Origin of the sequence: Sphingomonas sp. MM-1 (assembly GCF_000347675.2) — a bacterium.
GTDB classification, from domain to species: Bacteria; Pseudomonadota; Alphaproteobacteria; order Sphingomonadales; family Sphingomonadaceae; genus Sphingomonas_E; species Sphingomonas_E fennica.
On sequence record NC_020561.1, the window covers coordinates 1,851,502 to 1,907,454 of the forward strand.

Sequence of the window (55,953 nt, forward strand, 5' to 3'; positions counted from 1 at the left end):
GGCCGACGAAGATCTCCGGCAGGCCAAGCTCGCGGCCCAGCGCGCGGACCTCATCCTTGAACAGCTCGCGCAGCGGCTCGACCAGCTTCATGTTCATGCGTTCGGGCAGGCCGCCGACATTGTGGTGGCTCTTGATCGTCACCGAAGGCCCGCCGGTGAAGGAGACGCTTTCGATCACATCGGGATAGAGCGTGCCCTGCGCCAGGAATTCGGCGCCGCCGATCTTGCGGGCTTCCTCCTCGAACACGTCGATGAAGGTCTTGCCGATGAACTTGCGCTTCTTTTCCGGGTCCGTCTCGCCCTTGAGGCCGGAGAGGAACAGCGTCTCCGCGTTCACGTGGACGAGCGGGATGTGATAATGCTCGCGGAACAGGCTGACGACCTGATCGGCCTCGCCCATCCGCATCAGGCCATGATCGACGAACACGCAGGTGAGCTGATCGCCGATCGCCTCGTGGATCAGCACCGCCGCCACCGCCGAATCGACGCCGCCGGAAAGGCCGCAGATCACCTTGCCCGAACCCACCTGTTCGCGAATCTCGGCGATCTTGGCCGCGCGGAACTCGGCCATCGTCCAGTCGCCGGCCAGCCCGCAGACATGGCGGGCGAAATTGGCGATCAGCTTGGCGCCGTCGGGCGTGTGGACGACCTCCGGGTGGAACTGCACGCCGTAGAAGCGGCGGCTCTCATCCGCCGTAACGGCGAAGGGCGCGCCTTCCGATGCGGCGACCGGCACGAAGCCCGCCGGCAGCGCATCGACCTTGTCGCCATGGCTCATCCACACCTGATGGCGCTCGCCTTCCTTCCACAGGCCGTTGAACAGGCCGCATTCCTTCGTCACCTCGATGAAGGCGCGGCCGAATTCGCGATTGTCGGACGATGGCGACACCGATCCACCGAGCTGCGCGCACATCGTCTGCTGGCCGTAGCAGATGCCGAGGATGGGGATGCCGGCCTCAAAGAAATGCTGGGGCGCGCGCGGGCTGCCCATCTCGGCAACCGAGGCCGGGCCGCCGGACAGGATGATGCCCCTTGGCTTCAGCCGTTCGAAAGCCTCGGCCGCCGCGTTGAACGGCGCGATTTCGGAATAGACGCCGGCCTCGCGGACCCGGCGGGCGATGAGCTGCGTCACCTGGCTGCCGAAATCGACGATCAGGATGCAGTCACTGGGATGGGCGGTGGAATGGGCTGTCATGGCCGCGCGATAAAGATATGGCCCGCCGCTGTCCAGCCGTTGCGCCCGCGCCGGGCGCCGGCCGCACGCAGGCGGGTGGCGTCAGCGGATCGCCAGCTCGTTGCCCAGCTGGACGAAATCGACCTGGCCGGCGCGCGCGCCGCACAGGAAGCTGCGGCGATCGGCGGCGGCAGGCCCGGTCTCCACCACGCCCTGCACCTGCCAGCCCTCACCGTCGCGACTCACCCGGCTGATATCGGTGACGCGGGCATCGGTGGAGATGCGGCCCGCCTGCCGTTCGGCCGCCGCCGCACAGGCATCGGCCGCCTCATCCTGCGCGGCGGTATCGGCGCGGTCATCGGCCTGGCCGCGGCCGCGATCGCCGTTCCAATCCGCATCGCCATCGTCGCGATTCGAATCGCGCGTGCCGAAGCCGTTGGTGGCGACCGCCGCGATGCCGCCGGCCACGACGGCGCCCAGCAGGAAATCGCCGAAATCGAATCCGTTGCCGCGATGATGGCGATAGCCGCCGCCATGGCCGTAGCCGGGGCGCGGATAGCCCCAGCCATGTCCCGGCCGCGCCATTGCCGGCATCGACGTCGCCAGCATCGCCGCCGCCACGCCCAATCCGATCACCGCCTTGATTCTCGCCATCGTCATTTCATCCCGTTGATCGGGCGCTTCTAGCCCAGCCGCGCTGTCAACGCGATGAACGGCGGGCGGGGGGACGGCCCGACTATTTCGCCCGGAACGACGTTTTATTAACCACTTCATCCTAGCGATCGGGAAATAACATTTCGGAATCGCGCCTTATGCCCAGACGGATCCGCTCGCTCCTCGCCTCGCTTCGCGATGAAGTGCAGCTTTATGCGACCGAAAGCGCCCGGCTTGCCGGCCGGACGAACCTGCTCGCGCTCAACGCCACGATCGAGGCGGCGCGTTCGGGCGAGGCGGGACGCGGCTTCTCCGTGGTGGCGCAGGAGGTGAAGGCGCTCGCCAACCAGGCGCGGGCCAGTTCGCTCGCCTTCCGGGCCGAGGTGCTCGACCGGCTGGCCAAGGCGGCCGGCATCGCCGACGAGATGGTGGCCGAGATCGAGGGCGCACGCCTCGTCGATCTGGCCGAAGCGATCATCTACAATGTCGGCCGCACCATCCAGGCCCGCAGCAGCGACCTGCGCATGCTCGCCACCGATCCGGCGGTGATCGCGGCGGTGGCGGACCCGTCGCCCGAAAAGGCGGCCGCCGCCAATGCCCGGCTGCGGGGGCTGATGCGCTATTCCAGCGATTATCTGAACGCCTTCGTCGCCAATGCCGAAGGCCGCATCTTCCTTTCCGCCGACGAGGAGGCCCGCGTGCAGGCCGCCGACGTGCGCGAGGCGCCGCAGTTCCGCAAGGCGATGGCCAGCCGCCGGTCGGACGACTGGTTCACCGACGAGGTGTGGCAGAATCCCTGGTCGGACCATCAGGCCGTGCTGATCTTCGCAGCCGGCATCCGCGCCGATCCGGAGCGCGAAGGCCCGGCGATGGGCGTGCTCTATCTGGAATATGATTGGGAACGGAAAATCGGCGAGCATATCGGCGGCATGGACACGGCGGACAATGGCCGCCGCCGGGTGAGCCTGGTCGACGACCAGGGCCGCGTGGTCGCCTCCTCCTGGGGCGCGCGCTTCGGCGAGGCGATGGCGGTGGACGCCAGCCGGCCGATCGGCCTGTCCTCGCAAGACGACGCGATCATCGCCCATGCGCGCTCCGCGCCGGGCGACGGGCTGAGCCTGCACTGCGTGATCGAGCAACGACTTATGACCGAGGCGGAGGTTCAGGCCGCCATCGCGGGCGACGGGCAGAGAATCGCCGCCTGAGGTGCCGGCGGAGTTGGGGAACTCCGCCGGCATTTGTCTTGTCCGAACCCCGGCTGCCAGTCCTTCCGAACCTGCCAGCGGACGGTGCGGGAATCGGTGCTCTCCACGCGATTGCCGGCTCCATCGCGGGCGGGCTTGTAGCGGCCGCGCTTCATCGTCGGGGCGCAGGCATGCCGATCCAGCTCGGGATGCTGGCTCGGCGTCGGCACCACGCAGCCGGTGATCCGCCCCTTGGCGGAAATCGTGAGCACCATCCGGGAGACGGCGATCTCCTCCCGAGCCAGGAGACCGCGGGGCAGATCATCCGTCGTCACCCACATGCCGGGATTGCCCGTGGCCTTCGGCGACGTCGCGATGTCCGGCGATTGCCGCCCGAGCCGAAGCCGGCAAGAGCAGGCAACCCGCAATGATGCCGAATATCGCCCTCATGCGTCCCCCTCCGCCGGATATCCGGCGGCGATCGCCGCAATGGCAACGCCGCCGCGACGATCCCGCCGGGCCGGCCCCGCACCTAGAACCGCGCCCTGACGCCGCCGTAGAAGGCGCGGCGTTCGACCGGATAATAGATGGCCGCGGCGTCGGTCGCCTGCACCACGGCGGAGATGTCGCCGATGGCGTGCCTGTTCGCGAGGTTGCGGGCGTCGAGGAACAGGGTGATCCCGTCGCGGAGCCCGGCTTCGGCGCCAAGGCCGATCAGCGCATAGCCGCCCGTGCGGGTGCCGTTCCCATAATCCGCCCACGCCCCCTGCGGCAGCCATTCGACATTGGGGGTGACGGAAAGGCGATCCGTGCCCAGGCGGAGATCGGCGCGATAGAGGTGCTTCGCCACCACCGGCAAGCGATTGCCGCCGTAGATGGCGTCATGGCGGAAACGGAAATCGTTGAGCTGATAGGCCTGCCGCAGCCGCGCCCAGGGGGCGAGATCCAGTTCCAGCGACGCCTCGATCCCCTGATGGCGGGTCTTGTCGGCATTGAAGGTGGCGGCGGGAATATCCTGCGAGGTGGTGAATTGCAGCATCTCCCCCTTCACGTCGGCGCGGTAGAGGCTGATATCCCATGCCGCGATGCCGATCCGGCCGCGCGTGCCGACCTCGATCGTCCAGGCGCGCTGGGGATCGAGATCGACGAAGCCGGGCGCGCCGCCAAAGGGGGCCTGGGCCAGCTCGGCAAAGCCCGGCAATTCCACCGAGCGGCTGTAATTGGCATAGACCTGCACGTCGGGCCGCGCTTCCCACAACAGGCCGAATTTGGGCGCGAAGGCATCGAAATCGGCGTCCCCGCTGCGGGCCGGCGCCATATGGTTGGCGATCTTGCGCTCCCCATGGGTCTGCACGCCCCCGGCGATCAGCCAGAGGCCGGGCATCGGCGCGATCCGAAGCTCGCCATAGCTGTCGATCGTCGTCGCCGTCTGCCGCGCATCGGCGGTCTGCGCGCCGCGCTTGCCGGCGACATTGCGATATTGCCGCGCCGCCACCGTGCCGAAGCGCGCGGTGGTGCCGATCACCGCCTCGACCGGTAGGCCCGCCAGGGTGCCCGCCCAGTCGATCCGGGCGAAAAGCCCGCGATCCTGCGATTTCTGGTCGATCAGCTCATAGATCGGATGGACCAGTTCCTTGACGTTCCAATAGCCGCCGAAGGCGAGGCTGGCAGAGCCGAGATCGACGGTGGTGCGGTTCTGGAGGCGAAGCGAATCCAGGTTGCGCGCCTGATCGCCCGCAAGGCTGGATGCGGCCGCCTGCTTCGGATGGTCCAGCGCATCCGCCATGGCGAGCGCGCCGGGCAGCTTCTGGTCGATATTGTTGACGCTGGCGTAGAAGCGCGTTTCGATCCGGTCGTCCAGCCGGATGCCGACATTGCCATTGAAGCGGACGGCCCTGCGATCGGCATGATCGCGGTCGCCATCGGAACGATCGCCGGTGAGCGCGAACCAGGCATCCGCCCGTTCCGTCGCGAAGCCGGCGGCGACCTTGCCGCGCACGGTGCCGAAGCTGCCGCCGTCCACCCGCATCTCCACCCCCGGCGCGGACCGGCCGGTGGGCGTGACCGCATTGATGCCGCCGCCCAGCGTGGACGATCCCAGCCGCAGCGCGTTGGCGCCCCGGAAGATTTCGATATGCTGGAAGACCTGCGGATCGAGTTCCTGGAAATCGCCATTATTGTCGGCGAGGTTGATGGGCACGCCATCCTGGAACAGCATCAGCCCGCGCATATGATAGCCGCGGCTGAGGCCGGAGCCGCGCACCGATATCCGCACCTCCTGCCCGAAGCGCGGCTGGGTGTAGACGCCGGGCGCGAAGGCCAGCGCATCGCGCAGCGATACGGCCAGCCGATCCTCGAAATCGGCGGCCGGCACCACGCCGCTGCCGCCCGGCACGCGGGCGACATCGGCCCTGGCATCGGCGATGGCGGAAGCGGCGGTGACGATGATGGTGCCGCGATCGCCCTCATCCTCGGCAAGAGCGGGCGTGGCGATAATGGCGGCGATGGCGAGCAGAGACGCGCGGCCGGCCGCGCGGGAAGAAAAAGACATGGAATATCCCTGATTTCCGGGCGCGCGCGAAAGGCGGCGCCCAGCCGATAGGACCATGGAGCCGCGCAACGGCGCGCGCCCACGGCGGTGACGGACATCAGCGGATGGTGGGCGGCCCGGTGGGCGGCGGTGGCGGGGCGGCGAGGCCCCGGCCGATGGCGACGGCGGGAACGGCAAGGACGGCCGCGACGGGCGCCGCGAACAGGACCGGCGGCGCGACCGGCAGATCGGGCGTGAGCAATGCCGCGCCCAGCCCCGCGAAAACGCAGGGTTCGGCGCCCTTGCCGGTTTCGCCGGGCGCCTTCTTGTGGATGGTGCCGTCATCGGCCACCCAGGCTTCGACGGCGCCGGTGCCGGTGCAGAGCGTGATGGCGCGGCCGTCGACCGAAGGCATCCAGCCCGCCGGCACCAGCACGCGCATGGCGAGCGCCAGCAGCAGGAGCGCCACGGCGATCTCGCCGCGGAAGGTGCCCCTTGCTGATCCCCTGCCCCGCATGGCCGGCGGCCTAGTCCATCCCGCCGCCGCCGTCCACCCATCGGGACAGGCATGGTCCGGACGGCCGCGAACAGCGCCCGCTATCTTGTGGCCGCGATCGGGCCGGGCTTAGCTTCCCCAAAATCACGACAGGACGGGAGCGGAAGCCATGCAGCGGGCCGATATCGAAGGAAAGAGCATCCTCATCACCGGAGCCACCGGCCAGTTCGCCAGGCCGCTGGTGGCCGCTTATGCCGGCAAGGCGAAGGTCTATGCCGCCGCCCGCTTCGGCAAGGCGGAGGATCGGGCCGAGATCGAGGCGATGGGCGCGACGCCGGTGCGGATCGACCTTTCCGATCCCGCCAGCCTGGATGCGCTTCCCGAGGTGGATTATGTCGTCAACGCCGCCGTCGCCAAGACCGGCGATTTCGATCGCGACCTGAAGGAAAATGCCGAGGGCGTCGGCTTCCTGATCGCCAAATGCCGGAATGCCAAGGCCTTCCTCCACATCTCCACCACCGGCGTCTATGCCTATGAGGGGCCGACGCCGCGCAAGGAGAGCGATCCGCTGGGCGACAATCACCGGTCGATGTTCCCGACCTATTCGATCGCCAAGATCGCGGCGGAATCGGTCTGCCGCTTCGCCGCCAAGACCTATGCCGTGCCCACCACCATCGCGCGGATGAGCGTGCCTTATGGCGATAATGGCGGCTGGCCCTGGTATCATCTGCTGATGATGCAGAACGGCGTGCCGATCGCGATCCACCCGGAAGGCCCAAACCTCTACAACCCGCTCCACGTCGACGATTATGTCGAGAAGATCCCCTATCTGCTGGGCGCCGCCACGACCGAGGTGACGACCACCAATTTCGGCGGATCGCAGGCGGCGAGCGTGGAGGAATGGTGCGCCTATATCGGCGAGCTGACCGGCTTCACCCCCGTCTTCCAGCAGGACAATGCCGCCTTCGGCGCGCTTTCGATCGATACCGCCCGGATGCACGCGCTGATCGGCGAGACCAGGGTGGACTGGCGGGACGGCATCCGCCGCATGATCCGGGCGCTGGCCCCCGATGCGCTGAAGGCGCCTGCCTGAAGCCCCGGCGATCTGCTAATATCGGCGGCGCTTGCTTTCAGGGGAGAAGGCCATGGCGAGGCTGATTGGCGGCACGGCAGCCGGCATCCTGGGCTGGTTCGTTCTTGCGACGCTGCTGAACCTCGCCTTGCGCCACGGCTGGCCGGATTATGCCGCCGTGGAGAAGGCAATGGCCTTCACCTTGGCGATGATGGCCGCGCGGCTGCTGGTGAGCGCGGCCAGCTCGATCGGCAGCGGCTTCATCGCCGCCCGGATCGGCGGCGTGCGGGCGGCGGCGATCGCCGGCGCGATCCTCCTCCTCATGTTCCTCCCCATCCATTACATGCTGTGGCAGCGCTTTCCGGCCTGGTATCATCTGGCCTTCCTCGCCTCGCTGCCGCTGCTGGGCTCGCTGGGCGGACGGCTGGCGCGGGGCGGTTCGCGCTGACATCGCGATACCGCCCCGGCGGCCGCCTTCAGGCGCGTTCGACCGCCCGTTCCGAAAGCAGGCGAAGCTGGTCCTTCACCGCCAGCACCTCCTCATAAAGCAGGGCGATCTGCGCCTCGGCGCGCTGGTTGGTCTCATAATCCAGCCGCGCTTCCAGCCGGTCCTTCGCGGCCTGGCGGTTCTGGCTCATCATGATGATCGGCGCCTGCAGCGCGGCCAGCATCGACAGCATCAGGTTGAGGAAGATGAAGGGAAAGGGATCGAAGGCGTGCGCGACGAGCACGACGGTGTTGATCGCCGCCCAGCCCGCCAGGAACAGGCAGAAACCGATGATGAAGCCCCAGGAGCCGCCGACCGCGGCAACCCTGTCGGCCAGCCGTTCGCCGAAGGTGAGCCCTTCGTTGAACAGTTCGTTGGGATCGCGCTGCGGCTGGGCGCGACGCAGATGGAATGCGAAGAAACGGATCGCGTTGTTCATGGCTCACCTCGCTTGCGACCGGCCGCAAGGCCCATCGCGCGCGTGAGCCGGAGTCAGCTCAGCGACGGCCCTTGCGGCACGGTCGATCGACTATGATCGTTGCTGGACATGACCCTGATCGGGGACCTCGACGAAACGGCTCCGCCCCATGCGGGCCGTGGGCGCGACATGATCCCGCCGTGCCGGAGGGTCAATCCCGGCGGGGATTAAACTTTCGTCATGTCGGCAGAGGGGCGATGCCCCGCTTTCACTCCGCCGGCATCGGCCCGGCGAGCGGGGCGGGATCGATCCGTTCGTCCTGCCACTTCATGCTCCAGTGGAGGTGCGGGCCGGTGGCGCGGCCGGTGGCGCCGATCGCGCCGACAAGCTGGCCGCGCGACACGCGCTGGCCGACCTTCACGTCGATGCGGGAAAGGTGGAGGAAGGCGCTGTTCAGCCCCATGCCGTGATCGATCATCAGCAGATTGCCCTCCAGCGTGAAGGGCGCGGCCGCCGCCAGGATCACCACGCCGTCCGCCGGCGCCACCACCGGCGTGCCGGTGGGGCGGGCCACGTCCACGCCCGAATGGAAGGCCCCCGGCTCGCCCGCATAGATGCGCTGCGATCCGAAGACGCCGCTGATCCGCCCCGTCACCGGCCATTGGAAACGCTGGCGCCAGCCATCGGTGGCGGACTGGACGGCGCGGGCGGCGTCGATCTGCGCCAGTTCCCCCTTGCGACGGGCCAGGAATTCCGGCGTCGGCGTGGTGCCGCGCGGCAGGGTGGGAAGCGACTGCACGTCCCATCGGCGCGGCGCGATCGCAAGCGGGCGGCGCAGCACCGATCCATCGGCGCCCCGCGCCTCCAGCGTCGCGGCCGGGCCGTGGTCGCGACCGAAGCCGATGATGAAGCGCCGGTCCGGCGCCATCGCCAGCGGCCGGCCATCGAGCAGCAGCACCGCCGTGCCTTCGGGCGCGGTGCCGGTGACGAGCCCGCCCTGGCGGAACTCGCCCTGGTACTGGAACTGGCCGGACAGCGGCGCGACCGGGGGCGGTGGCGGCGCCGGTTCGGCCGCCGCCGGGGCGGGCGGCGGGGCGGCGGGCACGCAGCCGACGAGAAGGAAAGCGGGCGGCAGCGCCGCAGCGAGGGAAAGCAGCCGTCGCGCGGCGCCGGCCGGGATCACGCGGAAAGCGCCGCCTGGGTCGAAATCTCCGCGCTGGCATAGGCTTCCTGCCGCGCCACGCTCCAGTAACGCAGATTGTCGAGCGGGATCTTCTCGCCCGAGACCGCGCAGACGACATGATCGCCCGACGTGAGCACGCGGAAATTATTGGCCATATAATGCAGCCGGGCGGGGCGGTTGGCGTGCGACATCAACATGGGATCTTGGTTCCTCTGGCCCGCATCAGAGCAGGCTCGGCTGTTCGGGTTCTTCCGGAGAATAGGATGGCCGGCCGCCCCGCTCAACCCGTGCGTCCACGGTGCCGTCGGCGAAATGGAGCGTCAGCGCGCCGGCCGCCTTGGCCTGCGCCGCCGTCGTCACCACCCCGCCGCCGCGCCGGCCGACCCAGGCATAGCCCTTGGCGAGCGGCCGTTCGGGGTTGAGCCCTTCCGCCAGCCGCCACAGCCGCTGGACCTGCGCCTCGGCATCGGCCAGCCGCGCCTCGATCAGCGCCGGGCGGAAACGCACCGCCGCCAGCCGCTCGCCGGCCCGCGCCAGCCGCGCCTTCAGGAGCGGGGGGCGGAGCGCGCCCGCAGCATGGGCGAGATCGCCGCGCGCCACCGCCAGCCGGCGCGAAAGCCCGCGCGGCAGGCGTTCGCCGAGATCGTCCATCCGCTGCTGCTGCGGGCCGAGCAGCCGATCGGGCGCGGGCAGCCGCCTGGCCGTCGCCTCCAGCCGCTCGCCCGCGCGCTCGCGATAGCGGTTGGCGCAGCGCGCGGCGCGCACGCCAAGCTCGCGCAGGCCGGATAGCAGGTCGCCGCGCACCGGCACCGCCATCTCGGCGGCGGCGGTGGGGGTCGGCGCGCGGACGTCGGCGGCGAAATCGCACAGCGTGGTATCCGTTTCATGCCCCACGGCCGAGATCACCGGGATCGAGCAGCCGGCGACCGCGCGCACCACCGCTTCCTCGTTGAAGGCCCAGAGATCCTCGATCGATCCGCCGCCGCGCGCGACGATGACGAGATCGGGGCGCGGCACCGGCCCATCCGGCGCCATGGCGTCAAATCCGCGCACGGCGGCGGCCACCTGATCGGCCGCGCCCTCGCCCTGCACCAGCACCGGCCAGACGACGACGCGGGTGGGACAGCGATCCTCCAGCCGGTGGAGGATATCGCGGATCACGGCGCCGGTGGGCGAGGTGACGACGCCGATCACGCCCGGCAGGAAAGGCAAAGGCTGCTTGCGATCGCGATCGAACAGCCCTTCGGCCGCGAGCGCCCGGCGCCGCTGGTCAAGGAGTTGCATCAGCGCGCCCTGCCCGGCCAGCTCCATCCGTTCGATGACGATCTGATATTTGGAACGGCCCGGATAGGTGGTGAGCCGGCCGGTGGCCACCACCTCGATCCCGTCCTCCGGCCGGAAGGCGAGGCCGCCGGCGGTGCCCTTCCAGATCACGCCGTCGATCACGGCCTTGTCGTCCTTCAGCGCCAGATAGCAATGGCCGGAGGCGACCCGCTTGAAGCCGGAAATCTCGCCGCGCACGCGGACATGGCCGAACCGTTCCTCCACGCTGCGCTTGAGCGCGCCCGAAAGCTCGGACACGCTCATCGCCGGCGAATTGTCGCCGGGCGCCTCCTCGGCTAACAGCCGCTGAGGTTCGAAGGGAAGATCGCTCATGAAAGTCCTGTTGCTGGGTTCTGGCGGGCGCGAGCATGCGCTGGCATGGAAGCTCGCACAATCGCCGAAGCTGACCAAGCTTTACGCCGCGCCGGGCAATCCGGGAATAGCCGAACATGCCGAGCTGGTGCCGATCGATCCGGCCCACCCCCATGCCGTGCTGGCCTTCGCCCGCGACATGGATATCGGCCTGGTCGTGATCGGGCCGGAGGCGCCGCTGGTGGCTGGCGTGGGCGATCTGCTGCGCGAGAACGGCGTGCTGGTGTTCGGCCCCGATGCCGCCGCCGCGCAGCTTGAAGGGTCCAAGGGCTTCACCAAGGATCTCTGCGCGAGGGAGAATATCCCCACCGCCGCTTATGCCCGCTTCACCGATGCCGATGCCGCGCGCGCGGGCCTCGCCCGCTTCGGCCTGCCGGTCGTCATCAAGGCGGACGGGCTGGCCGCCGGCAAGGGCGTGGTGATCGCCGAGGATGCCGCCGCCGCCGAGGCGGCGATCGCCGACATGTTCGACGGCGGCTTCGGCGAGGCCGGGGCCGAGGTGGTGATCGAGGAATTCTTGACCGGCGAGGAAGCGAGCTTCTTCGCGCTGACCGACGGCAAGGCGGTGGTGCCCTTCGGCTCCGCCCAGGATCACAAGCGGGTGGGCGAAGGCGATACCGGCCCCAACACCGGCGGCATGGGCGCCTACAGCCCGGCCCGGGTGCTGACCCCGGCGCTGGAGGCGCGCGCCATGGCCGAGATCGTCGAGCCGACCGTGCGGGCGATGGCGGCCGCCGGCACGCCTTATTCGGGCGTGCTCTATGCCGGGCTGATGCTGACGGCCGAAGGCCCCAAGCTGATCGAATATAATGCCCGCTTCGGCGATCCCGAATGCCAGGTGCTGATGATGCGGCTGGAAGGCGACCTGCTGGAGCTGATGCTCCGCGTGGCCGAGGGGCGGCTGGGCGAAACCGCCCCGCCCAGGCTTTCCGACGCGGTGGCGCTGACCGTGGTGATGGCGGCCAACGGCTATCCCGGCACGCCGGAGAAGGGCGGCACGATCGAGGGCATCGACGCGGCCGAGGCCGGCGGCGCCAAGGTGTTCCACGCCGGCACCGCGATCCGCGACGGCGGGATCGTCGCCAATGGCGGGCGCGTGCTGAACGTCACCGCCACGGGCAGCACCGTGGCGGAGGCGCAGGCCGCCGCCTATCGCGCGGTGGATGCGATCCGCTTCCCCACCGGCTTCTGCCGCCGCGACATCGGCTGGCGCGAGGTGGCGCGTGAACGGCAGGGGCAATAGCCGCGCACGGAACGGCGATGGCCGCGCGGCGTTCGTTACGGTAGCGTAGGCAGCGGAAGGCGGAAGGCGGAAGGGACGGAGAAGCATATGGACAATTATTTCCTGGTCGCGATCGGCGCGGTCATCCTCGCCGCCCTTGCCATATTCTTCGTCCTGCGCGGGCGCCGGCAGGCCACGGGAACGATCGAGCCGCCGACGTCCGAACCGTCCAAGATCGCCCCCGCCGCCCCGCCGCCGGCAGCCCCCGCGCCCAGAGCCGAGCCGCATCATGATCGCGTGACCGATGCGGCCGCCATCGCCACCGCCGATATCGCCGGCCAGTTCCTGGGTATCGACACCACCCCCAATCCGCCGGACGACCTCACCCGCCTGAAGGGCCTCGGCCCCAAGGCGCAGTCCGTGCTGAACGGCCTCGGCATCACCCAATATTCGCAGCTCGCCGCCCTCACCCCGGCGCAGATCGACAAGGTGGATGCCGCCATGGGCAATTTCGCCGGCCGGCTGCGGCGCGACCAGTGGATCGAGCAGGCCCGGCTGCTCTCCATCGGCGACATCCCCGGATTCGAGGCCAGGTTCGGCAAGCTAGGCTGATCTTCCGCCGCCTTGGCACATGACCTGAACGGCGAAATCGGCTAGCGGGGGGCATGGACCTTTACCTGCCCATTGCCGGCCTGTCGGTGAACATCATCGTCATCATCGGCCTGGGCGGGCTGGTGGGCATCCTTTCGGGCATGTTCGGGGTGGGCGGCGGCTTCCTCACCACGCCGTTGCTGATCTTCTACGGCATTCCGCCCGCCGTCGCGGTCGCCTCCTCCGCCACCCAGATCACCGGCGCCAGCGTATCCGCCGTCCTCGCCCATCACCGCCGGCAGGGCGTGGATTTCCAGATGGGCTGGGTGCTGGTGGCAGGCGGCGCGCTGGGATCGATCACCGGCGGCTATGCCTTCCGCGCGCTGCAGGACAGCGGCCAGATCGATACCGTCGTCGGCATCCTCTATGTCCTGCTGCTGGGCAGCATCGGCATATTGATGGCGCGCGAGGCCGCGCAGAGCATCGCCGTGCTGTGGGGCAAGGCCGCCGCCCCGCCGCGCCAGCGCCGCCACAATCCGCTGGTCGCGGCCCTGCCGATGCGCTGGCGCTTCTATCGATCGGGGCTCTACATCTCGCCGATCGCGCCGCTGCTGCTGGGCTTCGGCACCGGCCTGCTCACCGTGCTGCTCGGCGTCGGCGGCGGCTTCGTGCTGGTGCCGGCGTTGATCTACCTGCTCGGCATGTCGACGCGCGTGGTCGTCGGCACATCCTCCTTCCAGATCCTGTTCGTCACCGCCGCCACCACGCTGGTGCATGCCACCACCACCAAGGCGGTGGATATCGTGCTGGCGGTGCTGCTGCTGATCGGCAGCGTCGTGGGCGCGCAACTCGGCACCCGCTTCGCCATGAAGGTGCGACCCGAATGGCTGCGCCTGGCACTTGCCGGCATCGTGCTGGCGGTGGCGGTGCGGATGGCGCTGGGCCTCGGCTGGCGGCCGGACGAGATCTACACGATCCAGCCGCTATGAAGCGCCGCGCCGCCCTCATCCTCCTGCCCCTGATCGCGCTGCTGCTGGGCGCCGCCGCCAAGCCGTCGCTGGTGCCGGACGTGTCGCAGCGGCGGATCGACATCATCTACAGCTTCACCGGCGCGGAACTGCTGCTGTTCGGCGCGATCGTCTATCCCGGCGGCCGCGCGCCCGAAAAGCCGGCCGACGTGGTGGTGGTGGTGAAAGGCCCCGCCGAACCGATCGTGCTGCGCGAGAAGCAGAAGATCGCCGGCGTCTGGATGAATGCCGAAAATGCGCGTTTCCGATCGGTGCCGGCCTTCTACGCGGTCGCATCCTCCCGGCCGCTGAAGGGGCTGGTGGACGATCGCACCGCCGCCATCTACGAACTCGGCCTCCGCAACATCCAGCTTTCCCCGGCCAGCGGCGAGACGCCCGAGGCGCAGCGCCGGTTCGAGGCGGGGCTGGTCGATCTCAAGCGGCGCGGCGGCCTCTATGTCGAAAGCCCGGACGGCGTGGAGGTGAGCGAGGGCGTGCTCTACCGCGCCCGCATCGCCATCCCGGCGCGCGTGCCGGTGGGCAGCTATACCGCCGAGACCTTCCTGATCCAGGACGGCCGGGTGGTCGCCGCCGCCACCCGCGAGATCGAGATCGACAAGTCCGGCTTCGAACGCTTCGTCGCCATCGTCGCCGATCGCTGGTCCTTCACCTACGGCCTCGTCGCGGTGGCGGTATCGGTGGCGCTGGGCTGGGCGGCCGCCGCGGCCTTCCGCAAGAAGTGATCCGCAATATCCGACTTTCTTAATCCTTTGCCTCTTATCGTCCGCGCCGTTGGCTAGCGAAGGCAGGGGCTGCATGAACGATATGGCGATGGGATTCCGCCCCGTGGAGCGGGCGGCCGGCAACGGCGCGGTGGAGATCGGCCGGCTGATGGAGATCGCCGGTTCCTCCTCGCAGATCAGCCTCGACGGGCAGATGCTGGCATCGTTGCAGAGCGATCCCGATCCCAGCATCGCCATGGCCGGCCAGGTCGGCAGCCAGGTGAAGATCCGCGTGGGCCAGCGCTGGCTGATCGCCAATGTCCGCGCGCTGCGCCTGGCCGACGCGGACAGCGACCTGATCCTGGGCCATGTCGATTTCCTGGGCGAGGGCGAGGAGGATCGCTTCACCGGCCGGCTGCTCAACTTCCGGCGCGGCGTCACCCGCTATCCCACGCCCGGCAGCCGCGTCTATCCGGTGTCGAGCGCGGACATGAAGCAGATGTATGCGGCGGACGAACGCGCCCATATCGAGATCGGCACGATCTACCCGACCGAGGATATTCGCGGCGCGCTTTACGTCGATGCGCTGCTGGGCAAGCATTTCGCGCTGCTGGGCTCCACCGGCACCGGCAAGTCAACCTCGGCGGCGCTGATCCTGCACCGCATCTGCCGCAGCGCGCCCGAAGGCCATATCGTGATGATCGACCCGCATGGCGAATATTCCGCCGCCTTCAAGGGCACGGGCGAGATCTTCGACGTCGACAACCTCGCCATGCCTTATTGGCTGATGAACTTCGAGGAACATGCCGAGGTGTTCGTCACCTCCACCGGCGCCGAACGCCAGATGGACCGCGACATCCTCGCCAAGTGCCTGCTCGCCGCCCGCGCCAAGAACCGCGCGGCCGAGGGCATTTCCAAGCTGACCGTCGACAGCCCCGTGCCCTATCTGCTTTCGGACCTGTCCAACATCATCCAGACGGAAATGGGCCGGATGGACAAGGCCGGCGGCACCGCCCCCTATCTCCGTCTCAAGACCAAGATCGACGAGATCAAGGCCGATCCGCGCTACGCCTTCATGTTCTCGGGCATGCTGGTGGCCGATACGATGGCGCAGTTCCTGTCGCGCATCTTCCGCCTGCCGGGCTATGGCAAGCCGATCTCGATCATCGACGTGTCGGGCGTGCCCAACGAGATCACCTCCACCGTCGTCGCGGTGCTGGCGCGGATGGTGTTCGATTATGCCATCTGGTCGCGCGGCGAGGCGCAGCGGCCGATCCTGCTCGTCTGCGAGGAAGCGCACCGCTACATCCCGTCGGACCGGGTGACGACCGGCGCCTCCGTGCGCACCATCCTGGAACGGATCGCCAAGGAAGGGCGCAAATATGGCGTGTCGCTGGGCCTCATCACCCAGCGGCCGTCGGACCTCGCCGAAGGCGTGCTTTCCCAGTGCGGCACCATCATCGCCATGCGCCTGAACAATGATCGCGACCAGGCCTATGTGAAATCGGCCATGCCCGAAGGCGCGCGCGGCTTCCTCGATTCCATCCCGGCGCTGCGCAACCGCGAGGCGATCATCTGCGGCGAGGGCGTCGCCATCCCGATCCGCGTCTCGCTGGACGATCTGGAGCCGGAAAAGCGGCCCGCCTCCACCGATCCGGTCTTCTCCGAACTGTGGACCCAGGTGGGCGGGGAGGACCAGATACTCGGCCGCGTCATCCGCCGCTGGCGCAGCCAGGGGCGCTAATCGCGGGCAAGGGCATGCCGGGCCGGCCACGGGGCCGGCATGCGCGCCATGATGTGCCGGGCGAACCACGGCCGGATCGGCTGTAACCGCTTGCCAGCGCCCCTTCGCACGTGTCTAGTCGACGCGGCATCAACCATAGACCAAGCGCCCGATGATCCTGATCTGCCCAGCCTGCAACACCCGCTATCTGGTTCCGGACACGGCTATCGGCCCGGAAGGACGCCAGGTGCGCTGCGCGTCCTGCCGGCATAGCTGGTTCCAGGAAGCGCCCGCGCTCGCCGCCCCGGAAGAGGCGGCCCCCGAACCCGTGCTGGCCCAGGCGGCGGCGGAAGCCGCGCCGGCCGGCGATGCGGGGGCGGATGAGCCTGCCGCCGCCGCCGCCCACCCCTTTCCGGCAGCCGCTGCGCCCGGCGAGCCGGCGCCCGAACCGGCGGCACCCCCGTCCTTCGCGGCCGGCGCCCGCGCGCCGCAAGCCGAGCCGGCCGATGCGCCCGCCGCCGATCCGGTCACCGTCTATGGCGAGGACGAGGCGGCGGCGGAGCCCGACGGCTTCGATCCCTTCGCCCATCAGCCGCCCTTCACGCCCCGGCGCAATCCGGCCAAGCTGTGGACGCTGGTGGCGGTGATCGCCGCCGTGCTGATGCTGGCCGCCACCGGCGCGCTGGTCGCCTTCGGCCCGCCGGACATCGCCCAGCGCATCGGCCTGGCCCGCGCCTCCGAAGGCGTGCCGCTGATCATCGAATCCACCCGCACGCCGGAAAGGCGGCCGATGGCGAGCGGCAACGAGCTGTTTTCCGTCACCGGCCGGATCACCAATCCCACCGATCAGGTGCAGCCCGTGCCCGATATCCGCGCCAACCTGCTGGATGCGCAGGATCGCGTGGTCTTCGCCTGGACGATCGCCCGGCCGATCGCCCGGCTCCAGCCCGGCCAGTCGGTGGACTTCAACGGCGCGGTGCTGGACGTGCCGCAGAACGCCAAGAATCTGGACCTCAGCCTGGACGCGCCGACCCGCTGAGGCGGCGCCGGCCGCGCAGCAAAAAGGGCGCCGGGATCGATCCCCGGCGCCCTTTTCGTTTCAGGCTTTCGTTTCCGGATCGGGGGCTGACTTCAGGCCAGCACCGCGCCTTCCCCGGCCGCCTTGCCGAAGCGCGCCCGGCGCAGCATGCCGCCGATCAGGCCGAAGCCAGCGATCATCATCGCCCAGCTGGCGGGTTCGGGCACCGGCGCGGATACCGGCGGATTGGTCACCAGATCATAGCCGGTGAAGCGGCCCACATAGAATTCGGAATTGCCGGTGATGTTGTTGGCGACCAGCGATCCGAAGAACCCTCCCCAACCCAGCGTCGCATCGGCGCCGGGGGCCAGAACGTTGCCCGCCCAGCTACCGCCGAAGGTGAGCGCCGTCGCATCGCTGAAGTTGAACAGCAGCGACGAGGCCAGCCCCGCCGACTGGTTCACGATCGTCTGGCCGTTGATCGTGTAGGCGCCGTTCCCGCTGAGCGCCGCCGCCGCACCGCTGACGTTGAACACGGCGACCGATCCTTCGGGAATGAACACCGAAAAGCCGCCGGAGCTGCTGAGCTGGCTGGTCGTCAGGTTGAAGACGTTCACCGCCGCGTCGGTTCCGGTGAAGGTGAGGCTGTGGCCGTTCGAAGTGATCGCGCCGTTGGCGGCAAGGCCCGACAGCGAGGCGGAAAGATTCTGGAGGCGCGTCGCCTCGCTGGCGAAATTCACGGGCACCGGCGCGTTCTGGGTCGCGACGCCATTCGCCACCGTCAACCCCGAGGCCGTGATGGTGCCGCCCGCCACCGCATCGCCATGGAAGACCGTGCCGCTGGCATAGACGATATTGCTGCCGGCCACCAACGAGGCGCCGCTATAGCCCGCGCCGAGATCCTTGCCGACGCTGAAACCCTGGACATTGACGTTTCCGCCCGCGGCCAGGGAGCCGTTCACCTCGGTCCAGGCGGACGTGAAATTGCCAAGCGCGAACACGTCGAAATCCAGAGCGGTCGCCGCCTGCGCATTCCCCGCGCCCGCCAGAGCGAGCGCGCCGCAAGCCAGCAGCGCCGCGCGCCGAATCATCGTGATAGCCATGTGCCTAACCCCGCAACGAAAATGGCCCAACAGGGGCCGAACCCGGAATCGGCCGTAGCACGACCGACGTTTCGGGTCATGTGGGGTTTACGCGCGCGTAATCCAATTTCGGGACAATATGGATTCTATGTAACGTCCGGCGGCGGGCGATGCCGCCGCCGGACGCCCGATCCGTCAGCCGATCAGCCCGCCTTGGCGCCGGCGTTGACGCCCATGCTCTGCAGATAGCGCTTCACGTTGCGCGCGGCCTGGCGGATGCGCTGTTCATTCTCCACCATGGCGATGCGGACATGGCCCTCGCCTTCCTCGCCATAGCCGACGCCCGCCGCCACGGCGACGCCGGCATGGGTGAGAAGCTGCTTGGAGAATTCCAGGCTGCCGAGATGCGCCAGCGCCGGCGGCAGCGGTGCCCAGGCGAACATCGAGGCGCGCGGCGTGGGGATTTCCCACCCCGCCCGGCCGAAGCTTTCGACCAGCACGTCGCGGCGGCGGCGATACAGCTCGCGATTCTTCTCGACGATATCCTGCGGGCCGTTGATCGCGGCGACGGCCGCCGCCTGGATCGGCGTGAAGGCGCCGTAATCCAGATAGGACTTCACCCGCGTCAGCGCCGCGATCAGCGTCTTGTTGCCGACCGCGAAACCCATCCGCCAGCCCGCCATCGAATAGGTCTTCGACATGCTGGTGAACTCGATCGCGACATCCTTGGCGCCGGGCACCTGCAGGATCGAGGGCGTCGGGCAGCCGTCATAATAAAGCTCGGAATAAGCAAGGTCGGAAAGCACCCAGACCTTGTTCTCCTTCGCCCAGGCGACGAGCCGTTCGTAGAAAGCCAGGTCCACCACCTCCGCCGTGGGGTTGGAAGGATAGCCCACCACCAGCACCGAAGGCCGGGGCACGGTGAACTTCACCGCGCGATCCAGCGCCTCCCAATAGCGTTCGTCCGGCGTGGTCGGCACGGAACGGATGGTCGCGCCCGCGATGATGAAGCCGAAGGTGTGGATCGGGTAGGACGGGTTGGGCGCCAGCACCACGTCGCCCGGCGCGGTGATCGCCTGGGCGAGGTTGGCGAGGCCCTCCTTCGATCCCAGCGTCACCACCACTTCGGTATCGGGGTCCAGCTCCACGCCGAAGCGGCGGGCATAATAGCCCGCCTGGGCGCGGCGCAGGCCGGGAATGCCCTTCGACGCCGAATAGCCATGGGCATCGGGCTTGCGGGCCACCTCGCACAATTTGTCGATCACGTGCGGCGGCGGGGGCAGATCCGGATTGCCCATGCCGAGGTCGATAATGTCCTCGCCCCGCGCTCGCGCCGCTGCCCGCATCGCATTCACTTCGGCGATAACGTAAGGCGGCAGACGCTTGATGCGGTAAAATTCCTCGGACATGTCTTCCTCTATTGGCGGCCGGGCGGGGATCGCCCACTATCGCCAGCTACGGCCTATAGGCCGGATAGGTGCGGACCAAAAGAAAGGATGCGTGCGGATGGCCGGGCAAAGCGCGAATGGCGGCGACAACGCCTTCCCCTTCGCGCCGGCGAATCTGGCCGACATGCAGCATTGGACGGGCGTGATCGGCCGCCTGCAGCAGATGATGCTGGAACATGCCGCCGGCGCGATGGATGCCGCCGCCCAGGCCGGCGAGGCGATGGCGCATCCGCCGCAGGCGGCGCTGCTGGCCGATCCCGCGCGAATCGGGGGGGCGCAGGCCGATTTCTGGAATGACAACCTCCGGCTGTGGCAGCGTTTCCTCGCGCCCGCCGGGGCGGCGCCCGAACCGTCGCAGGCGGACAAGGACCGCCGCTTCGCCGCCGCGATCTGGCGGGACAATCCGTTGTTCGACCTGATTCGCCAATCCTATCTGCTGATCGCCGATCACATGCTGAAGGGCGTGGACACGCTCGACGGGCTGGAGCCCAGGCAGCGCGATCAGCTGCGCTTCGCCACCCAGGCCTTCGTCGATGCGGTCAGCCCGTCCAACTTCGCCTTCACCAACCCGCAGGTGATCGAGAAGGCGATCGAGACGAACGGCGCGAGCCTGATGAAGGGGCTCGAGCATATGCTGGCCGATCTGGAGAAGGGCCAGCTCACCCACACCGATCCGAACGCCTTCGAGCTGGGCCGCAACATCGCCGCCACGCCGGGCAAGGTGGTCCACGAAACGCCGCTCTACCAGCTGATCCAATATATGCCGACGACCGGCAAGGTGCTGGAAACGCCGCTCATCATCTTCCCACCCTGGATCAACCGCTTCTACATCCTCGATCTCAACCCGGAGAAAAGCTTCGTCCGCTGGGCGGTGGAGCAGGGCCTCAGCGTGTTCGTCGTCTCGTGGAAATCGGCGGACGAAAGCCTCGCCGGCACGACGATGGACGATTATGTGCTGAAGGGGATGCTGGACGCGATCGATACGGTGCGCGCCGCCCTCGATGTCGAAAGCGTCCACGCCATCGGCTATTGCGTCGCCGGCACCAACCTCGCGGCCCTGCTCGCCTATCTCGCCGCCACGGATGCCGCTGGCAAGGTGGCCAGCGCCACCTTCTTCACCGCCCAGGTCGATTTCTCCCGCGCGGGCGATCTCAACCTGTTCGTCGATGACGGCCAGCTCGAGCTGATCGGCCAGCTCGCCGGCGACAAGGGCTATCTGGACGGGCGCTTCATGGCGCTGACCTTCAACCTGCTGCGCGGGCGCGACCTGATCTGGTCCTATGTCGTCAACAATTACCTGCTGGGGCAGGAATATCCGCCGTTCGACCTGCTCTACTGGAACGGGGACACGACCAACCTGCCTTATGCCTGGCACCGTGCCTATCTCGAGGATCTCTATCGCGACAACAAGCTGGTGCGGCCCGGCGCGATCACGGTGGGCGGCGTGCCGATCGACCTCACCACGGTCACGACGCCGGCCTATGTGCAGGCGGGGCGGGAGGACCATATCGCGCCGCCGGCCAGCGTGTGGAAGATCACCGAGCATTTCGCCGGGCCGCTGCGCTTCGTGCTCGCCGGTTCCGGCCATATCGCCGGCGTGGTGAACCCGCCCTCCTCGGGCAAATATCAATATTGGACCGGCCCGGCCAAGGCCGCCTCGCTCGACGATTTCCTCGCCGCCGCGACCGAGACCAAGGGCAGCTGGTGGCCGGACTGGATCGCCTGGCTTCGCGCCTTCGGCACGGGCGAGGTGCCGGCCAAAGGCGCGCGCATCCCCGGCAAGGGCCGGCTGAAGGCGATCGAGGACGCCCCCGGCCGTTATGTGCGGATGCGTTAGACGGGCTTGCCGTAGCGGCAGGCCGGAATCGCGATTCCGGCCGGTTATGCCATATTACTCCCTATAATCATCGACTTGTCCAAATTATGCTGCACTGCACAATGGCCTTGATTTGGTCGCTGCGATTGCGTATTGTGCATCGCAACATCGAACGAGGTCCATCCAATGTCCGATACGCCGGCGACACGGAAGCGCAAGCATTCCACCCAGGCTCCGGTGCCACCTGCCGAGGCAGTGGCGGCGGCGCCGGAATCGAAGCCGGCCGAGGAGGGCGTTGACGGCGCCGTGGCGAAACCGGTCAGCGAGGCGACGGACGCCGTCGCCGAACTCGCCGTCGCCACGCCGCCGGAAATGCCGGCCGATCCCGTGATCGATGTCACCGCCGCCAAGGCTTCGGCCCCGGCGGCCGATCCGGCCCCCGCGACCGCGGTGGCCGTTCCGACGCGCAAGGCCAAGGCTGTCGCGCGTAGCCCGAAGGCGAAAGCCGCCGGGAAGCCCGCGACCCCGCTTCCGGTCGCCAAACCCCGCCGGGTCACCCGCGCCTCCACCAGGCGGGCCGCCCCGGCCAAGACGGCCGCGAAGACGCTGCCCATAAAGGCCATTTCCGCTCCGGCCCTCGGGACCGCGGCGGCGCAGAAAGGATATTTCGATATGCTGAACCCGACCGAGACGACCCGGCAGGCCGCTGAAAAGGCGCAGGCCTTCTTTGCCGAAGCGAATGAGAAGGCGAAGGCCGCGTTCGAGAAGAGCAGCAAGTTCGGTGAGGAGTTCACCGCGCTTGCCAAGGGCAATGTCGAGGCGCTCGTCGAATCGGGCAAGCTCGCCGCCAAGGGCGCCGAGACGCTGACCCAGGAAGCCGCCGAATATGGCAAGAAGGCGTTCGAGCATGCCTCGACCACCTTCAAGAGCCTGGCGGCCGCCAAGAGCCCGACCGAGCTGTTCCAGCTCCAGAGCGAATATGCCCGCACCTCGTTCGACAGCGCGGTGGCGGAAGCCTCCAAGCTCAGCGAGGCGTGGATGAAGCTGGCCGGCGACGTCTTCCAGCCGCTGTCGAACCGCTATGCGGTCGCGGCCGAAAAGCTGAAGACCGCCGCCTTCTGATGTCCGGCGATCCGGGCGAGGCCTGAGCGCCCCGCCCGGATCGCGGAAAATCCGTGCCGGCCCGTGGAGCCGGAACGGTTGCGGCACCGCTCCTCCCTCCCACCCCACTCGCCGAGAAGATGGGATGGAAGCGGGGATCGGTGCCGATCCGGCGTAGCTGGGGAGTATTCCAGCAAGCGGCCGTCCCGGAACCTTCCGGGGCGGCCGTTTTGCCGTGGGGGTTATGCGGCCGGATACCATGTCGCGCCCTTGCCCTTCGCGGCGGCGATGCCATATTCTGTGTTCACCGACATGACGGAAGATATGATGAACGCAGGCGTGCGCAGCGATATTCGTGCGATGGCGGGCAAGGACGAGGAAAACGGCACCGGCCTCGGCGTTGCCACGCGCACCCGCACGCGCACCAAGAAGCCCCAGCCCTACAAGGTGCTGATGCTGAACGACGATTATACGCCGATGGAATTCGTCGTCCTCTGCCTGCAGCGCTTCTTCCGCATGAGCCTGGAGGACGCCACCCGCGTGATGCTCCACGTCCACCAGAAGGGTGTCGGCGTGTGCGGGGTGTTCAGCTATGAAGTCGCGGAAACCAAGGTCAGCCAGGTGATCGATTTCGCCCGGCAGAACCAGCATCCGCTGCAATGCACGCTGGAAAAGGCCTGATCGCGGCGGATCGGCAGCGACAAAACGCCCTCCTCCTCCCAGGCATAGCCCGTCGCCCCGGGCGACAAGCTCCCACCCGTCATTCCCGCGAAAGCGGGAGCGCAGGCCAGCGATGCGGTTGGTTCGATAGCTCCCGACACAATGGATTCCCGCCTGCGCGGGAATGACAAGGTGTGGGGGCGAAGGCGGGGAACCCGATACTGTCGGAGGCTGAGGACGGACGACGACAGGAAATGACGACAGGAAATACGGCCCGAGGCGCTCAGTCGTCGTTCTTCACCATCTCGGCGCCCGTCGCCATCATCGCCTTGGCGGCTTCGGCGGCGGCGTAGATGAAGCCGTTGGTGGGATAGGCGGTCATGCCCAGGCCGCGGCTCGGCCCCCACCAGACGCGCACCTTGCTCCAGTCGCCGGCCTCGGACACGTCGACGGCGGTGACATCGCGTTCCACCTGGCCGCGGCGGCCGTTGATGATCGACCAGTTGGCGTGGGTGAGCTTCACGGTGCGGGCATCGACCACCTCGCTCACGGTCGCGACGTGACCGGCGGGCATCGCCCGGAAGGCGCGGAAGGACAGCACCGATCCCACCTTGGGGGTCTGGCCGCGCTGATATTTGCCGGCGGCCTGCGCCCACCAGTCGGCCGCGCGGCCGAAAAGCTGGATGCCGGAGATCATCCGCGCGAAGGGCGCGCACTGCCAATATTGGCTCTGGGCGGCCGCCGGCGTCGCGGTCAGCGTCATCGACGCCAGCAGCATCGCGGCCATTCCGGCCCAGAAGGATGTGCGCATCATTTAAGTCCCCGCGTGTCCCGTCGCCTTGCTAGGCGGTCTTTGTGCGTCGCGGAAAGACCAGAAAGTTAACAAAACCGGCCTTCTGCGGCGGGCCGCGCTCACCCGGCGACGAGTTGAGCACGGCCCGGCCGATCAATCCTCCTGCTTGAACACCTCGCCGCCCTTCATCACGAAGCCGACCGTCTTCAGCACCTTCACGTCGGCCAGCGGATCGCCCGCCACCGCGATCAGGTCGGCCGCCTTGCCCGGCTCGATCGATCCCACCTCGTCCTTGAGGCCGAGCAGGTCGGCCGCGTTGACCGTCGCCGCCTGGATCGCGCCCATCGGGGTCAGCCCGTGCTTCACCAGCCATTCGAACTCGTCGGCGTTGCGGCCGTGCTTGGAGACGCCGGCATCGGTGCCGAAGGCGATCTTCACGCCGGCCGGCACCGCTTTTTCCAGCGCCTTGCCGGTGATCGAGATCCGCCAGTCGATCTTGGCGCGGACGGCGGGCTCATAGGCGTTGGGATCGGCGGCGATCCGTTCCAGATAGCCGTTCACGGTGGAGAGCGTCGGCACGTAATAAGCGCCCGTCTTGCGGAAGGCGGCGATGTCCGCATCGTCCATCAGCGTGCCATGCTCGATCGAATCGGCGCCGGCGGCGAGCGCCAGCGCGATCCCGTCCGCGCCATGGGCATGCACGGCCACCTTCTTGCCATACATGTGCGCCGTCTCGACGATCGCCTTCGCCTCGTCGTCGAACATCTGCTTGCCCAGCCCCGCGCCGATGCGGCTGTTGACGCCGCCGGTGGTGGCGATCTTGATGACGTCCGCCCCCCGGCCGATCTGGATGCGCACCGCGTGCCGGCAGGATTCGACGCCGTCGCACAGATTCTCGGGCGATCCGGCATGTTCGCGCAGGTCGTCGTTCAGGCCCAGCCGCTCGTCCATGTGGCCTGACGTGGTGGAGATCGACATGCCAGCATCGACGATGCGCGGGCCGACCGCCCAGCCCTGCCGGATCGCATCGCGCAGCGCCAGCGTCACGCCCGAGCCGTCGCCCAGGTTGCGGACGGTGGTGAAGCCGGCGTTCAGCGTCTTGCGGGCGTTCCAGGCGGCTTCATAGGCATGCATCGGCACGCCTTCGGTGAAGCTCGCCAAAAGCCCGTCCTTGCCCGCGCGATCGGATTCGAGGTGGACGTGGGAGTCGATCAGCCCAGGCAGGACATAGCGATCCTTGAGGTCGATCAGCCGCGCGCCGGCGGGTGCCGCGACGAAGCCGTCGCGCACCTCGGCCACCTTGCCGGCACGCACGACGATGGTGGCGTTGCGACGCGGCGCCTGGCCCGGACGATCGAGCAGGGTGCCGGCATGGATCACGATATCGCCGGCCTGCGGATCGGCGAAGGCGGGCGCGGCCACGAGCATCGCGGTGGAAACGGCCAACAGCAAACGCATGAAATCATCCCCCTTTTCGGTTATATCGCCTTGCTTATCGCCTCTCCGCGCCCAACGCCATGGCGTGCGGGAGGCGACGCGCGGATTGAAAAGCGCCCCGCCCCCCGGCTATGGCGCGCGCCGATCCCTTCAACGAAAGCCCCTGCCATGTCCGATACGCCCCCCGATCGCCTGTCGACCAATCCGAAGAGCCCCTATTTCGATGCCGATGCGCTCCAGCGCGGCGTGGGCATCCGCTTCAAGGGCGCGGAAAAGACCAATGTCGAGGAATATTGCGTGTCCGAAGGCTGGGTGCGCATGGCCGTGGGCAATTCGCGCGACCGCCACGGCAATCCGATGACGATCAAGGCCAGCGGCCCGGTCGAGCCCTATTTCCGCGACGTGACGGAAGGCGGCGAATCCGCCGAGGCAAGCCCTTCGGACAACTGATCGACTCGTCTTTGAATCGCTTCGGCGCATCGCAGGCCCTGCGATGTTGCATCGCAACAGAAAAAATGTTCCCCTTCGATCCGCTTCGCGGGTCCACGGTTAAGCTCCCGGCAATCACCGGGGCGCAGGATCATGGGCCTGTAGCGTAGTGGATCGAGGGGGTTGGCATATGGGCACCCAGGCGAGACCGGCAGACGGGGCGATGGCCCTGGCCGAGATGAAGGAGTTTGCGGGCTTTCCCGCCGGCACCCAGCGCTATATCCGCCGATCGCTCGATATCGGCCTCGATCGCGAGAATGCGATGGTCCGCTGGTCGCGCGACATGGTGGAAGCCGCCAGCATCCGCGCCCAGATACGCATCTATGAGCGGCTCGACACGATCCGCGCGCTGGTGCCTGACGATAGCGGCCTCGACGCGGTCGAGCCCTTCTTCGCGCCGCTGGTGATCGTATCGGCCTTCGATCTCGGCCAGGATCGGCTGCCGGCCTTCTCCGCCTACCGCTTCCTCTACGAACGGCTGATCGGGGCGCATGTCCGCCCCTGGCTGCCGGGCGCCTTCTGCGCCGCCGCCGCCCTGCCCCATCTCCACCCCGAAAAACGCCGGCTGCTGCTCCAGTCGATCAGCGAGGCGGCCGCCACCGCGCCCGGCTGGTCCAGCCGCGAACCCTGCTTCTTCCCGGAATGGGTGGAAAAGGTGGAAAGCCTGGCCTGATCGGGCCGGGCGCATTCCCGGAAAAGAGAAGGGCGGCCCCGTCGGAGCCGCCCTTTCCTGTTTCCGAAGAACCGGAACCAGCCGAATCAGCGCATCGTCTGCGCCAGTTCCTTGTTGATCCACAGCGCCAGCAGCGTGCACACCGCGCCGGACAGCAGATAGGCGCCGGCCGCCAGCAGGCCGAAATTGCTGGCGAGCAGCAACGCCACCAGCGGCGCGAAGCCCGCGCCCACCAGCCAGGCGAGGTCCGACGTCAGCGCCGATCCGGTATAGCGGTTGGCGGGCGAGAAGCTGGAGGAGACCGCGCCGGAGGACTGGCCGAAGGCGAGGCCCAGCAGGATGAAGCCCAGCACCATGAAGGCCAGCTCGCCCAGCTCGCCGCCGTTCAGCAGCTGCGGGGCGAAGCCGCTATAGGCGGCGATGGCGGCGGCGGAGAGCGCCAGCAGCGTGCGGCGGCCGACGCGATCGGCGATCAGCCCCGAAGCGATGATCGCCACCACGCCGAAGCCGGCGGCGATCGCCTCGATCACCAGGAAGCGATCGGGCGCGTTCTGGGTGTAGAGGAACACCCAGGAGAGCGGGAACACCGTGACCATGTGGAACATGGCGAAGCTCGCCAGCGGGGCGAAGGCGCCGATGATGATCGTGCGGCCTTCCTCGCGCACCGTCTGCATCACCGGCGCGGGCTCCAGATCGCGATTCTCGTAGAGGCGGGCATATTCCGGCGTCACCACGATGCGCAGCCGGGCGAACAGCGCCACCACGTTGATCGCGAAGGCGACGAAGAAGGGATAGCGCCAACCCCAGGCGAGGAAATCCTCCGCCGGCAGCACATAGACGAAGAAGGCGAACAGCAGGCTGGCGACGATCAGGCCCAGCGGCGCGCCGAGCTGCGGGATCATCGCATACCAGCCCCGCCGGTTCTGCGGCGCGTTGAGCGCGAGCAGCGAGGGCAGGCCATCCCAGGCACCGCCCAGCGCCAGCCCCTGGCCGAAGCGGAACAAGGTGAGCAGCAGGGCGGCGGTGGCGCCCATCTGCTGGTAGCTGGGCAGGAAGGCGACCGCCGCGGTCGACCCGCCGAGCAGGAACAGGGCGATGGTGAGCTTGACGCCCCGGCCGTAGGCGCGGTCGATCGTCATGAACAAAAGCGATCCCAGCGGCCGGGCGATGAAGGCCACCGCGAAGATCGCGAAGGAATAGAGCGTGCCCGTCAGCGGATCGACATAGGGGAAGACCAGCTTCGGGAACACCAGCACCGAGGCGATGGCATAGACGAAGAAATCGAAGAATTCCGACGTCCGGCCGATGATGACGCCAATCGCGATCTCACCCGGCGAGACATGGCTGTGCCGCGAGTTGATTTCGCTGAGATCGCGCTCCGCGGTTCTGGAGCCAACCATCTCTGCACTCATCAAACACTCCCAAACCAAGCGCGCGCCTGATCGGCGTTGGGCCGTCCGCGTGGACCGGCCGCCGCGTTTCTGCCAAGCTGGCGTTTCGGCCAAGCACGAATCGCCCGCGACGGAAGCGCCGCAGACTTTACGCCTCTTTGCTTCCGTTCGCGAACAAGGGGATTGGACAAAATGTCCTATGTCGTTTGCCGCGTCGCAGCACTAGGCGCCCGGACCATGAACCAGCCAGCCCTTTTCCCGGCGCGGGCCATGCGCGCCGCGCGTTCCGGTGCCCTGATCGGCGCCGTCGTCGCCCTTGGCGCCCTTCTCGGCGGTTGCAACGCCGTGGTGCTCGATCCCGCCGGCGACGTCGCGAAGCAGCAGGCCAACCTGGTCGTCATCTCGACGGTGCTGATGCTGCTGATCATCGTGCCGGTGATGGCGCTCACCGTGCTGTTCGCCTGGCGCTACCGCCAGTCCAACAAGGAAGCGCGCTACGAGCCGGAATGGGATCATTCCACCCAGCTCGAGCTGCTGATCTGGGCGGCGCCGCTGCTGATCATCATCTGCCTGGGCGCGATCACCTGGACGAGCACCCATCTGCTCGATCCCTATCGCCCGGTCTCGCGCGTGGCGAAGGACCAGCCCGTGCCCGCCGACGCCCGGCCGCTGGAGGTCGAGGTGGTGGCGCTCGACTGGAAATGGCTGTTCATCTACCCCGAATATGGCATCGCCACGGTGAACGAGCTCGCCGCGCCGGTCGATCGCCCGATCAATTTCCGCATCACCTCCTCCTCGGTGATGAATTCCTTCTACATCCCCGCGCTGGCCGGCCAGATCTATGCGATGCCGGGGATGGAGACGAAGCTGCACGCCGTGCTCAACAAGGCCGGCAATTATGAAGGCTTCTCCGCCAATTACAGCGGCGCGGGCTTCTCGGGCATGCGCTTCCGCTTCCACGGCCTCGACGATGCCGGCTTCGCCGCCTGGGTCGCCAAGGCGCGCGCGGAGAAGGACCGGCTCGACCGCAAGGCCTATCTGGAGCTTGAGCGGCCGAGCGAGAACGTGCCCGTCCGCCGCTTCGCCGCGGTCGACGCCGATCTCTACGACGCGGTCGTCAACATGTGCGTCGAGCCCGGCAAGATGTGCATGAGCGAGATGATGGCGATCGACGCCAAGGGCGGCCTCGGCAAGGAAGGCATCCGCAACGTCCGCCAGCTCACCTACGACAAGCATGCCCGCCGCGGCGCGGTGCTGGCGCCCCAGCCGATGATGGTGGGCGCGGTCTGCGCCCCGCCGCAGCCGGTGAAGCAGGCGGCGGCCGAAAGGCCGGCCCCCACCGGCGCGCCGCTCACCGGCGCCGGCCTGCCGCGCCCCGGCGTGATCGGCGGGCCGCCACGCGCCTCCGCCGACGCGGTCGTCCCCCGCGCGAACAATAGCTGATTGCCCCGGAAATCCTGATGACGGTCGAGTCCACCATGGAAAACCAATATGCCGCGCTCAGCCCGATCTTCGGTCGCCTGTCGCTGGAATCGCTGCCGCTGCACGAACCGATCCTGGTCGCGACCTTCGCGGCCGTGGCGCTGGGCGGCATAGCGCTGGTCGGCGCGCTCACCTATTTCCGCCTCTGGGGCTATCTCTGGAAGGAATGGTTCACCACCGTCGATCACAAGCGGATCGGCATCATGTACATGATCCTGGGCCTGGTGATGCTGCTGCGCGGCTTCGCCGATGCCGTCATGATGCGCCTCCAGCAGGCGATGGCGTTCAACGGGTCCGAGGGCTATCTGACCGCGCACCATTATGATCAGGTGTTCACCGCCCATGGCGTGATCATGATCTTCTTCGTGGCGATGCCCTTCGTCACCGGCCTGATGAACTATGTGGTGCCGCTGCAGATCGGCGCGCGCGACGTTTCCTTCCCCTATCTCAACAATTTCAGCTTCTGGATGACGACGGCGGGTGCCGTGCTGGTGATGTTCTCGCTGTTCATCGGCGAATTCGCGCGCACCGGCTGGCTGGCTTATCCGCCGCTGTCCAACATCGGCTACAGCCCGGATGTCGGGGTCGATTACTATATCTGGGCGCTGCAGATAGCGGGCGTCGGCACATTGCTGTCCGGCGTCAACCTGGTGGCGACGATCGTGAAGATGCGCGCGCCGGGCATGTCGATGATGAAGATGCCGGTCTTCACCTGGACGGCGCTGTGCACCAACGTGCTGATCGTGGCGGCCTTCCCGGTGCTGACCGCGGTGATGGCGCTGCTCTCGCTCGATCGCTATGTGGGCACCAACTTCTTCACGAACGATTTCGGCGGCAGCCCGATGATGTACGTGAACCTGATCTGGATCTGGGGCCACCCGGAGGTCTACATCCTGATCCTGCCGCTGTTCGGCGTCTTTTCCGAAGTCACCTCCACCTTCACCGGCAAGCGGCTGTTCGGCTATACGTCGATGGTCTACGCCACGGTGGTCATCACCATCCTGTCCTATATCGTGTGGCTGCACCACTTCTTCACGATGGGATCGGGCGCCAGCGTCAACAGCTTCTTCGGCATCACCACCATGGTGATCTCGATCCCCACGGGGGCCAAGCTCTTCAACTGGCTGTTCACCATGTATCGCGGCCGCATCCGCTTCGAACTGCCGATGATGTGGACGGTGGCGTTCATGCTGACCTTCGTGGTCGGCGGCATGACCGGCGTTCTCCTTGCCGTGCCGCCCGCGGATTTCGTGCTCCACAACTCGCTGTTTCTGATCGCGCACTTCCACAACGTGATCATCGGCGGCGTGCTGTTCGGCCTGTTCGCGGCGATCAACTACTGGTTCCCCAAGGCCTTCGGCTTCCGGCTCGACCCCTTCTGGGGCAAGGTCTCCTTCTGGGCCTGGGTGGTGGGCTTCTGGCTGGCCTTCATGCCGCTCTACGTGCTCGGCCTGATGGGGGTGACGCGGCGGATGCGCGTGTTCGACGATCCCTCGCTCCAGATCTGGTTCGTGATCGCCGCCTTCGGCGCCGCCCTGATCGCGATCGGCATCGCCGCCATGCTGGTGCAGTTCGCCGTCAGCTACCTGAAGCGCGACCAGCTTCGCGACACGACGGGCGATCCGTGGAACGGCCGCACGCTGGAATGGTCCACCTCCTCGCCGCCGCCGGACTACAACTTCGCCTTCACGCCGGTGATCCACGATCTCGATGCCTGGTATGACATGAAGAGCCGCGGCTATGTGCGCCCCACCGGCGGCTACCGGCCGATCCACATGCCGAAGAACACCGGCACCGGCGTGATCCTGGCCGCGCTCAGCCTCGCCTGCGGCTTCGGGCTGGTCTGGTATATCTGGTGGCTGGCGGCGCTGAGCTTCGCGGGCGTGCTCGCGGTCGCGATCGGCCACAGCTTCAACTACAAGCGCGATTTCTACATTCCTGCGGAAACCGTGGAAAAGACGGAAGACGAGCGGACGCGCCTGCTCGCGGCGGGAGCATAAGATAATGGCCGACACCAGCCTCACCATGACCCAGTCGGGCGCGCCCCGCTTCCACCTGGAGGAGGAGCATCACCACGCCGAAGGCGGCAGCACGATGCTCGGCTTCTGGATCTACCTGATGAGCGACTGCCTCATCTTCGCGATCCTGTTCGCCTGCTACGGCGTGCTCGGCGGCAATTACGCCGCCGGCCCTTCGCCGCGCGACCTGTTCGATCTGCCGCTCGTCGCGCTCAACACGACGATGCTGCTCTTCTCCTCGATCACCTACGGCTTCGCCATGCTGGCGATGGAGAAGGGCGCGATCGGGCGGACGCAGGGCTGGCTGGCCATCACCGGCCTGTTCGGCGCGGCCTTCCTCGGCATCGAGCTCTACGAGTTCGCGCACCTGATCCACGAGGGCGCCACGCCCCAGCGCAGCGCCTTCCTCTCCTCCTTCTTCACGCTGGTCGGCACCCACGGCCTCCACGTCACCTTCGGCATCGTCTGGCTGGTGACGCTGATGGTGCAGGTGGCGCGGCGCGGGCTGATCCCGGCCAACCGCCGGCGGCTGATGTGCCTCAGCCTGTTCTGGCACTTCCTCGACGTCATCTGGATCGGCGTCTTCACCTTTGTCTATCTGATGGGAATGCTGCGATGAGCACGGACGCCCACGGCGATCATGCCGGCCACCACGAGGATCATGGCCATGGCGACGCGCACGGCCACGGCACGCTGCGCGATTACGTAACCGGCTTCATCCTCGCCGCGATCCTGACGGCCATTCCCTTCTGGCTGGTGATGACGGACGCGCTGGGCGACAACCAGCTCACCGCGCTCGTCATCATGGGCTTCGCGGTGGCGCAGGTGGTGGTCCACATGATCTACTTCCTCCACATGAACGCGCGGTCCGAAGGCGGATGGACGATCATGGCGCTGATCTTTACTATCGTCCTCGTCGTCATCGCACTGACGGGATCGCTGTGGGTGATGTACCACCTCAACACCAACATGATGCCCATGTCGCCGCACGACATGAGCCAGATGCCTTGACCGCCGCCGGCGCGGGAGAGGACATAGCAAAGCACAAGAACGGGAAATCGGGCCGGTCCGCCGCGTCGCTCGCGCTCATCGGCCTCCTCGTCCTGCTGGGGGTCGCGGGCCTTGCGGGGCTGGGCCTCTGGCAGGTGCAGCGGCTCGCCTGGAAGGAGGCGCTGATCGCCCGGGTCGACGCCCGCGTCCACGCCGCGCCGGTGCCCGCCCCCGGCCCCGCCGCCTGGGCCGGCATTTCAGCCGCCGGCGACGAATATCGCCGCGTCGCCCTCCACGGCCGCTTCCGCCACGATCGCGAGACGCTGGTGCAGGCCGTCACCGATCTCGGCAGCGGCTATTGGGTGCTCACCCCGCTTGCCGACGACCGCGGCTTCACCGTCCTCGTCAATCGCGGCTTCGTGCCGCCCGACCGGCGCGATCCCGCCACCCGCGCCGCCGGCAACCCGGCCGGGCCGGCCAGCGTCACCGGCCTCCTCCGCATCACCGAGCCCAGGGGCGGCTTCCTGCGCGGCAACGATCCCGCCGCCGATCGCTGGCATTCGCGCGATGTCGCCGCCATCGCCGCCGCCCGCCATCTGCGGCCAGGCCCCATCGCCCCCTATTTCATCGATGCCGATGCCGCGCCCAATGCCGGCGGCTATCCCGTGGGCGGGCTCACCGTCGTCCGCTTCCCCAACAACCATCTCCAATATGCGATCACCTGGTTCGTGATGGCGCTGCTGCTGGCGGGCGCCGGCGCGGTCGTCGCCCGGCAGGAGATGCGCGCGCGGCGGGCCGCATGAACGCCGTCTGGGACAAGGCGCGCATGGCGATGGCCCCGGTGGAAGGGCCGGCGTCGATCGGCGTCAACAACATGCTGCTGCTGCTCCAGCTCCGCTGGATCGCGGTGCTCGGCCAGCTCGGCACCATCGCCGTCGTCCATGGCGTGATGGGCATTCCGCTGCCGCTGGGGCCGTTGCTGCTGATGCCGGCGCTGCTGATCGCCATCAACCTCCTGAGCCGCCCCTTCCTGCGCGAGCGCAAGCACGTCACCAATGGCGAGCTGTTCAGCGCCTTCCTCGTCGATGTCGCGGCGCTGACCTGGCAGCTCCACCAGACGGGCGGCCTCACCAATCCCTTCGCCTGGCTGTTCCTGCTCCAGGTCGTGCTGGGCGCGATCCTGCTCAAGCCCTGGTCGAGCTGGGCGATCGTCGGCGTGACCACGCTCTGCCTCGCCTGGCTGATGGGCCATTATCGCCCGCTGGCCCTGCCGCCCGGCCATCAGGACGACCTGTTCGGCCTCTATCTGCAGGGCGGGCTGGTCTGCTTCGGCCTGATCGCGATCCTGCTGGTGGTGTTCGTCACCCAGATCAGCCGCAACCTGCGCGAACGCGATGCCTCGCTCGCCGATGTCCGCCAGCAGGCGGCGGAGGAGAATCACATCGTCCGCATGGGCCTGCTCGCTTCCGGCGCCGCGCACGAGCTCGGCACGCCGCTCTCCTCCCTGTCGGTGATCCTGGGGGACTGGCAGCGCATGCCGGAGCTCGCCGGCAATCCCGATCTCGCGCAGGACATCGCCGACATGCAGGCCGAGGTGCAGCGCTGCAAGGCGATCGTCAGCGGCATATTGATGTCGGCGGGCGAGGCGCGCGGCGTGGCGCCCGCCGTCACCACCATGCGCCGCTTCCTCGACGATATCGTCGCGGACTGGCGATCGAGCCGGCTGGCCGGCACCGTCGACTATGACGATCGCTTCGGCGCGGACGTGCCGATCGTCTCCGATCCCGCGCTGAAGCAGGTGATCGGCAACGTCATCGACAATGCGGCCGAAGTCTCGCCCCACTGGATCGGCATCGTCGCCCGGCGCGAGCAGGATCTGCTGGTGCTTTCGGTCAGCGATCGCGGCCCCGGCTTCAGCCCGGACATGCTGAACGGCTTCGGCCAGCCCTATCGGTCCAGCAAGGGGCGGCCGGGCGGCGGGCTCGGCCTGTTCCTGCTCGTCAATGTGCTGCGCAAGCTCGGCGGGCGGGCGGAGGCGCAGAACCGCCCCGGCGGCGGCGCCACCGTCACCATCATGCTGCCCTTGTCGGCCATCGCCTATGCGCCGAAGGAATCCTCTCGGGAGATCGCGCCATGACCGGCCCGGAAAGACTGCTGGTGATCGTGGAGGACGATGCCGCCTTCGCCCGCACGCTCCGCCGCTCCTTCGAACGGCGCGGCTATGCCGTGCTGTCCGCCGCCAGCCATGACGCGCTGGTGGCCCTGCTCGCCGATCACGATCCCGGCTATGCCGTGGTCGATCTCAAGCTTGGCGGCGCTTCCGGCCTGGCCTGCGTGCAGGCGCTCCACGCGCATGATCCGGATATGCGGATCGTCGTCCTCACCGGCTTCGCCAGCATCGCGACGGCGGTGGAGGCGATCAAGCTCGGCGCCTCGCACTATCTCGCCAAGCCTTCCAACACTGACGATATCGAGGCCGCCTTCGATCGTGCCGACGGCGACGCCGCAACCCCTGTCGACGGCCGCCAGACATCGATCAAGACGCTGGAGTGGGAACATATCCACCAGACGCTGGTGGATACCGACTTCAACATATCGGAAGCCGCCCGCCGGCTCGGCATGCATCGCCGCACGCTGGCGCGGAAGCTGGAGAAGCGGCAATTGCGCTGAAGACGTGCCGGAAAGCGGCCGCCTTCGTATCCGAAAGATGTTTCAGGCTTGTTGCGATGGATTCGCATCGTTGCGGCAAAGCATCATGATGGAAAAATCGGACGAGCCGAAGTGAGATTGGGCCGGAAAGTGGCTCGACAATCGCTATTTAATATGATGGCATCAGCCTATGTCTGATCGCCCTCGGACCCCACTTCTCGATCTGGTGCGCACACCGGATGAACTGCGGCGATTGAGCCCCGATCAACTTGCCACCCTTGCGTCCGAGTTGCGTGCGGAGATGATATCGGCGGTGGGTGTGACGGGGGGGCATTTGGGGTCTGGCCTGGGTGTGGTGGAGCTGACGGTGGCGCTCCATTATGTGTTCGACACGCCCAGGGACGTGCTGATCTGGGACGTGGGCCACCAGGCCTATCCGCACAAGATATTGACCGGCAGGCGTGATCGCATCCGCACCTTGCGGCAGGGCGGCGGGCTTTCGGGTTTCACCAGGCGGTCCGAGAGCGAATATGATCCGTTCGGGGCGGCGCACAGCTCGACCTCGATCTCGGCGGCGCTCGGCTTTGCGGTGGCGAACAAGCTGGCGGGCGCGGCCGGCAAGGCGATCGCGGTGATCGGCGACGGGGCGATGTCGGCGGGCATGGCCTATGAGGCGATGAACAACGCCGCCCAGGCCGGCAACCGGCTGGTGGTGATCCTGAACGACAATGACATGTCGATCGCGCCGCCGGTGGGGGGGCTGTCCGCCTATCTCGCCCGGATCGTCTCGTCGCGGCCGTTCCTGTCCCTGCGCGATCTCGCCAAGAAGGTGGCGCGCCGGCTGCCGCGCCCGCTGCACGACGTCGCCAGCAAGACCGACCAGTTCGCCCGCGGCATGACGATGGGCGGCACGCTGTTCGAGGAGCTGGGCTTTTATTATGTCGGGCCGATCGACGGCCATAATCTCGATCACCTGATCCCGATCCTGGAGAATGTCCGCGACGCCTCCGAAGGGCCGATCCTGGTCCATGTCGTGACCCAGAAGGGCAAGGGCTATGCGCCGGCGGAGGCGGCGGCCGACAAATATCATGGCGTGCAGAAGTTCGATGTGGTGACGGGCGCGCAGGCCAAGGCGCCGCCGGGGCCGCCGGCCTATACCGCCGTCTTCGCCGATGCGCTGGTGGCCGAGGCGAAGCGCGACGAGACGATCTGCGCGATCACCGCGGCGATGCCGTCGGGCACCGGGCTCGACCGGTTCGAGAAGGCGTTTCCCGATCGCTGCTTCGACGTCGGCATTGCCGAACAGCATGCGGTGACCTTCGCCGCCGGCCTGGCCGCGCGCGGCATGCGGCCGTTCTGCGCGATCTATTCCACCTTCCTGCAGCGCGCCTACGACCAGGTGGTGCACGACGTGGCGATCCAGAACCTGCCGGTGCGCTTCGCGATCGACCGGGCGGGGCTGGTGGGGGCGGACGGCGCCACCCATGCCGGCAGCTTCGACGTCACCTATCTCGCCTCGCTGCCCAATTTCGTGGTGATGGCGGCCGCCGACGAGGCGGAGCTGACCCACATGGTCCACACCATGGCGCTGCACGATACGGGGCCGATCGCGGTGCGCTATCCCCGGGGCAACGGCACCGGCGCCGCCATCCCCGCCACGCCCGAGCGGCTGGAGATCGGCAAGGGCCGGCTGGTGCGCGAGGGCAAGACGGTGGCGATCCTCTCGCTCGGCACGCGGCTGGCGGAGGCCGAGCGCGCGGCGGACCAGCTGGAGGCCCTGGGCCTTTCCACCAGCGTCGCCGACCTGCGCTTCGCCAAGCCGCTGGACGAGGCGCTGATCCGCCGGCTGCTGTCCACCCATGAGGTGGCGGTCACCATCGAGGAAGGCGCGATCGGCGGCCTCGGCGCGCATGTGCTGACGCTGGCCTCCGACGCCGGGTTGATCGACGGCGGCCTGAAGCTGCGCACCATGCGCCTGCCCGACATCTTCCAGGATCAGGACAAGCCCGAGCGCCAGTACGAACAGGCCGGCCTCGACCACAATGCCATCACCGCAACCGTCCTCGCGGCCCTCAGAAAAAATAGCCTCGCCGTCGCGGGGGATGCCGGTTGATCGGCGCGCGGCTGTTGCTGGCCGCGCTGCTGGCGGCGCCCGCCGCCGATCCGTCCGGGTCGATCGAGATCGCCGTCACCGGCGTCCGCACCGCCGAAGGGCGCGTCCATGTCGATATCTGCCCCGAGGCGCATTTCCTGAAAGAGGATTGCCCGTGGTCGGGCGAGGCGCCGGCGCGGATCGGCGCCACCGTCGTCGTGGTGCGGGGCGTACCGCCGGGCCGCTATGCCGCGCAGGGCTTCCATGACCGCAACGGCAACGGCAAGGTCGATCGCAACCTGATCGGCATTCCCACCGAGGGCATCGGCTTTTCCAACGACGCGAAGATCCGTCTCGGCCCGCCCAAATTCGCCGATGCCGCCTTCGATCACGGGCCGGGCGACCAGAGGATCGCCTTCCGCCTGCGCCATATGGCGGGCTGAAGCAGGGCGTGGCGCGGCTGGCCCCAGCAACGATGCCGGCGCGGGCGAACGGGCCGGTCGCCCGCGCGGTGGACGCCGCCTGCCGGCGGCCGATGGCGGTGCTGGTCGCCGCCCTCCTCCTCGCGCTGGCCGCCGGCGCCTATGCCGCCACCCATTTCGCGATGACGACGGACAGCACGGCGCTGATCTCGCCCGATGTCGGCTGGCGGGTGAACGAGCGCCGGCTCGACGCCGCCTTCCCGCAGAATGGCGACGCGATACTGGTGGTGGTGGATGGCGCGACGGCGGAGCTGGCGGAGACCGCCTCCGCCGCGCTCGCCGATCGGCTGGCGGTCGATCGCGCCCATTTCCGGGGCGTCACCCGGCCCGACGGCGGCCAATTCTTCGCACGCGAGGGGCTGCTCTTCCGGTCGCAGGCCGATGTCGCCGCCGCGTCGGCCCGGATGGTGGAGGCCCAGCCCTTCCTCGGCCCGCTCGCCGCCGATCCCAGCCTGCGCGGCATCGCCGATGCGCTCGGCACGATGATCTCCGGCGTCGACCGGGGCGAGGCCGATATCGCCCGGATCGACCGGCCGATGGCGGCACTGGCAGACGCGCTGGAGGCGCAGGCGGCCGGCCGGCCGGCCTATTTCTCCTGGCAGGCGCTGCTCGGCGACGGGGACAAGGAGGGCGCGCTGGAGGCCCCGCGCCGCCGGCTGATCCTGGTCCGCCCGATCCTCGATTATGGCGCGCTCCAGCCCGGCATGGCCGCGAGCGACGCGATCCGTGCCGCCGCCCGCGCGCTCGCCCTCGATCCCGCCCATGGCGTCACCGTTCGCCTCACCGGATCGGTGCCGCTGTCGGACGAGGAATTCTCCTCGCTCGCCGACAAGGCATGGCTGGTGGCCATGGTGATGATCGCCGCCATGCTCGGCACATTATGGCTCGCCACCCGCTCCGGCCGTCTGGTCGCGGCGATCATGCTCACCACGCTCGCCGGCCTCGTCGTCACCGCCGCGATCGGGCTGATCGCCGTCGGCCGGTTCAACCTGATCTCGGTCGCGTTCATCCCGCTGTTCGTGGGGCTGGGCGTCGATTTCGGTATCCAGATCGCCGTGCGCTTCCAGGCCGAACGCCATGGCGGCGCGAGCCCCGCCGATGCGCTGCGGGGGGCCGCCACCGCGCTCGGCGCGCCGCTGCTGCTTGCCGCCGGCGCCGTCTGCCTCGGCTTCCTTGCCTTCCTGCCCACCGATTATGTGGGGATCGCCGAACTGGGCATCATCTCCGGCATCGGCATGATCGTGGCGCTCGCCTTCAGCGCCAGCTTGCTGCCGGCGCTGATCCTGCTGCTGCGCCCCGGCCGGCCCCGCGCCGAGGTGGGCACGCCCGCGCTGGCCCCGGCCGACGCCTTCCTGATCCAGCGGCGCAAATTGGTGCTGGGCCTGTTCGGCCTGTCGATGGTGGTGAGCATCATCGCGCTGCCGGCGGTGCGGTTCGATTTCAACCCGCTCCACCTCAAGGCCCCCGATGCCGAGGCGATGGCGACGCTGACCGATCTGATGCACGATCCCGATCGCAACCCCAATGTGATCGACATCCTCGCGCCCGATCTCCCCGCCGCCCGCCGGCTCGCCGCGCGGCTGGAAGCCTTGCCCGAGGTCGGCCGGGTGATGACGATCGAAAGCTTCGTGCCCGAAGGCCAGGCGGAAAAGCTCGCCACGATCGCCGATGCGCGCCTGCTGCTCGATCTCACGCTCGATCCGCTGGAGCCGCTGCCGCCGCCAAGCGACGCCGATACGGTCGCCGCCCTCCGCCGCACGGCCGCCGCGCTCGCCGCCCATGGCGAAAACCCCAATGCCCGCCGCTTGGCCAAGGCCCTCTCCACGCTGGCCGGCGCGCCGCCCGAGGCCCGCGGCAACGCCCGTGCGATGCTGGTGCCGCCGCTGGAGGCGATGCTCGCCCAGCTGCGCGCCGCCCTGTCCGCCGAACCCGTCACGCTGGCCGATATCCCCGCCGATCTGAAGCGCGACTGGCTGGCCCCGAAGGGCGGCGTGCGCGTGCAGGCGGTGCCGCGCGCGGCCGGCAACGACAATGAAGCGCTCGCCCGCTTCACCCGCGCGGTGCGCGCGATCGCGCCCGATGCCACCGGCGTCGCCATATCCACCCAGGAAGGCGCGCGCACCGTCGCCCATGCCTTCGTCCATGCCGGCCTGCTGGCGCTGGCGGCGATCAGCCTGCTGCTCTTCGCCGTGCTGCGCGACCTGCGCGAGGTGGCCTTCACCCTCGCGCCCGTCGTCCTTTCGGGATTCCTCACGCTCGGCACCTGCGTGCTGATCGGCCAGCCGATCAACTTCGCCAACATCATCGCCTTCCCGCTGCTGTTCGGGGTGGGCGTGGCCTTCCACATCTATTTCGTGATGGCCTGGCGGGCCGGCACCGCCGATCTCCTGCAATCCAGCCTCGCGCGCGCCATCTTCTTCTCGGCGCTCGCCACCGGCACCGCCTTCGGCAGCCTCTGGCTGTCCAGCCATCCCGGCACCGCCAGCATGGGCAAGATCCTGATGCTGTCGCTCGCCTGGACCCTGGTGTGCGCGCTGATCTTCGAGCCCGCCCTGCTCGGGCCGCCGCGAAAGGATCAGCGTTGAGCGCCGCCGTCGATCGCGCGCAGCCGCCGGGCGACGCCGGCCACGCCATCCGTGGCGACGGTGCGGGCAAGGTCCGCGCGCTGCACGGCAAGCTGGCTCACCCCTTGCGCGATCACGTCGATGATCCGCCATTCCCCGCCCGACTGTCGCATCCGATAGAGCAATGTATCGCCGCCGCTGGTGCCGGTGCGGATCGTCACCTTCACGATCCGGCTGCTGTCCCGCACGGTAACGTCGGGATCGACGATGAAGCGCTCCCCGCCATAGCTCGCGAAATTCCGCGCGAGCGACAGGGCCGAATGCCGCGTCAGCGCCGCGATCGCCGCCTGCCGGTCCGCCGCCGGGCTGGCGGCCCATTTCGGGCCGATCACCAAAGCCGTGATCGCCGGCATGTCGTAATAAGCCCGCACCGCCGCCTCGAACCGGTCGGTGCGCTGGCCCAGCGGCAGCCGCGCCTTCATGATCGCGACCACCTGATCGTTATAGGCCGCCACGCGCGCGGCCGGATCGGCGGCCTGCGCCCGGACCGCGACGGGCGCCAGCGGCATGGCGGCAAGCGCCAGAAGAAAGGCGGGGCGGAACATCGGCGTCTCCATCCGCGACGGGCAGGCCGCAACGATGTGGCCCGGCCCGGCGGCGGCGGCAAGCCCCTGCCGCCGCGATCATGGCAGGAACGGCACGGAACGCCTTGCCGCGATTTAACTTTTGGGAATGAGCCGGCTCCGCTATCTGTTGGCGCAGCCTCGTAAAAGGAGGACTCGGTGGTTAAGCTCGTCCTTGCCCAGCCCCGCGGTTTCTGCGCCGGCGTGATCCGCGCGATCGAGATCGTGGACAACGCCCTCGATCGGGTGGGCGCCCCCGTCTACGTCCGGCACGAGATCGTCCATAATCGCCATGTGGTCGATACGCTGCGCGCCAAGGGCGCTGTGTTCGTGGAGGAATTGTCCGACGTTCCCGACGGCGCCGTCACCGTGTTCAGCGCCCATGGCGTCGCCCGCGCGGTGGAGAAGGAAGCGCGCGATCGCGGGCTGCCGGTGCTGGATGCCACCTGCCCGCTGGTCAGCAAGGTCCACATCCAGGGCCGCCGCTATGTCGCCGCCGGCCGCACGCTGGTGCTGATCGGTCATGCCGGCCACCCGGAGGTGGAGGGCACGCTGGGCCAGATCGACGGCACCGTCCACCTGGTCGGATCGGCGGAGGACGTGGCCGCGCTCGACATCGCCGACGACAGCCCCGTCGCCTATGTCACCCAGACGACGCTGTCGGTGGACGACACGCGATCGGTGATCGATGCGCTGAAGGCGCGCTTCGCCGACATCACCGGCCCCGGCACCGCCGACATCTGCTACGCCACCCAGAACCGGCAGACCGCCGTGCGCGACCTCTGCCGCGTGGTCGATATGCTGCTGGTGGTGGGATCGGCCAACAGCTCCAATTCCAACCGCCTGCGCGAAATCGGCGTGGAGCTGGGCCTGCCCAGCCACCTCGTCGCGGATGGCGACGCGATCGACCCCGCCTGGCTCGAGGGGGTGGAGCGGATCGGCCTCACCGCCGGGGCCTCGGCGCCCGAGGATCTCGTCCAGGGCGTGATCGCCGCGATCCGCGGCCATGTTCCCATCACCGTCGAAACGCTCGACGGGATCGAGGAGGATCTTCATTTCCGCCTGCCGCCGGCGCTCGATCGGCTGGCCCGGCGCGATGTGGTTGCAGAGGAGGCCTGAGCAAGATGGCGGCCATACCCTTTTCCCAGGCGGCGCGGATCGGCGGCTATGTGCTGGGCCGCAAGCTCCGGCGCGTCGAACGCTATCCGCTGGTGCTGATGCTGGAGCCGCTGTTGCGCTGCAACCTCGCCTGCAAGGGCTGCGGCAAGATCGACTATCCGGACGAGATACTGAACCAGCGCCTTTCCTACGACCAGTGCATGGCCGCGATCGACGAATGCGGCGCCCCCGCCGTATCGATCGCCGGCGGGGAGCCGCTGCTCCATCGCGAGATGCCGCGCATCGTCGAAGGCTATATCGCGCGCAAGAAGTTCGTCATCCTCTGCACCAACGCGCTGCTTCTGAAGAAGAAGATCGATCAGTATCGCCCGTCGCCCTTCTTCACCTGGTCGATCCACCTCGACGGCGATCAGGTGATGCACGATCGCTCGGTCTGCCAGGACGGCGTCTACGAGGTCGCGCGCGATGCGATCCTGCTCGCCAAGTCCAGGGGGTTCCGCACCCAGATCAACTGCACCGTGTTCGACGGCGCCGATCCCGATCGGCTCGCCGCCTTCTTCGACGACATGATGGCGATCGGGCTCGACGGCATCACCGTCTCGCCCGGCTATGCCTATGAACGCGCGCCGGACCAGCAGCATTTCCTCAACCGCGAAAAGACGCGTCAGCTCTTCCGCGACGTGTTCCGCCATGATCCCAAGCGGAAATGGGCCTTCACCAACTCGCCCCTGTTCCTGGATTTCCTGGCCGGCAACCAGACCTACGAATGCACCCCCTGGTCGATGCCGCTGCGCACCGTCTTCGGCTGGCAAAAGCCCTGCTACCTGCTCGGCGAAGGCTATGTGCAGACCTTCCGCGAGCTGATGGACGACACGGACTGGGAGAATTACGGCGTCGGCAAATATGAAAAATGCGCCGACTGCATGGTCCATTGCGGATTCGAGGGCACCGCGACCACGGACGCCGTCCGCCATCCGCTCAAATTCCTGAAGGCCGCCCGCCACATCCGGACCGAAGGCCCGATGGCCCCGGATATCGACCTCAGCCGCCAGCGCCCGGCCGAGAACGTCTATTCCAGCCATGTCGAGCGCGAACTGGCCCTCATCCGGCAATCGCAGCCCGAAGCCGGCAAGCATGTGACGGCGGCGTGGCGGTAATGACGGCCGCCACGCGACCTTCGAAGGTTCATTTCACTCCGTCGGCCCGGTAGATCACCCCATCCTTCATCACGACCGCGAAGTTGCGATCCGGGTCGCCGATCAGGTCGATATTCGCCAGCGGATCGCCGTTCACCAGGATCAGGTCGGCCAGCGCGCCGGCCTCGACCACGCCCAGCTTGCCCTTATAGGGCGCGCGTTCGCCGGACAGGGCGAGGAGCTGGGCGTTGTCGTGCGTCACCATCCGCAGGATCTCGGCCGGGGTGAACCATTGCTTCAGCCGGAGGATATAGGCGTTCTGTTCCCGATTCTCCTCGGGCCGGAACAGGAAGTCCGTGCCCCAGGCGAGCTTCACATGATATTTCTTCGCCCAGTTCCAGGCATGGTCCGAACCTTCGCGCACCGCCATCTTCTTGGCGACGCGATCAGGCGGATCGTTCGGCAGGGGCGGCGGCAGGTTCTGGAGGGAAAGCCATGCACCGCGATCGGCGATCAGCTTGATCGTCGCTTCGTCGAGCAGCTGGCCATGCTCGATGGATTTCACCCCCGCATCCAGCGCACGGCGCACCGCGCGCGACGTATAGGCGTGGACGGCGACATAGGTGCCCCAATCCTCGGCGGCGGCCACGGCGGCCGAAAGCTCCTCGGGCAGATATTGGGTCACGTCGATCGGATCGTAATCGGAGGATGAACCTCCGCCCGCCATCAGCTTGATCTGGCTCGCCCCGAAGCGGAGATTCTCGCGCGTAGCGGCGAGCACCTCGTCCCGCCCGTCGGCGATGAAGGTGGCGCCGAGCTCCTCGGCGCGCGATGGCTTGCCGAAGAAGCGGCGCGAGCGTTCCGTGGGCAGGCGGAAATCGCCGTGGCCGGACGTCTGGCTGATCACCGCGCCCGACGGCCAGATGCGCGGCCCCTGATATTTGCCGCGATCGATCCCGGCCTTCAGCCCGAAAACCGGGCCGCCCATGTCGCGCACGGCGGTAAAGCCGCGCAGCAGCATGGCCTTGGCCTGATCGGCGGCGGCGGCCTCGGCTGCCTGCGGGGTCAGATCCGGCGACATGAGCTTCGCCATGTCGAGCGCGCCGAAGGTCAGGTGCACATGGACGTCGATCAGCCCCGGCATCAGCGTCCGGCCGCGCCCCTCGATCACCCGAGCCCCGGCGCCCGCCTTGGCCGCCGGCCCGATCGCCGTGATGACATTGCCCTTCACCGCGACATTGGTGGGCGGGGACAGGCGATCAGACTGCCCGTCGAACACCCGGACATCGCGGAACAGCGTTTCCGGGGCATCCTGCGCGTGGACCGCCGCGCCCGTCGCCATCGTCATGAAAAGCGCCGCCGCCGGCCGCCAATGCTTCCAGTGCATCATTGCCTCTGCTCCCAGAACCGTTCGCCTTCATTCATGCGCGCCATCAGCCGTTCGAGCGACCGGAAGGCCGCGCCCACATCGCGCGCGGTGCGGATCAGGGCGGGCAGCTGGCCGGGGTTGCGGGCCAGCGATGCCGTCACCGGGCCGATCGCCATGCCGCCGCCGGGCTGCATCCCCACCCAGGCGGCGTGCGGCAGATCATGGTCGGCGGTATCGGATATCACCCGCAGGAAGGCGAAGGGCAGGCCGTGCCGGGCCGCCACGCGGGCGGCGACGTGCGATTCCATATCGACGATGATCGCGCCCGTTCCGGCATGGAGCGCGCGCTTGACGGCCGCTTCGGCGACCAGCGTGCCATTGGCATGGACTTCGCCGATCCGCGCCTCGGGCAGGCGGCGGGCGAGTGCCTCCACCGTCGCCGGATCGCCGCCGATCGTCCAGTCGCCGACGGCGAGGTCGGGGGCGAGGCCGCCGGCTATCCCCATGCTCCAGATCGCGCGCGCGGAACGCGCATGCGCCTCCAGCGCTGCTTCCAGCGCCGCCGCGTCGCCGCCGCCGGGGATCGGCGCCAGCCCGTCGCGCGCGATGATCCGGGCCTCGCGCTTCAGCCCCGTCGCCACCAGGATCGTCACATGCCCACCATCACGCGGCGCGCGTTGCCGCGCTTGAGATTGCGGTATCGCGCCATCGCCCAGAGCGGGAAATAGCGCGGATAGCCGTGGTAGCGCAGGTAGAAGACGCGCGGGAAACCGCCCCCGGTGAAATGTTCCTGCGGCCACAGCCCATCCGTGCCCTGATGGCGCATCAGCCAGCCGACGCCGCGCTGGACGGCGGCGCCATCCACCTCGCCCGCCGCCATCAGCCCGATCAGCGCCCAGGCCGTCTGCGAGGCCGTGGAGGGCGCGGGGCGGTGGCCGGTGCGATCCAGCGCATAGCTGTCGCAATCTTCGCCCCAGCCGCCATCGGGATTCTGGATCGCCTCCAGCCAGGCGACTGCCCTGCGCACGATCAGTTCCTGCGGATCGACCCCCGCCGCGTTGAGCGCGCAGAGGGCGGACCATGTGCCGTAGACATAGTTCACCCCCCAGCGGCCGAACCAGCTGCCATCGGCCTCCTGCTCGCGCGCGAGATAGGCGAGCGCCGCCCGCATGCGGGGGCTTTCCGCCGGCTCGCCGAGTTGCGCCAGCATCGATATGCAGCGCGCGGTGACATCCACGGTCGGCGGATCGAGCAGCGCGCCATGATCGGCGAAGGGGATGTTGTTGAGATATTCCGCCATATTATCGGCATCGAAGGCGCCCCAGCCGCCATTGCGGCTCTGCATGCCTTCCACCCATTCGCGGCCGCGCGCGATCGCCTGATCCTGCCCGTCGCCGGGCACGATCCGACCGCGCGCGCGGTCCATCGCCATCGCCACCACGGCGGTATCGTCCAGATCGGGATAATGATCGTTGCGATACTGGAAGGCCCAGCCGCCCGGCCGCACATCGGGCCGCTGTTCCGCCCAGTCGCCCTTCACGTCCAGCACCTGCAGCGGCTTGAGCCAGGCGAGTCCCTTCGCCGCCCGCGCTTCCGCCGCGTCGCCGCCTGCCTCCATCAGGGCATGCGCCGCCAATGCGGTATCCCAGACGGGCGAGACGCAGGGCTGGCAGTAGATCTCGTCCGTCCCGTCCTCGGGATCGAGCACCAGCAGCTTTTCGACCGAGGCGCGGGCGATGGCGCGATCGGGGTGATCGGGCGGATAGCCGAGCGCATCATACATCATCACGGCATTGGCCATGGCGGGATAGATCGCGCCCAGCCCGTCCTCCCCGTTCAGCCGTTCGCGCGTCCAGGCGACGCAGCGATCGATCGCGCGGCGGCGCAAGCCGGCGGGCCAGAAGGGACGCACGCCCTTCAGCAGCTTGTCGAGCGCGAGGAAGCCTTCGGTCCACAGCCTTCCGGTGCCCGCCGCGCGGCTGGCGATCGGCGCCGGTTCCTTGCTGCGATACAGTTCGTCGACATGGGTGCCGCGCGGATTGCGGGCGCGCGGGCGGAGCGCCATCAGCACCAGCAGCGGCACGATCACGGTGCGCGCCCAATAGGACATCTTCGACAGATGGATCGGGAACCAGCGCGGCAGCAGGATCATCTCCACCGGCATTTCCGGCACCGCCGCCCACGGCCCCGCGCCATAGAGGGCAAGCTGGATACGGGTGAAGACATTGGCGGCTTCCGCCCCGCCGGCCGCGAGCACCGCCGCGCGCGCCCGCGCCATATGGGGCGCATCTCCGTCATCGCCGATCAGCTTGAGCGCGAAATAGGCCTTCACCGTGGCGCTCAGGTCCATCGCGCCGCCGTGGAACAGCGGCCAGCCGCCGTCCCCGTTCTGGATGCGGCGGAGATAGCGGCCGACCTTCGCCTCCAGCGCCAGATCCTCCGGTTCGCCCAGATAATGGCGCAGCAGCAGATATTCGGCCGGGATGGTGGCATCGGCCTCCAGCTCGAACACCCAATGGCCGTCGTCGCGCTGGGCGGCGATCAGTGCCACCGCCGCGCGATCGACGGCCTTCTCCACCGCGGCCAGCGGATCGACGGGAACAGGATTGCCGGCTTCAGACTGATACATGCGCGCGTGCCACCTCGCCTGCCAGATGGGCGGCCGTCCGCCCGGATCGGATCGCCCCTTCGATCGTCGCCGGCAGGCCGGTCCGTGTCCAGTCGCCCGCCAGCATCAGATTGGCCCAGGCCGTGGCCGCCCCCGGCCGCCGCGCATCCTGATCGGGCGTGGCGGCGAAGGTGGCGCGGCGTTCGCGCACGATCTGCCAAGGCGGCAGCGGCGCATCGATCCCGGCGGCGCGGGCCACCTCCGCCCACAGCCGGGCGGCGAGCGCGCCGCGATCCTCCTCGCACAACCGGTCCGCGGCGCTGATCGTCACCGAGATCCTGTCGGGAAAGGCGAAGATCCATTCCGCGGTGCCGCCGATCACCCCCAGCATCGGCGGCAAGGCGGGCGGCGGCGGAAAGGCGAAATGGGCGTTGACGATGGCATGGTGGCGATCGGGCACGGTGAGGCCCGGCACGAGATCGGCCGCCACCCATGCCGGCACCGCGAGGATCACCGGATCGTCGGTGGCGACGGCATCCGCCCCGTCGGCGAAATCCAGCCGATCCACCCGATCGCCTGCGAAGCGCAGCGCCTTCAGCCGCCGGCCCATGCGGATATCGGCGCCATGCGACCGGAGCCACGCGATCGCCGGATCGACGAAGGCGGCCGCCAAGGTGGGATGGGCGATGCGGGGGCGGCAGGCGCGGCCGCCCTTGGCCAGCGTCTCGCGGATCACGGCGGCCGCCAGCCCGGCCGATGCCTCCGCCGGCGGGGTGTTCATCACCGCCACCATCAGCGGCGCGATCAGCCTTTCCCACAGGGGCGTATCGGTGGCGATCACATCGCCGATCCGCGCATCCGCATCGGCGCCCAGCAGGCGGGCGAGCGGCAGATAATCGGCAACACCCGTGCCCGGCACCCGCCGGCCGGGGACGAACAGCCACCAGGGCAGCGGCCCGCCATTGGGCGCCACCCGCCAGCGTTCGCCATCGCGCAGGTCGAAAAAGGCAAAGCTCGCCTCCATCGGCCCGGCCAGCCGATCGGCCGCGCCGATCGTGGCGAGATGATCGGCCACGGCGGCATTGCCCGACAGCACCAGATGGTTGCCGTTATCGATGGTGAGGCCGAGCTGGGGATCGTGATAGGAGCGGCAGCGCCCGCCGGCGCGCGGCCCCGCTTCGGACAAGGTGACGGCGTAGCCCGCCTTGGTGAGCGCGATCGCCGCCGCCAATCCGGCCAGCCCCGCGCCGATCACATGAGCCCGCGCCATCGCCGCCCTACCGCAGCAGCCTGAGGCGGATCATCATCCCCAGGATCGCCAGCCGGTTGTGCCGCACCCGGCGGCGCGGCGGCGCCCAGCCCGCCGCCTCCATCCGATCCAGCAGCACGCCATAGGCGCCCGCCATCAGCCGGGGGGCGATCAGGTGGCCGCGCGGCCGGGCCGCCAATATGCGCCGCGCGGCATCGAAATGCTGGCGCGCCTCCGCCGCCACCGCCCGGCAGGCGCGATCGATCCGGGGATCGGCGGTGATCGCGGCGATATCGCCCAATGGCAGCCCGGCCGCCGCCAGCGCCTCGGCCGGCAGATAGACCCGGCCGATCGCCGCATCCTCATCCACGTCGCGCAGGATGTTGGTGAGTTGCAGGGCGCGGCCGAGATGGTGGGCCAGCGCCAGCCCCGGCGCTTCCTCCATGCCGAACACCCGCACCGAAAGCCGCCCCACGGCGGATGCCACGCGATCGCAATAGAGATCGAGATCGGCCGCGTCGGGGCAGCATATGTCGCCCGCCACGTCCATCGCCATGCCGGCGATCACCGCATCGAAATCCGCCCGCGCGAGATCGAAGCGGCGGACGGCCGGCGCCAGATAATGCGCCTGCCCCGGATCGCCGCCAGCATAGAGCCGGGCGATATCGCCGCGCCACGCCTCCAGCGCGGCGGCGCGGGCGGCACGATCCCCGCGCTGGTCGTCGGCGATATCGTCCACCTCGCGGCAGAAGGCGTAGATGGCATACATCGCCTCGCGTTCGGGGCGCGGCAGCACGCGCATGCCGGCATAGAAGGAGCTGCCGGCCGCCCGGCCCTGCGTGGCGAGGCTGGTGGCGGTCATGCCCGCCCGCCCCGCGCGATCATCCGGCCCAGTGCCGCGCGTCCAGCGATCATCAACGCCTCCATCCTGCCATGGTGGACCTTTTCGGCCAGCGGATCGCGACGGCGCAGCCGCGCCGCAAGGCTTTCCGCCAGCCGCTGGATCGCCGCCACCTCCATGCCCAGCCGCCGATCGGCGATGGCGCGGGCGAAACCGGCCGACCGGGCGAGCAGCGCCTCCGCCTCACCCGCCGCCTCGCCGATCGCCGCCTTCAGCGCCGGGGCCGCTCGGGGGGCAGCGAGCATATCGACGGTGGCGCCATGCGCGGCCAGCCGATCGGCGGGCAGATAGACCCGATCGATCGCGCGATAATCCTTCCCGCAATCCTGCAGGTGGTTGATGACCTGCAGCGCCGCGCACAGCGCATCCGACGCCGGCCACAGCGCGCGATCCTCGCCATGCACATCCAGCACGAAGCGGCCGACCGGCATCGCCGAATAGCGGCAATAATCGATCAGCGCGTCCCAATCGGCATAGCGGTTCACCGTCACGTCGCGGCGGAACGCCTCCAGCAGATCGAGCGCGTGGCCCGCATCCAGCCCGCGCCCGGCCAGCGCCGCGCGCAGCGCCCCCGCAGCGGGATCGGCATCGCTTTCGCCGGTCAGGCCCGCGCGCATCGCCTCCAGCCGGGCGAGCTTTTCGACAGGCGACGCCGTGGGGTGATCGGCCACGTCGTCCGCCGCCCGCGCGAAGCGGTAGAAGGCCATGATCGGCGCGCGATGCTCCGGCCGGATCAGCAGCGAGGCGACCGGGAAATTCTCGTCCTTATGGCCCTTGCCCGATGCCAGCGCCGCCGCGCCCGCCGCCCTTGGCGCCTGTTCCGCCAACGCGGTCATGCGCCCAGCCGCGCCTGCGCGCGCCCCTTCCACATGCCGCCGCGCCCGCGTGCGTGCGCGACGGCCGACAGCGCGGTGGCGCCGGCATAGAAAGCCGCGATCGCCGGCAGCAGCGGCCCCCACAGGGGCGACCGGCCGTAGAAACGCAGCATCGGCTGGAAGGCGATCGCCATCAGCGCCCAGGCGGCGATCCCCATCGCCCGGCCCGGCCCGGCGGCGAATGCCGCGGCCAGCGGCGGCACCAGGAAGACCAGCGCCAGGCCCAGCAGCGTGCCTGCCAGCAGCCAGGGCGAATAACGGAGCTGGGCATAGGCCGACCGCGCGATCATGGCGCCGATCTCCCGCCAGCCGCCATAGGGGCGGATGCTCACCGATCGGCGCGTCAGCATCAGGCGGATCGGCCCCTGCCGCTTCATCGCCCGGCCCAGCGCGCAATCGTCGATGATATGGGCGGCGATGGCGGGGATGCCGCCCGCCCGCGCCAGCGCATCGGCGCGCGCCAGCATGCAGCCGCCGGCAGCGGCGGCAACCGGCGATCCCGCCCGGTTCACCCGCGCGAAGGGATAGAGCATCTGGAAGAACAGCACGAAGGCCGGGATCAGCGCGCGTTCGGCGGCATTGGCGGTGCTGAGCCGCGCCATCAGCGAACAGAGCGCCAGCCCCTCCGCCTCGCCGCGCGCCACCAGCGACCGGAGCGTATCGGGGGCATGGGCAATATCGGCGTCGGTCAGCCACAGCCAGCGCGCGCCGCCGGCCCGGGCGATGCCCTGCTCCATCGCCCAGAGCTTGCCCGTCCAGCCGGCGGGCGGCGGGCTGCCGGGCACGATCTCCAGCCGGTCCCCCCGGCCCGTGGCGGCGGCCGCTTCCCGCGCGATCCGGGCGGTGCCGTCGCTGCTGCCGTCGTCCACCAGCAGAATACGGAAATCGCCGGGATAATCCTGCGCCAGCAGGCCGGCGATCGTCCGGCCGATCACCGCCGCCTCGTCGCGCGCCGGCACCACCGCCGCCACCGCCGGCCAGTTCGCCGGATCGGGGGCAGCCGCCTCGTCCGTCTCGGCCGCGCGCCAGAAACCGCCATGCCCCGCCAGCAGATAGATCCACAGGCCCAGGCTGATGGCGGCCAATATCGTCATGCGATCATGCCCTCGCGCCGGAACCAGGCGATCGCATCGCCGATCGCGTCGCGATAGGGCCGGGCGCGATAGCCCAGCTCCGCCGCCGCCCTGGCCGAGCTGTAGAACATGGCGTGGCGCGACATCTTCAGCGCATCGCGGGTGAGGAAGGGCTCGCGGCCCGACAGGCGCGACACCAGCTCCGCACCCCAGGCCAGCGGATAGAGCGGCCCGCGCGGCAGGTTGAGGCGCGGGGGCCGGCGGCCGGTGAGGCCCGCAATGTCCGTCAGCATCGTCCGCAAGCTCACGTCCTCGCCGCCCAATATGTAACGGCGCCCGGCCCGCCCCCGCTCGAACGCGGCGACATGGCCTTCGGCCACGTCGTCAACATGGACCAGGTTCAGCCCCGTGTCGACGAAGGCCGGCATCCGGCCCCGCGCGGCCTCGATCAGGATGCGGCCGGTGGGCGTGGGCTTCACGTCGCGCGGGCCGATCGGGGTGGAGGGGTTGACGATCACCGCAGGCAGGCCGCGCGCCGCCACCATCGCCTCCACCAGCCGTTCGGCGGCGACCTTGCTGCGCTTGTAGGCGCCGATCGCCGCCGCCTCGTCGAGCGGCCGGTCCTCGTCCGCCGGGCGGCCGGCGTCGGGCGCCAGCGTGGCGACGCTGCTGGTATAGACGATGCGCGGCGTGCCGGCGGCCAGCGCCGCCTCCATCACGGTGCGCGTGCCTTCGCGATTGTTGCGGACGATCTCCTCCGGGTCCGCCGCCCACAGGCGATAGTCGGCGGCGACGTGCGCCAGCCCGTCCACGCCCCGGAGCGCGGCGCGCATGGCGGCAGCGTCGCGGATGTCGCCGCGCACGATCTCGCCCGGAAAGTCCCTGAGATTCGCAGGCGCGCTCGTTTCGCGCGCGAGGCCGCGCACCGCATAGCCGGCGCCGGCGAAGGCCCGCGCCACCGCCGCGCCCACGAAGCCGGAAACGCCCGTCACCAAAATGGTCTTCCCGCGATCGGCCAGCATTGCCTCCTCGGTCGCCCGGTTCCGGCCCAGGCCTGCGACGAAGTATGTGAAAAGATGGCGGCGCGGTCTACAGTCGATCGCGTGACGATGACCGCGCTCCTGCTGCCGCAATGCCTCGCCGTCGCCGGCATCCTTTATACATTGGCCGCGACGATCCTTGCCGGACGCTGGAAATCCGCGCCGATACCGCCGGAAAACGGCCCGCCGGTCACGATTCTGAAGCCGCTCCACGGCGCCGAGCCGCTGCTGGCCGAAAATCTCCGCAGCTTCGTGGAGCAGGATTATCGCGGCGCGGTCGAGATCGTCTGCGGCGTGCACGACCCGGCCGATCCGGCGGCTGCCGTGGCCCGCGCGATCGGCGGACCGGTGCGGGTGCGCGCCGATCGCGCGCGCCACGGCAGCAACGGCAAGATATCCAATCTGATCAACATGATGTCCGACGCCAGCGGCGACATCATCATCCTGAGCGACAGCGATATCGCGGTGCCGCCCGATTATATCTCCCGCATCGTCGCCACGATCGCGCCTGCCGGCACGATCGCCACCTGCCTCTATGCCGGGCGGGGCGATGCCGGTGCCTGGTCCCGCATCGCCGCCGCCGGCATCAGCTGGCAGTTCCTGCCGTCCGTCATCGTCGGCCTCGCCACCGGGCGCGCCCGGCCGTGCATGGGATCGACCATCGCGATGCGCCGCGAAACGCTGGACCGCATCGGCGGCTTCGCCCCCTTCGCCGACGTGCTGGCGGACGACCACGCCATCGGTGCCGCCGCCCGCGCGGCGGGCTGCGAAGTGGCGATACCGCGCCTCATCGTCACCCATGGCTGCGCCGAGACGAGCCTTGCCGCCCTCGCCCGCCACGAGCTGCGCTGGAACGCCACCATCCGCGGGCTCGACCCATGGGGCTATGCCGGCAGCATCGTCACCCATCCGCTGCCGCTCGCTCTTCTCGGCCTGAATTTGTGGCTGGTCGCCGCAGCGCTGGCCGCGCGCCTCGCCCTCGCGCTCCGCATCGACCGCCTCGCCGGCCGCCGCACCGCGCCGATCGCGCTGTTGCCGCTGCGCGACATCCTTTCCTTCATCCTCTTTCTCGGCGCCTTCGCCGTCCGCTCAATCGATTGGCGGGGAGGAAGATTTCGGCTAGGGAAGGATGGTCGGATGTCGGCGGATACGGAGTATCTGACGTGATGCGCTCGCTTTTTCTGCAAGCCCCCTCCTTCGACGGTTATGACGGCGGCGCCGGCGCGCGCTACCAGATGAAGCGCGAGGTCCGGTCCTTCTGGTATCCCACCTGGCTCGCCCAGCCGGCGGCGCTGGTGGAGGGATCGAAGCTGATCGACGCCCCCGCCCACGACCTTTCCTTCGACGACATCAAGCACGAAGCCTATGCGCGCGACCTGGTGATCCTCCACACCTCCACCCCTTCCTTCCGGCAGGACGTGAAGACGGCGGAGATGCTGAAGGCGCTGAATCCCGACCTGAAGATCGGCCTGATCGGCGCCAAGGTGGCGGTGCAGGCGCAGGAAAGCCTGGCGGCGTCCGAGGCGATCGACTTCGTCGCCCGCAACGAATTCGACTTCACGATCAAGGACGTCGCCGACGGCCAGAACTGGGCATCGATCAAGGGCATCAGCTACCGCAACGCGCAGGGGGTGATCGTCCATAATGACGACCGGCCGGTGCTGGAGGATATGGACGCGCTGCCCTTCGTCAGCCCGATCTACAAGCGCGACCTCGTGATCGAGAAATATTTCGGCGGCTATCTGAAGCATCCCTATGTGAGCTTCTACACCGGGCGCGGCTGCAAGAGCCGCTGCACCTTCTGCCTGTGGCCGCAGACCGTGGGCGGCCATAATTACCGCACCCGATCGATCGGCCATGTGATCGAGGAGGTGAAATATGTGATGCGGGAAATGCCGCAGGTGAAGGAGATATTCTTCGACGACGACACGCTGACCGACAACGCGCCGCGCGTCGAGGCGCTGGCCCGCGAGCTGGGCAAGCTGGGCGTCACCTGGTCCTGCAACGCCAAGGCCAACGTGCCCTATGATACGCTGAAGGTGATGAAGGACAACGGGCTGCGCCTGCTGCTGGTCGGCTATGAAAGCGGCAACCAGAAGATCCTGCACAATATCAAGAAGGGCCTGCGCGTCGATGTCGCCCGGCAGTTCACCAAGGATTGCCACGCGCTGGGCATCGTCATCCACGGCACCTTCATCCTGGGCCTGCCCGGCGAGACGAAGGAGACGATCGAGGAAACGATCCGCTACGCGCAGGAGATCAACCCCCACACCATCCAGGTATCGCTGGCCGCGCCCTATCCGGGCACCTTCCTCTACCGGCAGGCGACGGAGAATGGCTGGTTCGACGGGACGGACCATCTGCTGACCGACCATGGTAACCAGATCGCCCAGTTGAGCTACCCGCACCTGAACAGCACGGAGATCTTCGCGTCGGTCGAGGATTTCTACAAGCGCTTCTACTTCCGCCCGCGCAAGATCGGCGCGATCGTGGGCGAGATGATCCGCGACCAGGACATGATGAAGCGGCGGCTGCGCGAAGGGGTGGAATTCTTCCGCTTCCTGCGCCAGCGCAAGGAAGCGGTGGCCTGAAGGGGGGCGGGACGATGCGCTTTCCCGCCCACGCAGCCGCCCCGGCCGGCACTTTGTCCCGCCCCCCCGCCCATGGGCCGGGCTGGGCCGGCACCGAGCCGGGCGAGGCCGCGCCCGCGCCGCACCCGGCCAGGAGGCTGGTGATAACCGCCGACGATTTCGGCGCGTCGATCGCGGTGAACCGCGCCGTGGAGCGCGCGCATCGCGAAGGCGTGCTGACCGCCACCAGCCTGATGGTGGCGGGCGAGGCCGCGACCGACGCGATCGCCACCGCGCGCAAGCTGCCCATGCTGGGCGTGGGCCTGCATCTGGTGCTGGTCGACGGCCGGCCCACCTTGCCGCCCGATCGCGTGCCCGATCTGGTCGATGGCGACGGCCGGTTCCGCGCCAACATGGTGCGCGCGGGCGTGGACTTCTTCTTCCGCCCCGCCGTGCGGCGCCAGTTGGCCGAGGAGATCGAGGCGCAGTTCATCGCCTTCGGCGCGACCGGGCTGAAGCTGGATCATGTGAACGCCCACAAGCATTTCCACCTGCACCCGACCATCGCCGGCCTGATCGTGGAGATCGGCGGGCGTTTCGGCCTGCGCGCCGTGCGCGCGCCGGTGGAACCGCCCGAGCCGCTGGCCGAGGTGGAGCCGGCCAGTCCCGGCCGGCTGGCCGACCGCGTTGCCGCGCCATGGGCGCGGACGCTGCAGGCGCGCTTCGCGTCGGCGGGGCTGATCGTGCCCGATCAGGTGTTCGGCCTGCGCTGGTCCGGCCATATGCATGTCGGGCGGCTGGCGGGCCTGATCGAGCATCTGCCGCCGGGCCTCACCGAAATCTATCTCCATCCCGCGACCGAGGCCGGCTTTGCCGGCCATGCGCCGGGTTACGACTATGAGGCCGAACTGGCGGCGCTGGTGGACGAGCGGACGCGCGCCGCGCTTCGCCTGTCGGGCGCGCGGCTGGGCAGCTTCACCGATTTCGAGGAAGAAAGGGTCGCGGCCTGATGGAGAGTATGAGCGCCCTTGCCCCCCCCGCCGCCGC

General features: G+C 68.7%; 53 protein-coding genes (2 of these 53 cut by a window edge). 30 read left to right on the plus strand and 23 right to left on the minus strand.

The features are described from left to right. Window positions 1-1,195 carry the 5' portion of a glutamine-hydrolyzing GMP synthase gene (gene guaA, locus G432_RS09050; RefSeq protein WP_015458519.1) on the minus strand. The gene continues 380 nt to the left of window position 1, outside the view, so only the first 1,195 of its 1,575 coding nucleotides appear in the window; it begins with the start codon at window positions 1,193-1,195; its stop codon lies off the left edge, out of view. 81 nt (window positions 1,196-1,276) lie between these two features. Next, window positions 1,277-1,828: a hypothetical protein gene (locus G432_RS09055; protein ID WP_015458520.1), complete on the minus strand. Its 552-nt coding sequence runs from the start codon at window positions 1,826-1,828 to the stop codon at window positions 1,277-1,279. Between the two features lie 158 nt (window positions 1,829-1,986). Here G432_RS09055 and G432_RS09060 point away from each other — a divergent pair, with 158 nt between their 5' ends. Next, the gene (locus G432_RS09060; protein WP_015458521.1) at window positions 1,987-3,033 is read left to right on the plus strand and encodes a methyl-accepting chemotaxis protein; all 1,047 of its coding nucleotides are present in this window, start codon (window positions 1,987-1,989) and stop codon (window positions 3,031-3,033) included. Here G432_RS09060 and G432_RS09065 read toward each other — a convergent pair. From G432_RS09065 to G432_RS09075, 3 genes are all read right to left on the minus strand, one after another. Then, the gene (locus G432_RS09065) at window positions 2,991-3,353 is read right to left on the minus strand and encodes an energy transducer TonB (protein ID WP_051128720.1); all 363 of its coding nucleotides are present in this window, start codon (window positions 3,351-3,353) and stop codon (window positions 2,991-2,993) included. The genes G432_RS09060 and G432_RS09065 overlap by 43 nt on opposite strands. 191 nt (window positions 3,354-3,544) lie before the next feature. Then, window positions 3,545-5,563: a TonB-dependent receptor family protein gene (locus tag G432_RS09070; protein WP_015458523.1), complete on the minus strand. Its 2,019-nt coding sequence runs from the start codon at window positions 5,561-5,563 to the stop codon at window positions 3,545-3,547. A gap of 97 nt (window positions 5,564-5,660) precedes the next feature. Further along, window positions 5,661-6,011: a hypothetical protein gene (locus tag G432_RS09075; protein ID WP_236626879.1), complete on the minus strand. Its 351-nt coding sequence runs from the start codon at window positions 6,009-6,011 to the stop codon at window positions 5,661-5,663. A gap of 196 nt (window positions 6,012-6,207) precedes the next feature. On the opposite strand from G432_RS09075, the gene G432_RS09080 reads away from it, so the two are divergent. Together G432_RS09080 and G432_RS09085 are read left to right on the plus strand one after the other, a co-directional pair. Beyond that, window positions 6,208-7,131: an NAD-dependent epimerase/dehydratase family protein gene (locus G432_RS09080; RefSeq protein ID WP_015458525.1), complete on the plus strand. Its 924-nt coding sequence runs from the start codon at window positions 6,208-6,210 to the stop codon at window positions 7,129-7,131. Window positions 7,132-7,183: 52 nt separating this feature from the next. Beyond that, window positions 7,184-7,558, plus strand: coding sequence for a hypothetical protein (locus tag G432_RS09085; RefSeq protein WP_015458526.1), 375 nt, complete (start codon window positions 7,184-7,186; stop codon window positions 7,556-7,558). A gap of 28 nt (window positions 7,559-7,586) precedes the next feature. Here G432_RS09085 and G432_RS09090 read toward each other — a convergent pair whose 3' ends face one another. The 4 genes from G432_RS09090 to xseA all read right to left on the minus strand — a co-directional run bounded on the left by G432_RS09090 (window position 7,587) and on the right by xseA (window position 10,854). Continuing rightward, window positions 7,587-8,036, minus strand: a complete 450-nt coding sequence (locus G432_RS09090; RefSeq protein ID WP_015458527.1) for a DUF1003 domain-containing protein — start codon at window positions 8,034-8,036, stop codon at window positions 7,587-7,589. A gap of 247 nt (window positions 8,037-8,283) precedes the next feature. After that, the gene (locus G432_RS09095) at window positions 8,284-9,150 is read right to left on the minus strand and encodes a M23 family metallopeptidase (RefSeq protein ID WP_187294055.1); all 867 of its coding nucleotides are present in this window, start codon (window positions 9,148-9,150) and stop codon (window positions 8,284-8,286) included. A gap of 44 nt (window positions 9,151-9,194) precedes the next feature. After that, window positions 9,195-9,395 carry a DUF2093 domain-containing protein gene (locus G432_RS09100; RefSeq protein WP_015458529.1) on the minus strand — a complete coding sequence of 67 codons (201 nt, stop codon included), beginning with the start codon at window positions 9,393-9,395 and terminating at the stop codon, window positions 9,195-9,197. A gap of 25 nt (window positions 9,396-9,420) precedes the next feature. Further along, the gene (xseA, locus tag G432_RS09105) at window positions 9,421-10,854 is read right to left on the minus strand and encodes an exodeoxyribonuclease VII large subunit (RefSeq protein WP_015458530.1); all 1,434 of its coding nucleotides are present in this window, start codon (window positions 10,852-10,854) and stop codon (window positions 9,421-9,423) included. Here xseA and purD point away from each other — a divergent pair. The 6 genes from purD to G432_RS09135 all read left to right on the plus strand — a co-directional run bounded on the left by purD (window position 10,853) and on the right by G432_RS09135 (window position 17,197). After that, entirely contained in the window at window positions 10,853-12,136 is a 1,284-nt protein-coding gene (gene purD, locus G432_RS09110; protein WP_015458531.1) for a phosphoribosylamine--glycine ligase, read from the plus strand. The two genes, xseA and purD, sit on opposite strands and share 2 nt — an antisense overlap. Window positions 12,137-12,223: 87 nt before the next feature. Next, on the plus strand, window positions 12,224-12,727 hold the full coding sequence (locus G432_RS09115; protein ID WP_015458532.1) for a hypothetical protein: 504 nt from the start codon (window positions 12,224-12,226) through the stop codon (window positions 12,725-12,727). A 53-nt stretch (window positions 12,728-12,780) separates the two neighbouring features. Beyond that, complete coding sequence (locus G432_RS09120; protein ID WP_015458533.1) at window positions 12,781-13,695, plus strand: sulfite exporter TauE/SafE family protein; 915 nt, start codon at window positions 12,781-12,783, stop codon at window positions 13,693-13,695. Then, window positions 13,692-14,456, plus strand: coding sequence for a TIGR02186 family protein (locus tag G432_RS09125; RefSeq protein WP_015458534.1), 765 nt, complete (start codon window positions 13,692-13,694; stop codon window positions 14,454-14,456). The genes G432_RS09120 and G432_RS09125 overlap by 4 nt, the downstream gene beginning before the upstream one ends. Window positions 14,457-14,544: 88 nt before the next feature. Then, window positions 14,545-16,179: an ATP-binding protein gene (locus G432_RS09130; protein ID WP_413818447.1), complete on the plus strand. Its 1,635-nt coding sequence runs from the start codon at window positions 14,545-14,547 to the stop codon at window positions 16,177-16,179. A gap of 151 nt (window positions 16,180-16,330) precedes the next feature. Continuing rightward, window positions 16,331-17,197, plus strand: coding sequence for a zinc-ribbon domain-containing protein (locus G432_RS09135; protein WP_015458536.1), 867 nt, complete (start codon window positions 16,331-16,333; stop codon window positions 17,195-17,197). A 92-nt stretch (window positions 17,198-17,289) separates the two neighbouring features. Here the strand turns inward: G432_RS09135 and G432_RS09140 are convergent, their stop codons facing one another. Further along, window positions 17,290-18,279 carry a choice-of-anchor A family protein gene (locus G432_RS09140; protein WP_041864856.1) on the minus strand — a complete coding sequence of 330 codons (990 nt, stop codon included), beginning with the start codon at window positions 18,277-18,279 and terminating at the stop codon, window positions 17,290-17,292. A 182-nt stretch (window positions 18,280-18,461) separates the two neighbouring features. Beyond that, window positions 18,462-19,667 (minus strand): LL-diaminopimelate aminotransferase, encoded by a 1,206-nt coding sequence (locus G432_RS09145; protein WP_015458538.1) that lies wholly within the window; start codon window positions 19,665-19,667, stop codon window positions 18,462-18,464. A 97-nt stretch (window positions 19,668-19,764) separates the two neighbouring features. On the opposite strand from G432_RS09145, the gene G432_RS09150 reads away from it, so the two are divergent. From G432_RS09150 to clpS, 3 genes are all read left to right on the plus strand, one after another. Then, complete coding sequence (locus G432_RS09150) at window positions 19,765-21,543, plus strand: PHA/PHB synthase family protein (RefSeq protein ID WP_015458539.1); 1,779 nt, start codon at window positions 19,765-19,767, stop codon at window positions 21,541-21,543. A gap of 165 nt (window positions 21,544-21,708) precedes the next feature. Then, window positions 21,709-22,644 (plus strand): phasin family protein, encoded by a 936-nt coding sequence (locus tag G432_RS09155; protein ID WP_015458540.1) that lies wholly within the window; start codon window positions 21,709-21,711, stop codon window positions 22,642-22,644. 306 nt (window positions 22,645-22,950) lie between these two features. Then, window positions 22,951-23,304 (plus strand): ATP-dependent Clp protease adapter ClpS, encoded by a 354-nt coding sequence (clpS, locus tag G432_RS09160; RefSeq protein ID WP_084653559.1) that lies wholly within the window; start codon window positions 22,951-22,953, stop codon window positions 23,302-23,304. A gap of 262 nt (window positions 23,305-23,566) precedes the next feature. On the opposite strand, the gene G432_RS09165 is transcribed toward clpS, so the two are convergent. Continuing rightward, window positions 23,567-24,097 carry a CHAP domain-containing protein gene (locus G432_RS09165; RefSeq protein ID WP_015458542.1) on the minus strand — a complete coding sequence of 177 codons (531 nt, stop codon included), beginning with the start codon at window positions 24,095-24,097 and terminating at the stop codon, window positions 23,567-23,569. Window positions 24,098-24,229: 132 nt separating this feature from the next. After that, window positions 24,230-25,534, minus strand: coding sequence for a metal-dependent hydrolase family protein (locus G432_RS09170; protein ID WP_015458543.1), 1,305 nt, complete (start codon window positions 25,532-25,534; stop codon window positions 24,230-24,232). Window positions 25,535-25,681: 147 nt separating this feature from the next. On the opposite strand from G432_RS09170, the gene G432_RS09175 reads away from it, so the two are divergent. Next, entirely contained in the window at window positions 25,682-25,963 is a 282-nt protein-coding gene (locus tag G432_RS09175; RefSeq protein ID WP_015458544.1) for a DUF3297 family protein, read from the plus strand. A 169-nt stretch (window positions 25,964-26,132) separates the two neighbouring features. Then, the gene (locus G432_RS09180) at window positions 26,133-26,675 is read left to right on the plus strand and encodes a hypothetical protein (RefSeq protein WP_015458545.1); all 543 of its coding nucleotides are present in this window, start codon (window positions 26,133-26,135) and stop codon (window positions 26,673-26,675) included. Between the two features lie 86 nt (window positions 26,676-26,761). Here G432_RS09180 and G432_RS09185 read toward each other — a convergent pair whose 3' ends face one another. Then, window positions 26,762-28,087, minus strand: coding sequence for an MFS transporter (locus tag G432_RS09185; protein ID WP_015458546.1), 1,326 nt, complete (start codon window positions 28,085-28,087; stop codon window positions 26,762-26,764). Window positions 28,088-28,303: 216 nt separating this feature from the next. On the opposite strand from G432_RS09185, the gene cyoA reads away from it, so the two are divergent. The 10 genes from cyoA (at window position 28,304) to G432_RS09235 (ending at window position 40,364) form a co-directional block, all read left to right on the plus strand. Next, entirely contained in the window at window positions 28,304-29,509 is a 1,206-nt protein-coding gene (gene cyoA / locus G432_RS09190) for a ubiquinol oxidase subunit II (protein ID WP_015458547.1), read from the plus strand. A gap of 35 nt (window positions 29,510-29,544) precedes the next feature. After that, window positions 29,545-31,548 (plus strand): cytochrome o ubiquinol oxidase subunit I, encoded by a 2,004-nt coding sequence (cyoB, locus tag G432_RS09195; protein WP_015458548.1) that lies wholly within the window; start codon window positions 29,545-29,547, stop codon window positions 31,546-31,548. A 4-nt stretch (window positions 31,549-31,552) separates the two neighbouring features. Next, window positions 31,553-32,185, plus strand: coding sequence for a cytochrome o ubiquinol oxidase subunit III (gene cyoC / locus G432_RS09200; protein WP_015458549.1), 633 nt, complete (start codon window positions 31,553-31,555; stop codon window positions 32,183-32,185). Further along, a complete protein-coding gene (gene cyoD / locus G432_RS09205) occupies window positions 32,182-32,577 on the plus strand; it encodes a cytochrome o ubiquinol oxidase subunit IV (RefSeq protein ID WP_015458550.1) in 396 nt (131 codons plus the stop codon). Before cyoC ends, cyoD begins: the two co-directional genes overlap by 4 nt. Next, window positions 32,574-33,359: an SURF1 family protein gene (locus G432_RS09210; protein ID WP_015458551.1), complete on the plus strand. Its 786-nt coding sequence runs from the start codon at window positions 32,574-32,576 to the stop codon at window positions 33,357-33,359. The genes cyoD and G432_RS09210 overlap by 4 nt, the downstream gene beginning before the upstream one ends. Then, window positions 33,356-34,693 carry an ATP-binding protein gene (locus tag G432_RS09215; protein WP_015458552.1) on the plus strand — a complete coding sequence of 446 codons (1,338 nt, stop codon included), beginning with the start codon at window positions 33,356-33,358 and terminating at the stop codon, window positions 34,691-34,693. The genes G432_RS09210 and G432_RS09215 overlap by 4 nt, the downstream gene beginning before the upstream one ends. Continuing rightward, a complete protein-coding gene (locus G432_RS09220) occupies window positions 34,690-35,226 on the plus strand; it encodes a response regulator transcription factor (RefSeq protein WP_015458553.1) in 537 nt (178 codons plus the stop codon). The genes G432_RS09215 and G432_RS09220 overlap by 4 nt, the downstream gene beginning before the upstream one ends. A 169-nt stretch (window positions 35,227-35,395) precedes the next feature. Continuing rightward, entirely contained in the window at window positions 35,396-37,318 is a 1,923-nt protein-coding gene (gene dxs / locus G432_RS09225) for a 1-deoxy-D-xylulose-5-phosphate synthase (protein ID WP_015458554.1), read from the plus strand. Next, on the plus strand, window positions 37,315-37,740 hold the full coding sequence (locus G432_RS09230; protein WP_015458555.1) for a DUF2141 domain-containing protein: 426 nt from the start codon (window positions 37,315-37,317) through the stop codon (window positions 37,738-37,740). Before dxs ends, G432_RS09230 begins: the two co-directional genes overlap by 4 nt. A 32-nt stretch (window positions 37,741-37,772) precedes the next feature. Continuing rightward, window positions 37,773-40,364, plus strand: coding sequence for an MMPL family transporter (locus tag G432_RS09235; protein WP_015458556.1), 2,592 nt, complete (start codon window positions 37,773-37,775; stop codon window positions 40,362-40,364). Here the strand turns inward: G432_RS09235 and G432_RS09240 are convergent. After that, window positions 40,355-40,948 (minus strand): ABC transporter substrate-binding protein, encoded by a 594-nt coding sequence (locus tag G432_RS09240; RefSeq protein ID WP_015458557.1) that lies wholly within the window; start codon window positions 40,946-40,948, stop codon window positions 40,355-40,357. The genes G432_RS09235 and G432_RS09240 overlap by 10 nt on opposite strands. Before the next feature lie 177 nt (window positions 40,949-41,125). Between G432_RS09240 and ispH the strand changes: the two genes are divergently transcribed. Both ispH and hpnH read left to right on the plus strand, forming a co-directional pair. Beyond that, window positions 41,126-42,085: a 4-hydroxy-3-methylbut-2-enyl diphosphate reductase gene (ispH, locus tag G432_RS09245; protein WP_015458558.1), complete on the plus strand. Its 960-nt coding sequence runs from the start codon at window positions 41,126-41,128 to the stop codon at window positions 42,083-42,085. A gap of 5 nt (window positions 42,086-42,090) precedes the next feature. Next, window positions 42,091-43,242 carry an adenosyl-hopene transferase HpnH gene (hpnH, locus tag G432_RS09250; protein ID WP_015458559.1) on the plus strand — a complete coding sequence of 384 codons (1,152 nt, stop codon included), beginning with the start codon at window positions 42,091-42,093 and terminating at the stop codon, window positions 43,240-43,242. A 28-nt stretch (window positions 43,243-43,270) separates the two neighbouring features. On the opposite strand, the gene G432_RS09255 is transcribed toward hpnH, so the two are convergent. From G432_RS09255 to hpnA, 8 genes are read right to left on the minus strand one after another with little or no spacing between them, the layout of a single operon-like run. Further along, entirely contained in the window at window positions 43,271-44,611 is a 1,341-nt protein-coding gene (locus G432_RS09255; RefSeq protein ID WP_015458560.1) for a metal-dependent hydrolase family protein, read from the minus strand. Then, window positions 44,608-45,243 carry a phosphorylase family protein gene (locus G432_RS09260; protein ID WP_015458561.1) on the minus strand — a complete coding sequence of 212 codons (636 nt, stop codon included), beginning with the start codon at window positions 45,241-45,243 and terminating at the stop codon, window positions 44,608-44,610. The genes G432_RS09255 and G432_RS09260 overlap by 4 nt, the downstream gene beginning before the upstream one ends. Next, window positions 45,240-47,219 (minus strand): squalene--hopene cyclase, encoded by a 1,980-nt coding sequence (gene shc, locus G432_RS09265; protein WP_015458562.1) that lies wholly within the window; start codon window positions 47,217-47,219, stop codon window positions 45,240-45,242. The genes G432_RS09260 and shc overlap by 4 nt, the downstream gene beginning before the upstream one ends. After that, complete coding sequence (gene hpnE, locus G432_RS09270) at window positions 47,206-48,468, minus strand: hydroxysqualene dehydroxylase HpnE (protein WP_015458563.1); 1,263 nt, start codon at window positions 48,466-48,468, stop codon at window positions 47,206-47,208. Before hpnE ends, shc begins: the two co-directional genes overlap by 14 nt. Window positions 48,469-48,475: 7 nt before the next feature. Next, the gene (gene hpnD, locus G432_RS09275) at window positions 48,476-49,309 is read right to left on the minus strand and encodes a presqualene diphosphate synthase HpnD (protein ID WP_015458564.1); all 834 of its coding nucleotides are present in this window, start codon (window positions 49,307-49,309) and stop codon (window positions 48,476-48,478) included. Continuing rightward, on the minus strand, window positions 49,306-50,184 hold the full coding sequence (hpnC, locus tag G432_RS09280) for a squalene synthase HpnC (RefSeq protein ID WP_051128721.1): 879 nt from the start codon (window positions 50,182-50,184) through the stop codon (window positions 49,306-49,308). The genes hpnD and hpnC overlap by 4 nt, the downstream gene beginning before the upstream one ends. Then, on the minus strand, window positions 50,181-51,317 hold the full coding sequence (locus tag G432_RS09285) for a glycosyltransferase (protein WP_015458566.1): 1,137 nt from the start codon (window positions 51,315-51,317) through the stop codon (window positions 50,181-50,183). The genes hpnC and G432_RS09285 overlap by 4 nt, the downstream gene beginning before the upstream one ends. Then, window positions 51,314-52,318: a hopanoid-associated sugar epimerase gene (gene hpnA / locus G432_RS09290; protein ID WP_015458567.1), complete on the minus strand. Its 1,005-nt coding sequence runs from the start codon at window positions 52,316-52,318 to the stop codon at window positions 51,314-51,316. Before hpnA ends, G432_RS09285 begins: the two co-directional genes overlap by 4 nt. 54 nt (window positions 52,319-52,372) lie before the next feature. Here hpnA and hpnI point away from each other — a divergent pair, with 54 nt between their 5' ends. The 4 genes in view from hpnI to G432_RS09310 are tightly spaced (at most 14 nt apart) and all read left to right on the plus strand, a layout consistent with a single transcriptional unit that may run on beyond the window. Then, window positions 52,373-53,503 (plus strand): bacteriohopanetetrol glucosamine biosynthesis glycosyltransferase HpnI, encoded by a 1,131-nt coding sequence (hpnI, locus tag G432_RS09295; protein ID WP_015458568.1) that lies wholly within the window; start codon window positions 52,373-52,375, stop codon window positions 53,501-53,503. Continuing rightward, window positions 53,500-54,927 carry a hopanoid biosynthesis associated radical SAM protein HpnJ gene (gene hpnJ / locus G432_RS09300; RefSeq protein WP_015458569.1) on the plus strand — a complete coding sequence of 476 codons (1,428 nt, stop codon included), beginning with the start codon at window positions 53,500-53,502 and terminating at the stop codon, window positions 54,925-54,927. Before hpnI ends, hpnJ begins: the two co-directional genes overlap by 4 nt. 14 nt (window positions 54,928-54,941) lie before the next feature. Then, window positions 54,942-55,916: a hopanoid biosynthesis-associated protein HpnK gene (gene hpnK, locus G432_RS09305; RefSeq protein ID WP_084653392.1), complete on the plus strand. Its 975-nt coding sequence runs from the start codon at window positions 54,942-54,944 to the stop codon at window positions 55,914-55,916. Beyond that, on the plus strand, window positions 55,916-55,953 hold the 5' portion of the coding sequence (locus tag G432_RS09310; RefSeq protein ID WP_015458571.1) for a hypothetical protein. 838 nt of this gene lie beyond the right edge of the window; 38 of the gene's 876 nt are visible here — the first part of the coding sequence; its start codon is at window positions 55,916-55,918; the stop codon falls past the right edge of the window. The genes hpnK and G432_RS09310 overlap by 1 nt, the downstream gene beginning before the upstream one ends.

What these genes read in the sequence shown, in the direction of transcription:
- G432_RS09055 (WP_015458520.1), bottom strand. Translation starts at nt 1,828, where the DNA reads ATGGCGAGAATCAAGGCGGTGATCGGATTGGGCGTGGCGGCGGCGATG.
- G432_RS09060 (WP_015458521.1), top strand. Translation starts at nt 1,987, where the DNA reads ATGCCCAGACGGATCCGCTCGCTCCTCGCCTCGCTTCGCGATGAAGTG.
- G432_RS09065 (WP_051128720.1), bottom strand. Translation starts at nt 3,353, where the DNA reads ATGTGGGTGACGACGGATGATCTGCCCCGCGGTCTCCTGGCTCGGGAG.
- G432_RS09070 (WP_015458523.1), bottom strand. Translation starts at nt 5,563, where the DNA reads ATGTCTTTTTCTTCCCGCGCGGCCGGCCGCGCGTCTCTGCTCGCCATC.
- G432_RS09080 (WP_015458525.1), top strand. Translation starts at nt 6,208, where the DNA reads ATGCAGCGGGCCGATATCGAAGGAAAGAGCATCCTCATCACCGGAGCC.
- G432_RS09085 (WP_015458526.1), top strand. Translation starts at nt 7,184, where the DNA reads ATGGCGAGGCTGATTGGCGGCACGGCAGCCGGCATCCTGGGCTGGTTC.
- G432_RS09090 (WP_015458527.1), bottom strand. Translation starts at nt 8,036, where the DNA reads ATGAACAACGCGATCCGTTTCTTCGCATTCCATCTGCGTCGCGCCCAG.
- G432_RS09100 (WP_015458529.1), bottom strand. Translation starts at nt 9,395, where the DNA reads ATGTTGATGTCGCACGCCAACCGCCCCGCCCGGCTGCATTATATGGCC.
- purD (WP_015458531.1), top strand. Translation starts at nt 10,853, where the DNA reads ATGAAAGTCCTGTTGCTGGGTTCTGGCGGGCGCGAGCATGCGCTGGCA.
- xseA (WP_015458530.1), bottom strand. Translation starts at nt 10,854, where the DNA reads ATGAGCGATCTTCCCTTCGAACCTCAGCGGCTGTTAGCCGAGGAGGCG.
- G432_RS09115 (WP_015458532.1), top strand. Translation starts at nt 12,224, where the DNA reads ATGGACAATTATTTCCTGGTCGCGATCGGCGCGGTCATCCTCGCCGCC.
- G432_RS09120 (WP_015458533.1), top strand. Translation starts at nt 12,781, where the DNA reads ATGGACCTTTACCTGCCCATTGCCGGCCTGTCGGTGAACATCATCGTC.
- G432_RS09125 (WP_015458534.1), top strand. Translation starts at nt 13,692, where the DNA reads ATGAAGCGCCGCGCCGCCCTCATCCTCCTGCCCCTGATCGCGCTGCTG.
- G432_RS09130 (WP_413818447.1), top strand. Translation starts at nt 14,545, where the DNA reads ATGGGATTCCGCCCCGTGGAGCGGGCGGCCGGCAACGGCGCGGTGGAG.
- G432_RS09135 (WP_015458536.1), top strand. Translation starts at nt 16,331, where the DNA reads ATGATCCTGATCTGCCCAGCCTGCAACACCCGCTATCTGGTTCCGGAC.
- G432_RS09140 (WP_041864856.1), bottom strand. Translation starts at nt 18,279, where the DNA reads ATGGCTATCACGATGATTCGGCGCGCGGCGCTGCTGGCTTGCGGCGCG.
- G432_RS09145 (WP_015458538.1), bottom strand. Translation starts at nt 19,667, where the DNA reads ATGTCCGAGGAATTTTACCGCATCAAGCGTCTGCCGCCTTACGTTATC.
- G432_RS09150 (WP_015458539.1), top strand. Translation starts at nt 19,765, where the DNA reads ATGGCCGGGCAAAGCGCGAATGGCGGCGACAACGCCTTCCCCTTCGCG.
- G432_RS09155 (WP_015458540.1), top strand. Translation starts at nt 21,709, where the DNA reads ATGTCCGATACGCCGGCGACACGGAAGCGCAAGCATTCCACCCAGGCT.
- clpS (WP_084653559.1), top strand. Translation starts at nt 22,951, where the DNA reads ATGAACGCAGGCGTGCGCAGCGATATTCGTGCGATGGCGGGCAAGGAC.
- G432_RS09165 (WP_015458542.1), bottom strand. Translation starts at nt 24,097, where the DNA reads ATGATGCGCACATCCTTCTGGGCCGGAATGGCCGCGATGCTGCTGGCG.
- G432_RS09170 (WP_015458543.1), bottom strand. Translation starts at nt 25,534, where the DNA reads ATGCGTTTGCTGTTGGCCGTTTCCACCGCGATGCTCGTGGCCGCGCCC.
- G432_RS09175 (WP_015458544.1), top strand. Translation starts at nt 25,682, where the DNA reads ATGTCCGATACGCCCCCCGATCGCCTGTCGACCAATCCGAAGAGCCCC.
- G432_RS09180 (WP_015458545.1), top strand. Translation starts at nt 26,133, where the DNA reads ATGGGCACCCAGGCGAGACCGGCAGACGGGGCGATGGCCCTGGCCGAG.
- G432_RS09185 (WP_015458546.1), bottom strand. Translation starts at nt 28,087, where the DNA reads ATGAGTGCAGAGATGGTTGGCTCCAGAACCGCGGAGCGCGATCTCAGC.
- cyoA (WP_015458547.1), top strand. Translation starts at nt 28,304, where the DNA reads ATGAACCAGCCAGCCCTTTTCCCGGCGCGGGCCATGCGCGCCGCGCGT.
- cyoB (WP_015458548.1), top strand. Translation starts at nt 29,545, where the DNA reads ATGGAAAACCAATATGCCGCGCTCAGCCCGATCTTCGGTCGCCTGTCG.
- cyoC (WP_015458549.1), top strand. Translation starts at nt 31,553, where the DNA reads ATGGCCGACACCAGCCTCACCATGACCCAGTCGGGCGCGCCCCGCTTC.
- cyoD (WP_015458550.1), top strand. Translation starts at nt 32,182, where the DNA reads ATGAGCACGGACGCCCACGGCGATCATGCCGGCCACCACGAGGATCAT.
- G432_RS09215 (WP_015458552.1), top strand. Translation starts at nt 33,356, where the DNA reads ATGAACGCCGTCTGGGACAAGGCGCGCATGGCGATGGCCCCGGTGGAA.
- G432_RS09220 (WP_015458553.1), top strand. Translation starts at nt 34,690, where the DNA reads ATGACCGGCCCGGAAAGACTGCTGGTGATCGTGGAGGACGATGCCGCC.
- dxs (WP_015458554.1), top strand. Translation starts at nt 35,396, where the DNA reads ATGTCTGATCGCCCTCGGACCCCACTTCTCGATCTGGTGCGCACACCG.
- G432_RS09235 (WP_015458556.1), top strand. Translation starts at nt 37,773, where the DNA reads ATGCCGGCGCGGGCGAACGGGCCGGTCGCCCGCGCGGTGGACGCCGCC.
- G432_RS09240 (WP_015458557.1), bottom strand. Translation starts at nt 40,948, where the DNA reads ATGTTCCGCCCCGCCTTTCTTCTGGCGCTTGCCGCCATGCCGCTGGCG.
- hpnH (WP_015458559.1), top strand. Translation starts at nt 42,091, where the DNA reads ATGGCGGCCATACCCTTTTCCCAGGCGGCGCGGATCGGCGGCTATGTG.
- G432_RS09255 (WP_015458560.1), bottom strand. Translation starts at nt 44,611, where the DNA reads ATGATGCACTGGAAGCATTGGCGGCCGGCGGCGGCGCTTTTCATGACG.
- shc (WP_015458562.1), bottom strand. Translation starts at nt 47,219, where the DNA reads ATGTATCAGTCTGAAGCCGGCAATCCTGTTCCCGTCGATCCGCTGGCC.
- hpnE (WP_015458563.1), bottom strand. Translation starts at nt 48,468, where the DNA reads ATGGCGCGGGCTCATGTGATCGGCGCGGGGCTGGCCGGATTGGCGGCG.
- hpnD (WP_015458564.1), bottom strand. Translation starts at nt 49,309, where the DNA reads ATGACCGCCACCAGCCTCGCCACGCAGGGCCGGGCGGCCGGCAGCTCC.
- hpnC (WP_051128721.1), bottom strand. Translation starts at nt 50,184, where the DNA reads ATGACCGCGTTGGCGGAACAGGCGCCAAGGGCGGCGGGCGCGGCGGCG.
- G432_RS09285 (WP_015458566.1), bottom strand. Translation starts at nt 51,317, where the DNA reads ATGACGATATTGGCCGCCATCAGCCTGGGCCTGTGGATCTATCTGCTG.
- hpnA (WP_015458567.1), bottom strand. Translation starts at nt 52,318, where the DNA reads ATGCTGGCCGATCGCGGGAAGACCATTTTGGTGACGGGCGTTTCCGGC.
- hpnI (WP_015458568.1), top strand. Translation starts at nt 52,373, where the DNA reads ATGGCGGCGCGGTCTACAGTCGATCGCGTGACGATGACCGCGCTCCTG.
- hpnK (WP_084653392.1), top strand. Translation starts at nt 54,942, where the DNA reads ATGCGCTTTCCCGCCCACGCAGCCGCCCCGGCCGGCACTTTGTCCCGC.